This is a genomic window from Bradyrhizobium sp. C9 (assembly GCF_002532045.1).
GTDB lineage: Bacteria > Pseudomonadota > Alphaproteobacteria > Rhizobiales > Xanthobacteraceae > Bradyrhizobium.
The window spans coordinates 1-57,671 of the sequence record NZ_NWTG01000024.1; the positions used below are offsets into that span (position 1 = coordinate 1).

At 60.1% G+C, this 57,671-nt stretch carries 41 protein-coding genes and 1 tRNA gene (1 of these 42 running past the window's edge); 19 read left to right on the forward strand and 23 right to left on the reverse strand.

All coding sequences use genetic code 11. The features are described from left to right. Positions 1-100: 100 nt before the first annotated feature. The 4 genes from CO675_RS32100 to CO675_RS32115 form a co-directional block, all read right to left on the reverse strand. Positions 101-1,564 carry a tetratricopeptide repeat protein gene (locus CO675_RS32100; protein ID WP_097675777.1) on the reverse strand — a complete coding sequence of 488 codons (1,464 nt, stop codon included), beginning with the start codon at positions 1,562-1,564 and terminating at the stop codon, positions 101-103. A gap of 325 nt (positions 1,565-1,889) precedes the next feature. Beyond that, positions 1,890-2,468: a TetR/AcrR family transcriptional regulator gene (locus CO675_RS32105; protein WP_097675778.1), complete on the reverse strand. Its 579-nt coding sequence runs from the start codon at positions 2,466-2,468 to the stop codon at positions 1,890-1,892. A gap of 39 nt (positions 2,469-2,507) precedes the next feature. Next, positions 2,508-3,968 (reverse strand): amidase family protein, encoded by a 1,461-nt coding sequence (locus tag CO675_RS32110; RefSeq protein WP_097675846.1) that lies wholly within the window; start codon positions 3,966-3,968, stop codon positions 2,508-2,510. A 407-nt stretch (positions 3,969-4,375) separates the two neighbouring features. Continuing rightward, complete coding sequence (locus tag CO675_RS32115) at positions 4,376-7,774, reverse strand: TM0106 family RecB-like putative nuclease (protein ID WP_097675779.1); 3,399 nt, start codon at positions 7,772-7,774, stop codon at positions 4,376-4,378. 355 nt (positions 7,775-8,129) lie between these two features. Here CO675_RS32115 and CO675_RS32120 point away from each other — a divergent pair, with 355 nt between their 5' ends. The 4 genes from CO675_RS32120 (at position 8,130) to CO675_RS32135 (ending at position 12,112) form a co-directional block, all read left to right on the forward strand. Continuing rightward, the gene (locus CO675_RS32120) at positions 8,130-8,792 is read left to right on the forward strand and encodes a DUF6946 family protein (RefSeq protein WP_143279180.1); all 663 of its coding nucleotides are present in this window, start codon (positions 8,130-8,132) and stop codon (positions 8,790-8,792) included. An 81-nt stretch (positions 8,793-8,873) separates the two neighbouring features. Next, positions 8,874-9,794 carry a PDDEXK-like family protein gene (locus CO675_RS32125; RefSeq protein WP_097675781.1) on the forward strand — a complete coding sequence of 307 codons (921 nt, stop codon included), beginning with the start codon at positions 8,874-8,876 and terminating at the stop codon, positions 9,792-9,794. Between the two features lie 22 nt (positions 9,795-9,816). Continuing rightward, positions 9,817-10,419 (forward strand): hypothetical protein, encoded by a 603-nt coding sequence (locus CO675_RS32130; RefSeq protein WP_097675782.1) that lies wholly within the window; start codon positions 9,817-9,819, stop codon positions 10,417-10,419. A 424-nt stretch (positions 10,420-10,843) separates the two neighbouring features. Next, complete coding sequence (locus CO675_RS32135) at positions 10,844-12,112, forward strand: HNH endonuclease family protein (protein ID WP_143279181.1); 1,269 nt, start codon at positions 10,844-10,846, stop codon at positions 12,110-12,112. A 225-nt stretch (positions 12,113-12,337) separates the two neighbouring features. Here CO675_RS32135 and CO675_RS32140 read toward each other — a convergent pair whose 3' ends face one another. From CO675_RS32140 to CO675_RS32150, 3 genes are all read right to left on the reverse strand, one after another. Then, entirely contained in the window at positions 12,338-17,791 is a 5,454-nt protein-coding gene (locus CO675_RS32140) for a PDDEXK-like endonuclease domain-containing protein (RefSeq protein WP_097675784.1), read from the reverse strand. 550 nt (positions 17,792-18,341) lie between these two features. After that, a complete protein-coding gene (locus CO675_RS32145; RefSeq protein WP_245453016.1) occupies positions 18,342-18,563 on the reverse strand; it encodes a hypothetical protein in 222 nt (73 codons plus the stop codon). A gap of 680 nt (positions 18,564-19,243) precedes the next feature. Beyond that, on the reverse strand, positions 19,244-20,023 hold the full coding sequence (locus CO675_RS32150; protein WP_143279182.1) for a hypothetical protein: 780 nt from the start codon (positions 20,021-20,023) through the stop codon (positions 19,244-19,246). Between the two features lie 272 nt (positions 20,024-20,295). Here CO675_RS32150 and CO675_RS32155 point away from each other — a divergent pair, with 272 nt between their 5' ends. The 3 genes from CO675_RS32155 to CO675_RS41690 all read left to right on the forward strand — a co-directional run bounded on the left by CO675_RS32155 (position 20,296) and on the right by CO675_RS41690 (position 22,567). Beyond that, positions 20,296-20,742 (forward strand): DUF2924 domain-containing protein, encoded by a 447-nt coding sequence (locus CO675_RS32155; protein WP_097675787.1) that lies wholly within the window; start codon positions 20,296-20,298, stop codon positions 20,740-20,742. After that, entirely contained in the window at positions 20,739-22,118 is a 1,380-nt protein-coding gene (locus CO675_RS32160) for a recombinase family protein (RefSeq protein WP_097675788.1), read from the forward strand. Before CO675_RS32155 ends, CO675_RS32160 begins: the two co-directional genes overlap by 4 nt. Positions 22,119-22,294: 176 nt before the next feature. After that, positions 22,295-22,567, forward strand: a complete 273-nt coding sequence (locus tag CO675_RS41690; protein ID WP_245453018.1) for a hypothetical protein — start codon at positions 22,295-22,297, stop codon at positions 22,565-22,567. A 407-nt stretch (positions 22,568-22,974) separates the two neighbouring features. Here CO675_RS41690 and CO675_RS32170 read toward each other — a convergent pair whose 3' ends face one another. Then, on the reverse strand, positions 22,975-23,430 hold the full coding sequence (locus CO675_RS32170) for a TspO/MBR family protein (protein ID WP_097675790.1): 456 nt from the start codon (positions 23,428-23,430) through the stop codon (positions 22,975-22,977). 184 nt (positions 23,431-23,614) lie between these two features. Between CO675_RS32170 and CO675_RS32175 the strand changes: the two genes are divergently transcribed. The 3 genes from CO675_RS32175 to CO675_RS32190 all read left to right on the forward strand — a co-directional run bounded on the left by CO675_RS32175 (position 23,615) and on the right by CO675_RS32190 (position 26,167). Next, complete coding sequence (locus CO675_RS32175; RefSeq protein WP_097675791.1) at positions 23,615-23,830, forward strand: hypothetical protein; 216 nt, start codon at positions 23,615-23,617, stop codon at positions 23,828-23,830. Positions 23,831-24,395: 565 nt separating this feature from the next. Next, on the forward strand, positions 24,396-24,599 hold the full coding sequence (locus tag CO675_RS32185) for a DUF3606 domain-containing protein (protein WP_097675792.1): 204 nt from the start codon (positions 24,396-24,398) through the stop codon (positions 24,597-24,599). Between the two features lie 389 nt (positions 24,600-24,988). Further along, positions 24,989-26,167 (forward strand): DUF2252 family protein, encoded by a 1,179-nt coding sequence (locus tag CO675_RS32190; RefSeq protein WP_283808133.1) that lies wholly within the window; start codon positions 24,989-24,991, stop codon positions 26,165-26,167. A 296-nt stretch (positions 26,168-26,463) separates the two neighbouring features. Here the strand turns inward: CO675_RS32190 and CO675_RS32195 are convergent, their stop codons facing one another. Next, complete coding sequence (locus tag CO675_RS32195) at positions 26,464-26,649, reverse strand: hypothetical protein (protein WP_097675794.1); 186 nt, start codon at positions 26,647-26,649, stop codon at positions 26,464-26,466. A 58-nt stretch (positions 26,650-26,707) separates the two neighbouring features. On the opposite strand from CO675_RS32195, the gene CO675_RS32200 reads away from it, so the two are divergent. Beyond that, positions 26,708-28,291: an anti-phage dCTP deaminase gene (locus tag CO675_RS32200; protein WP_245453019.1), complete on the forward strand. Its 1,584-nt coding sequence runs from the start codon at positions 26,708-26,710 to the stop codon at positions 28,289-28,291. Between the two features lie 30 nt (positions 28,292-28,321). Here CO675_RS32200 and CO675_RS32205 read toward each other — a convergent pair whose 3' ends face one another. The 8 genes from CO675_RS32205 to CO675_RS32240 all read right to left on the reverse strand — a co-directional run bounded on the left by CO675_RS32205 (position 28,322) and on the right by CO675_RS32240 (position 41,836). Further along, positions 28,322-31,495: a type I restriction endonuclease subunit R gene (locus tag CO675_RS32205; protein ID WP_097675795.1), complete on the reverse strand. Its 3,174-nt coding sequence runs from the start codon at positions 31,493-31,495 to the stop codon at positions 28,322-28,324. Continuing rightward, on the reverse strand, positions 31,492-32,619 hold the full coding sequence (locus CO675_RS32210; protein WP_097675796.1) for a restriction endonuclease subunit S: 1,128 nt from the start codon (positions 32,617-32,619) through the stop codon (positions 31,492-31,494). The genes CO675_RS32205 and CO675_RS32210 overlap by 4 nt, the downstream gene beginning before the upstream one ends. Continuing rightward, the gene (locus CO675_RS32215; RefSeq protein WP_097675797.1) at positions 32,612-34,213 is read right to left on the reverse strand and encodes a class I SAM-dependent DNA methyltransferase; all 1,602 of its coding nucleotides are present in this window, start codon (positions 34,211-34,213) and stop codon (positions 32,612-32,614) included. The genes CO675_RS32210 and CO675_RS32215 overlap by 8 nt, the downstream gene beginning before the upstream one ends. Before the next feature lie 599 nt (positions 34,214-34,812). Further along, a tRNA-Ser gene (locus CO675_RS32220) sits at positions 34,813-34,902 on the reverse strand. Between the two features lie 431 nt (positions 34,903-35,333). Next, positions 35,334-36,785 (reverse strand): trehalose-6-phosphate synthase, encoded by a 1,452-nt coding sequence (locus CO675_RS32225; RefSeq protein ID WP_097675798.1) that lies wholly within the window; start codon positions 36,783-36,785, stop codon positions 35,334-35,336. A gap of 366 nt (positions 36,786-37,151) precedes the next feature. Next, positions 37,152-37,985 (reverse strand): trehalose-phosphatase, encoded by an 834-nt coding sequence (gene otsB, locus CO675_RS32230; RefSeq protein ID WP_097675799.1) that lies wholly within the window; start codon positions 37,983-37,985, stop codon positions 37,152-37,154. Positions 37,986-37,988: 3 nt separating this feature from the next. After that, positions 37,989-39,479, reverse strand: coding sequence for an MFS transporter (locus CO675_RS32235; RefSeq protein WP_097675800.1), 1,491 nt, complete (start codon positions 39,477-39,479; stop codon positions 37,989-37,991). 323 nt (positions 39,480-39,802) lie between these two features. Then, positions 39,803-41,836, reverse strand: a complete 2,034-nt coding sequence (locus CO675_RS32240) for a methyl-accepting chemotaxis protein (protein ID WP_097675801.1) — start codon at positions 41,834-41,836, stop codon at positions 39,803-39,805. A 462-nt stretch (positions 41,837-42,298) separates the two neighbouring features. Between CO675_RS32240 and CO675_RS32245 the strand changes: the two genes are divergently transcribed. Next, a complete protein-coding gene (locus CO675_RS32245; RefSeq protein ID WP_097675802.1) occupies positions 42,299-43,471 on the forward strand; it encodes an FIST N-terminal domain-containing protein in 1,173 nt (390 codons plus the stop codon). Further along, positions 43,468-44,841 (forward strand): ATP-binding response regulator, encoded by a 1,374-nt coding sequence (locus CO675_RS32250; protein ID WP_097675803.1) that lies wholly within the window; start codon positions 43,468-43,470, stop codon positions 44,839-44,841. Before CO675_RS32245 ends, CO675_RS32250 begins: the two co-directional genes overlap by 4 nt. Here the strand turns inward: CO675_RS32250 and CO675_RS32255 are convergent. The 4 genes from CO675_RS32255 to CO675_RS32270 form a co-directional block, all read right to left on the reverse strand. After that, the gene (locus tag CO675_RS32255) at positions 44,836-45,609 is read right to left on the reverse strand and encodes a LuxR C-terminal-related transcriptional regulator (protein WP_245453020.1); all 774 of its coding nucleotides are present in this window, start codon (positions 45,607-45,609) and stop codon (positions 44,836-44,838) included. The genes CO675_RS32250 and CO675_RS32255 overlap by 6 nt on opposite strands. A 90-nt stretch (positions 45,610-45,699) precedes the next feature. Further along, positions 45,700-46,380 (reverse strand): response regulator, encoded by a 681-nt coding sequence (locus CO675_RS32260; RefSeq protein ID WP_097675804.1) that lies wholly within the window; start codon positions 46,378-46,380, stop codon positions 45,700-45,702. Positions 46,381-46,416: 36 nt separating this feature from the next. Further along, positions 46,417-47,619: a c-type cytochrome gene (locus CO675_RS32265; protein WP_349644052.1), complete on the reverse strand. Its 1,203-nt coding sequence runs from the start codon at positions 47,617-47,619 to the stop codon at positions 46,417-46,419. A gap of 27 nt (positions 47,620-47,646) precedes the next feature. Beyond that, on the reverse strand, positions 47,647-49,362 hold the full coding sequence (locus tag CO675_RS32270) for a PQQ-dependent methanol/ethanol family dehydrogenase (protein ID WP_097675806.1): 1,716 nt from the start codon (positions 49,360-49,362) through the stop codon (positions 47,647-47,649). 404 nt (positions 49,363-49,766) lie between these two features. Here CO675_RS32270 and CO675_RS32280 point away from each other — a divergent pair, with 404 nt between their 5' ends. From CO675_RS32280 to CO675_RS32295, 4 genes are all read left to right on the forward strand, one after another. Beyond that, entirely contained in the window at positions 49,767-50,252 is a 486-nt protein-coding gene (locus CO675_RS32280) for a (2Fe-2S)-binding protein (RefSeq protein WP_097675807.1), read from the forward strand. Positions 50,253-50,344: 92 nt separating this feature from the next. Beyond that, positions 50,345-52,684 (forward strand): xanthine dehydrogenase family protein molybdopterin-binding subunit, encoded by a 2,340-nt coding sequence (locus CO675_RS32285; RefSeq protein ID WP_097675808.1) that lies wholly within the window; start codon positions 50,345-50,347, stop codon positions 52,682-52,684. 10 nt (positions 52,685-52,694) lie between these two features. Beyond that, positions 52,695-53,495, forward strand: coding sequence for an FAD binding domain-containing protein (locus CO675_RS32290; protein WP_097675809.1), 801 nt, complete (start codon positions 52,695-52,697; stop codon positions 53,493-53,495). Positions 53,496-53,744: 249 nt separating this feature from the next. Beyond that, a complete protein-coding gene (locus CO675_RS32295; RefSeq protein WP_097675810.1) occupies positions 53,745-54,857 on the forward strand; it encodes a CaiB/BaiF CoA transferase family protein in 1,113 nt (370 codons plus the stop codon). Positions 54,858-55,025: 168 nt separating this feature from the next. Here CO675_RS32295 and hppD read toward each other — a convergent pair whose 3' ends face one another. Further along, positions 55,026-56,144 (reverse strand): 4-hydroxyphenylpyruvate dioxygenase, encoded by a 1,119-nt coding sequence (gene hppD, locus CO675_RS32300; protein ID WP_097675811.1) that lies wholly within the window; start codon positions 56,142-56,144, stop codon positions 55,026-55,028. A gap of 123 nt (positions 56,145-56,267) precedes the next feature. Here hppD and CO675_RS32305 point away from each other — a divergent pair, with 123 nt between their 5' ends. Continuing rightward, positions 56,268-56,744: an Lrp/AsnC family transcriptional regulator gene (locus tag CO675_RS32305; RefSeq protein ID WP_097675812.1), complete on the forward strand. Its 477-nt coding sequence runs from the start codon at positions 56,268-56,270 to the stop codon at positions 56,742-56,744. An 85-nt stretch (positions 56,745-56,829) separates the two neighbouring features. Beyond that, positions 56,830-57,141, forward strand: a complete 312-nt coding sequence (locus CO675_RS32310) for a DUF1272 domain-containing protein (RefSeq protein ID WP_097675850.1) — start codon at positions 56,830-56,832, stop codon at positions 57,139-57,141. A 102-nt stretch (positions 57,142-57,243) separates the two neighbouring features. Here CO675_RS32310 and fahA read toward each other — a convergent pair whose 3' ends face one another. Next, positions 57,244-57,671, reverse strand: the final stretch of a protein-coding gene (gene fahA / locus CO675_RS32315; protein WP_097675813.1) for a fumarylacetoacetase. The gene runs 844 nt beyond the window's last position; the window shows 428 of its 1,272 coding nt (coding positions 845-1,272); the start codon falls outside the window, past its right edge — the gene reads right to left on this strand; its stop codon occupies positions 57,244-57,246.

Genomic DNA, 57,671 nt, shown 5'->3' on the forward strand with positions numbered 1-57,671 from the left:
GACATGACCGAACGATCCATCGCGAGCAACCGACTTTTGCAACAAAATCGGCCAACAGCGGAAGTAGTCGCGCAGACAAAAGATATCCGGATAAGCATGCTCATTCAGGCAACCCAGCCTGCCGCAGGGCACCGTTCATCTTCTCGATGTATTCGGGCGAGAAACAATACATGCGGTAGAAACTGTCCGCCTCGCGGATCGAAAAGTCCGGCCTAAGCTTTAGTAGCTTTGCTACTTCCGCTTTAGCTTCGTCGATCCGACCGAGAAACGGCAGGGCATACGCCTGATCGAGATGACTAAGCCAAAATCCCTCAAGGTAGCCGTGCCGAAAATCCTTGACCGATTGTTCGTATTCGCCTCTCCACCAATGGCGTTTGGCCGGCGCATACCACCACGCAAACGAAGCACTTGGGCCCGCTAGTCGAATGCCCTTTTCAGCCATTGCTGCGCCTTCATCCCAATCCCCCATAAACGCAAGCTGGTTACCAAGGACTCCAAGCGAACGAGCATCGTTCGGATTGAGCGCGATAGCTTTCCGAGCCTCTTGTCTGTAGAGATCGAGCTGGCACTTGGTACTAATTGCAAGGGCGTAGGCCCTTCGGACGTATGCGTCATCTGGCGCAAGCTCCACCGCGCGCGCGGCGGTACGCACAATCTCCTCGTTCAAATAAAGCCGCATGTCAGCGTGGTTCACTTGGTCCGTCGGCAAGCCAACCCCGAGAAACCTCTGCACAAAAAGACCGACCGAACGTGCCGCTAGTGCAAGCGCATTGTTCGGCTGCTGATCCGTCAGTTGTTTCGAGCATTCCAAGCCCTTGAGAACCACCGCCGACGAGCCGGTCGCGCCCGCTGTTAGCGCGTAGACGATACATTCATAGGGGCTGAACTCAGCGACAGCCTTGTGTTGCAGGTTCGCGAAATCTGCGCTCATGATCGGCCCGGGATAGCCCCCAATCTGAGCGGCGGCAACATCTCCGATTTCGTAGGCATCGGTCTCCGTTTGCACCCCCTGGGCGCTCGCCTCGAAAGACCTCGACCATAGCTCCGAGCCGGTTTTCAAATCCGCAATCTGAATGTTGGCACGGGCGCCGTCGCCTGACGGGCGAACCTCTCCGGTCACAAGATAATCGATCCCGGCTTTCAGTGCTGCCTCGACTGAATTTCCGTCTTTCGAGATGTTTGCGGACAGTGCGCGGGGGACGACACGAAGTGTACTGAACTTCCCAAGCGAAGACGCAACCTGTTGCGTCATGATGTCAGCGAACGGATCTAGGGACGCCGCTTTAACGGGGTTCGTGAAGGGCAGTACCGCTACTGCGGGCCCTTTGGTGACAATCAACGACGGTGACTGTGCCGATTTGGTGGTGTCGCCGCGTGTGTGACTGTATAGGACCTCCCACGCGCGCCAATAGCCTGAGAGCCCTCCGGCGATGGCGCCGATCGCAGCAATTGATGCAATGATCGTTCCGAACTTCTTGAAATAGTGGCGCGCGCGATCAACGACTGAGATGGATGTGTCCGTGCTCAATTCCGGGGCATTTGCGGACTGATCTGCACCGTCCATCGTCCTCCCCCAAAGCCAAAAGTGTACCGACGGTGGGTTCAACTGTCCAGATAAGCGAAGATCATCTACACGGTTGCGCTGCAGCACCGGATGATCCGTAGGTTAACGGGAAGGCTTTGAGATTTTATTCCGAGGGATCGGTCCACTAAAACCGCTTTGAAGCGCGTAGGGTGGTGCCTGACCCACGCGCTCAAGCGAATCCGTTGAGGGGTCAAAAGCGGATGTCCAGCACTCCGGCGGACACGTCAGCTAAGAGCCAGCGGCGGACATCGGCAATTTCAGCACGCAGGCATGTCCGATCTTGAGACTTCCCGTCCTTGCTGAACTAGGCTGATAGGGCTCGCGCCAAGTGCATCGCGGCTTCAACGCCGCCATCCAGGATCTGCTGCGCCTCTCTCGCGTCGGGCACGGCCCGCGCGAACTGCAGGGTGCCGACCATGAGCCCGAAGATCGCCGTCGCACGGCGGTGGTTCGCCTTGGAATCTGCACCCGGAAGCAGCGCGGCCAAAGTCGCAACGTACCTTCGCAACGCTTTCTCGTAATCTTGCCTGGTAGACAGGGGCTGGCGGGCGATTTCCGGTAGTAAGGCCGCTGAGGGACACCCGTCTGCCCGGTCTTTGAGGTGGGCGCGGTTGAGGTATTTACGGATCGCGCCTTCAAGGTCGAGGCCCTTGAGCTGATCTTCAAGGCAATGCTGCTGGCCCCCCAGCGCGCTCGCCAGCGCCTCGCGAACAAGCTCGTCCTTGGACTCGAAGTGCGGAGAAAAGGCCCCTTTGGTCAGGCCGGCCTCGCCCATAATCCCCGCAATGCCGGCCGCAGAGATGCCGTCCCGGCGCATGCACTTCGATGCCACATCAACGATGTGCCGTCGTGTCGCCGCCTTGTGACCCTTCTCGAATCGCATCTTCGCTCAACTCCACAAACTGCCCGCAGCCTGGTCGCGTTAGATCGCAGTCGACTTGTAGCCCAGGATACCTTCGACCCTGCGGGCAAGGACCAAGAGCGTCCGGTCGCTCCCGAGCGGGGCGTCAAGCTCAAGGCCAATCGGCAGGTCAGCGCGGGACGAGCCGACAGGAAGACTGATTCCCGGCATCCCCACGCTGCTCGCAGACACGGTGTGGTTCGCCAAAGCGAGGTAGCTGACGTCCTGCCCCGCGATGTGGACGGTCGCCTGCTCTTCGATCAAAGGCGCCGTGCACGGCGTGGTCGGTTGCAGAATGGCCTGCGCCCCACGAGCGACGAACGCCGTGTCGAGGCGGCGCTGGATTTCAGGCCGGCTCACGTTGAGCGCCGACTGATAGGCCTCTACGGAGGTGGCGCCTGCGCCGCCCGGTAGCACGATGTGTCCCCACGCCTGCCGAAGTTGGGGCTTGAGCCCATCGTAAATGGCCTCGAACGTAGTAGGAATGTCGTGGCGGCGAAGGAACTCCGAAATCGCGCCCATCGTTTCATGGGCGAAGATGCCCCATGTCGCGGTTTGGACGAGGACGTTGAAATCATTGCCAAGGTCGACCTCGACGATTTCGGCGCCAGCATCCTGCAGCCGTCGAACCACTTCGAGGAAGCGGGTTTCGACTTCCGAATCCACAAGTTCCAGGAACTGCCGAGGCGCGAAGGCGAGTCGGACTCCCTTTAGATCATGGCCGGAAATTTCCGCAGCCTGTTCGCCAGTCACAACGTGATCCAGCAATACGCAGTCCTCGACGCTTCGAGCGAATGCGCCCGTGGTGTCGAGCGTGTGAGAGATCGGAGCAACGCCGTTGCGCGGCCACCGTCCGGTGGTTGGCTTGAACCCCACGACGCCACAGAACGATGCGGGTACCCGGATCGAGCCAACGGTGTCACCGCCCAGGGAGGCGGGAACGAGGCCGGCGGCTACCGATGCGGCGGAGCCGCTCGAGGAGCCGCCCGACACGCGACCTCGTGCGTGCGGGTTCTTGACCTGGCCGTAACGTGCGTTGTGACCGGTCAAGCCATAGGACATCTCGACTAGGTTATTTTTGCCGAAAACGAACGCGCCCGCATCCTTGATGGCACGGACAGCGTCGGCATCCCTGTGCGGTACGAAGTGAGCGAGGCTATCGAGCCCGAGGCTCGTCGGTAGTCCTTTTGTCAAATAACTATCTTTCACCCCGAGCGGCACGCCCAGTAGCGGAACTGTCGATCCGGCCGCACGTGCTTTGTCTGCGTCTCTCGCAGCCGTCAACACGACGGCCTCATCGATTGTGATGAAGGTGTTTAGTTCGGCAAGCGTTCGGGCGCGAAGCAGAAGTGCCGAAGTGTAGGCCTCCGACGTGATCTCGCCCTTACGAATGGCGGCTGCAGCGGCTGCGAGCCCCAGCGAGGGGAGATCCACGACTTCTTGCGGCGCGCGATGGCTTAGAGTGGCGGTGGTGTCGTTCATGAAGTCCTCGCAAAGAGCTGTTTGCAGCATTCGACGCCGTCAAACATCGACTGGAGTGCAATTACGATCGTAATATCACATTACGGACGTAATTCAATTGAGGTACAGGGCTTTTCTGGACACATCAGCGTGAGGTGTTGACGGGGCGGCGATGGGTGACCACCGCATGTCGGTTTTGGGTCAAAAAACGACATCGATCGAAGCGGCCCGACGTCCGCAACGGGGCCAAAAGCTGACGTGATTAAGTGCGCTCCGTTGGTCACTTCGTTCGCGAGGTTCCCGCGCGCGCCGGGGACGTCAGCCGCGGCATGATAGCGGCCTTACACCGGAACACGAGCTCGCGTTTCGCGTATCCGATGTTATGGAAGAACTCGGCCAGTGACCGATCTGCTCGGCCGCTGGGCAGTTTACAGCGGAAGCGCCAATTCCAGGTATCGACAAAAGGCATTGGCCAAGAGCATCTGGCGGGGCGTTCGGCACTCGACCTCAAACAACCGCGGGCAAGCGACCAAAATGCACAGGCACTTCGCGCGCGAAGTCGCCACGTTCAAGCGGTTTGCGCTGTAAAGAAACTCCATTCCCCGCGGGGCGTCGGAATGCGACGAGGTGGTCATCGAATAAATCGCGATCGGTGCCTCCTGTCCCTGAAACTTGTCGACGGTACCGATGCGCCCACCCGGCAATCGCTCCTGAAGTTCGAAGACCTGGGCGTTGTAGGGAGCGATGATCAGGATGTCCTCCAGCCTGATGGCGGCTTCCTTCCCGGTACTGTCGACCCAGCTTGCCTTGCTGCTGAGGATTTCATCGACGAGCCTCTTGATCTCCTCTGCCTCTTCAGGAGAGGAATTCTGGTTGCCATCGTGCTGTACGGCAAGATAGCGAAGACCGGCCCCGTTCACGCGGCTCGATGACCTGATTTCCTGTCGCTCCAGTCCCACGCGCGAGCGAAGTCGGCTCTCGTAGAAGAGTTCGGACGTAAAGGAGCAGATATCCGGATGAAGGCGCCAGGTTTCCTCAAGGAAGAGCCCGTGGTCGGCTTCGATCGTTGCATGTTCGCCCAGGACGTGATCAAGCGCCGATACCGCAACGCCATCCGGGTGACTTCCCTGGATCGGCTGCTCAAGCTGCCTTGGGTCGCCCAGAAGCACGATACTTTCCGCCGCTTGCGACACAGCCAGCACATTTGCCAATGACATCTGCGCCGCCTCATCGACGAACAGAACATCCACAATGCCTGACGCGTCGGGACGTGCCCAAAACCAGCTGGTAGCGCCGCCAACCTGGCAATCGTTGCTGAGCCCGTCGATGAAATCCGGATTTTCGGTCGTCTGCTGAAGACCCGGCAGTGAGGTCGGATCATCCTTGACCTTTTGAATACACTGGATTGGAAGTCGTTGCTCGGCGGCCGCCTCCCGCGATTTGTCAAGCAAATGTCGAATGACTTTATGGCTGTTGGCTGTGACGCCAACCGTCCGATTGTCGCGCACAAGCGCGCAGATCATGCGTGCACCCGCATGAGTCTTACCAGCCCCTGGCGGCCCCTGCACCGGGAACACGCTCTGATCAAGCGAGAGCGCGGCGCGCATTGCTGCTGCCAACGGCGGCTCGCCAGCTTGCTCTAACACCTGTTCTCGGAGACGTGGAGCGACTTTCAACAGCAAATCGCGAGCAGCACGATAGGTGCCAGGCCCGAGGATTCCTCGATCCGCCACATGCTCGCCGATTCGAAAGATCGATTCTGCGAGAATCTGATTGCCCACGAACTTGTGCGCGAATACGGCTTCGGGGTGAAAACTTGCCGTGTCCTGGCGCTTCTTAATGTCGATAATTCTGTCGTCATCCGAAATTGCAACGACGCTGCCAAACTTGTCTCCGCCAACGCTTCTCAAATCGTCATCGGCACGAACATCGGTCTCCTGAGCCGTGAACCGGTAGCGATGAATTGGCGCCTTCGCGGTTCCACCAACATTGCTGAGAAAGGTTAGCCCTCCCAGCCCCGCGCGTTCATGTAAAAGATCCTCGGCCGACAGATCGCTTAGCCGGAAATACTCCCACCAGACCGCCTTGTTCTCGCGGCCGAAGAAGTCGATCAGGTGGGCCAACAACCAGCGCGCCTGCTGCTCTGCACTGCGTTCGGCCACGTCGTCTGGAACGTCGCTGGTCAACCGCGCCACAAGTCCGGCGACCCGGCGTTTCCAGGCACTGAGATCCTCGCCAATCTCGGCGGCCTTCGGCTGCGGTCGATCGATCGTTTTCCCCTGCGCGATAAAGCCGCCCCGCACCTCCTCAAGCCAGTCCCGCAGAGCCCGCGTCGAGGCACAGTCGTCGCGGTTGTATCCGATAACGGCGGCCTGATCGCCCGGATCGATTCCATCGGCGTAGGCCAATTCGAGGCTGGCCTGAACCCGGGCCATGGCACCGCCGACATCGATCAGCGGGACGGAGCGGTCAAACCGATAGAGCGGCTCCAGCTTCTTGATCGAATAACTTTCGACGCTGGCGCGGATGCTCTGCCGGACAATGGCGTACAAGTCCACGAACACGCCCGACCGGAGCAAGTTGTCGACCTCGTCCTCCCGGGTGGCGTACCGCCCCATCAACCGCTTCAACGCGGCCGGCTCATAGGGCGCGAAGTGATAGATGTGCAAGCCGGGGTGCTTGGCCAGCCGGTCCGTGACGAAATCGATGAAGCGTTCGAACGCCGCCCGTTCGTGCTGCCGTGTCGTTACCCAATCGCCGACATAGGCGTCCGTGCCGTCGTCGTCAGCGTAAAGATAGCCGAACAGGAACTCGAGTCCCCCGCCGTCCACAAAAGGATCGCCCTCGAAGTCGAAAAAGATATCGCCGGGCGAAGGCTCAGGGAGCCGGAACAAGCCAAATTCCGCCACCAGCGGCAGCACCTCGTGAAGCAGCTGGCCCGCTCCCCGACCCTCGACCTGAAGTCTCGCCTGCTCGCGCACCCTCTCGTAGCTTGGCGTAGCGCCACGATCAGGCCGCCATTGAAGTGGGATGGGCAGCGAGGCAAGGGCGGCCATCGTGCCCACACCTCGCCGGACCAACTCCTCGATCTGGGTCTTGGCTATCCCCGCGACAAGCGACAGGTGATCGTCAGCGCGCCGCCTCGAAGCACACGGCTCGCGCCATCGGCAGACCTCGCAGTGCTCGATCGGGTCGGGATAGAGGCCATCATGTGTGGGTGCAGCCGCAAAGGACTCCAGGCTTCGCCTGACGCGCCGGTAGAACGCCGCAAAGTCGGCCACACGGTAGGCCTCCGGAAGGTACTCCGTCCCGGGCGTCACGACATGGGCCGTCTCCGGGACCTTCTGCTGCATATTCGCCAACAGGTCCGAGTAGAGGCTGAGCTGCAGGACTGTATTGCCCCTCGTCTCGCGGGCCAGCTTGGTGTCTGTGACCTCGTATGACCAGGCTCCCAAACCGCTTGGTGTCTCGACCCGACACAGCACGTCGGCGCGCCCGCTCCAATGCCCGTTCCGTAGCGCCGCCTGAACGATCACCGCGTCGCCGCGCGTCATCGCCTCCCGGGTTTGGGCAACCGAGGCGTGATCGATGCCAACGCCGGCAATGACTGTGGCGGTCCCGCCCTGCTTGGCGAGATGGTCCACAAAACCCTGCTCATGGAGCTTTCCGCGCTCCACCAGGGCGTCAAGGGCCGGGTCAGTGCGGAGCCTTGGCTTGGCCAGTTCGCCCTGGGCGACCTTGAGGTCAAGGTGGGTGAGGTAACGACAATTCAGGTGCCCCACCAGGTCGCCAGCGCTGAAGACGATCGCCGTGCCGTTCTTTTGCATCTAGCCCCCGAGACTTGCGCCGGGCGCCCTGGGGGCACGGCGTCCGCACAACAAAGATACCGATCTTCTGACGGGTGCGAAAGGGGTGGGACACGCAAAGCGGGACTCAACCGGGCGCCCCCGCCTAAGGCAGCGGCGGCCGGCAAGGGCTACAGTCGTATCGCATCGAGAAATCGGCAACGCCGAGCTCTCGGCCTGAAATAAGGGCGCGCTATCGCCCAGCCTTCGAAGCTCTCGATCCTCCGATCGAGGCTTGGAAGTAAGTTCTGCACGTGACCAAGCCTGTTCGAAAGAAAGCCGCATCGACTCTAACCAAAGGTTGAACTACCCTACCGATACGAGAGGGCCGATAGCCATGAAACTATTCTACGGGGCTGGCAAGAATCATCCAATCACCGTTTGTACAGATGTTCGCGACCATCTTCCCGATCATCGGAAGTATCACTATCGCGATGGGCGCAGCATAGCCGAGGCAGCCAAGTGCTGGTGCGCCGCGAACGGATTCCTTCCGAGCTCAATAGCCGAAGCGGTGGGAAGCGACCAACTCGAAGCTGCGCATTTTGAGTATCCGACCAGGGTCTGGGGAGGCGGCTTCTCCATGACAGATATCATGGCGTTTATTCCAAACGCCGTCGTCGCTGTCGAAGCCAAGGTCGACGAACCTTTTGATGAACTTGTATCGAACTGGATATTCAAGGAAGAACAGAACAATTCAGATTCCCCACCGCATCGCACAGCCGTAATACAAAGGTACGCCAGCGCACTGCGGCTGGAATCTGTGCAACTCTTGAATATTCGATATCAATTGTTGCAACGAACTCTCGCCGTAGCCATTACAGCGAAAGAGCAATCTCTTTCTAAGGCGTGGATGATAGTGCAATCGTTCTCGCCGACTATCACGCAGAGCAAATCCACAAATCGCGATGACTTCGACCGATTCGTGGAACTTGTCGGAGCCGCTCCTACGATCGAGAACGTACAGGTTCGCCTAGCTTGGGCGTCAGATCTCTTGTCGTAGTTTCCGACTTCAGAATATCATCAATCACTCTCCGGGGCCTAGTTTTCCAATTGCTACACCAATTTAAGGGAGCACTAATTCATGACCGTGGAGGTGGTTCTGCCTCGTCTATACGAGAGAGATATCGATGTGTTGCTGCAAGAGGAGCTCATATTTAACGAAGTCGTCTGCGATGTTTTTTCGAGTGCTCTGGGCTTCGATGCCACGTTAGAAATCAGCGAGTGTTCCTTGTCCGTCGTGGACGGGACTGGCGAGACGGATTTGTTGGCGCGGTTTATCGTTGATGGCAAAAGTGGCGTCCTTCTGATCGAAAACAAAATCGACGCTGCATTTCAGCCGACACAACCCGAACGGTACCGGGCTCGGGCAACCGAATTAGCAGGCACCGGACAAGAGGCATACTGTGTCCTAATTGCCCCCGCCAAATACACCGAAGGTAATTCAGCGGCCGCGCACTTTGACGCGCGCGTGTCCTATGAGGACGTTGCACAGGCGATTAACTCCCAGAGTACCGAGCGAGCTAAGCACCGGGCCGCGCTGCTGCTTCGGGCAGTACAGCAATCTAAGAGCTCCTACATTGTGATTCCCGCGCGAGAAGTCACAACCATGTGGCAGCGGATCTATGAAATCGCTCGAACCGAATTCCCGCTGTTACAGATGAAGCCACCGACCGATAAAGGGCGAAACTCGTGGTGGGTGATTTTCAAAGGTAATCTCCCATCTCGGATCACCATTGATTGGAAGGTGAAGAATGGGTTCTTGGACCTGTCGTTCTGGAATGGCGCCCGTCACAGGCCTACGCTCTCTTCAAGGAAGCCTCCAGGAGCATCCTTGGTGACCAGCGGAACGACCACGATGTTTCGAGTGTCGGTTCAGAAGCCGTCAAAGGATTGGGTTGAGCTAACGGACGAGCAGATTCGTAGCACGTTGGAGATCGCGCAACAGTTGCTCAACTTTTACAACGCTCATAAGTACGAGTGCGATCTGCATGAGCAACGCTAAACCTGATTTGAGGAGGAGACTCATGCTCGAGCTAATCGTTGCGGATGATGAGAAGACACGGGTTCAAGAGTCGCTCCAAAGCATTATCGCCAGTGCGTTGCCTTCTCAGGGCGTCTGCAACGTGGGGTTCCCTGGCGGAAACGACGACCTCGAACTATTCTCGAAAGGTCACGGCGAGCTCTGGTTTGGAACCAGAATTCTTTCGAACGCCAGAATTCCAAGATACTGGAACGCGTTCGGAACGTTTGATCCGACTCGAACAAGTCAAACAATCGTTCTCGAAATCAATGTTGCGATCCACGAAAATGGTCAGCGGGTCTCTGGGTTCTTCGCGCGAGACCCGCTTGCTGGAAAGACCTACCTTATGCACACGGGAAAAGTTGGTGGTGGAACGCGGGGTGTTGGAAAAAGGGAATTCCTGGCTTGGAGCCGGAGTCCATCGTTGCCGGTGTTTGACGGGAAAAGCCGTGCAAAGCGACTTGGGATTGCGGTCGGCGTCTTAGATCGCATGACTCTAGTAGAGAGCATCAGTCAGTTTGTGAAACAGGTCGCCTCTTTCAAGGAATTCGTGAGGCAAGGCCGCCACGAAACACCAGAATTCCGAAAGCGAGTTGCCGACCTTTAAGATGTTAGGGTCTGAGTTTTGAATTCAGGAGACAGTAGCAACTTAGGCAAGGTGAGCTAGTCGGATCTTTGCGCGATGGCTTGTTGGGTGGGAATTGATGCTGCTCCGACATAACTTGCCACCGTGGGCGGAAGCGTCCAAAGGCACGGTGAAACTGATCGACGGGAATCCTGCTCGAAGCGGAGCCAAGTGATCTGGTCGCACGAGCATGCTACCCTCTTGCCGGGTGTTTTGGTTCAAGATCTCAAGATAGGTCGGGCGCGCTAGAGCCGAGTCGTTCAGGCATGATATTGCTTCGGGCACGCCTGCACTCGCGCGCGGCGCGGCGTGTTGAAAATTCGGGGTATTATTGCGCATCTGACATCATTTCTGCTATTGCTAGTTGCGAGCCATAGCTAAGGCTTTGGTCAGGGGGGAAACGCCGATGAAGATGAACAAGCGACCATTTCCGCTTGCAACTCTCTGCAGTTACGAAAAGCGCATCGACCCCACCCCGGACTACCAGCGCCCCCCTGCCTGGTCCCGCAAACAGAAGCAGCTGCTTCTCGATACTATCCTTCGAGAATACGACATTCCGAAAATGTACTGGCGCGCTGTGAAACGCGCAGACGGTGTAGAATACGAAGTAGTCGACGGCCAACAACGACTTCGGACCATTTGGGAATTCAGAAAGGGCGACTTCGCGCTTGCCAAGGACATGGATGATATCTGCGGATACAAAGTCGCCGGTATGAAGTACGAGGATCTCCCGCTTGACGTACGCACTATTTTCGACGCGTATCCAGTCGACGTCGTCGTTGTAGACGATGCGGCACAAGCGGATCAGGAAGATGAAGTGCGCGACATGTTCTTGCGTCTTCAGAATGGCACAATTCTGAAGGCGCAGGAGAAGCGCAACGCGATGACGGGGGCGATGCGCGACTTCGTTAAAGACGTCGCACGGCATCCGTTCTTCGAGAATTGTCGGTTTTCGAACTCGCGTTTTGCATTTGATCATATTGCCGCTCAGACCGTCCTCCTGGAGATCGAAGGAGGACCGACCAGCGTTCGCGATAAGGATCTGAATGATCTCTATGAGGAGCACAGTCAATTCGCCTCAGACGGCAAGGTCGCCAAGAAAGTCCGACGAGTTTACGACTTTCTGCTCCAGACGTTTCCCGAAAAAACCCCGGAGCTCGAGAGGTACAACGTCATCACGCTCTACTGCCTCGCCTCAGTGCTGGTCGACGGTTACGTGTGCGAGGGGCTCGAAACTAAGCTCCGTGATTGGTTCATCAAATTTGAAGCCGAGCGAAAGGAGAATGAAGACAAGAGCGATGAACAAAAAGACATTCAATTGGTCGAGTATCGCCGACTGATCAGCCAGTCAACCGATAGCCAGGAGAGCATCGCAGCCCGGCTGGATTTCTTCGAGAAGAGATTCTTTGATGCCGTCCCGGACGTCGAGCCGAAGGATCCCCAAAGGGGTTTTTCCAATGAGCAGCGGCTCGCCATTTTTCGTCGTGATGGTGGTATTTGTCAGCTCAAATTGCGATGTGATGGGATTAAAGTAGGTTGGGACCATTGGCACGCTGACCACAAGCTGCCGCATTCAAAAGGCGGAAAGAGCGTCGTATCAAATGGGCAGGTTGCCTGTCCGGAATGCAATTTCGCGAAAGGGGCAGCAAAGCCTGTTGTTAATGCAGCGGAGTAAGGGTGCATAACGGCCGCCCGCAGTTTCAAACGTAACTCGCTCGGCCAACTTGCATCACTGCAAGCGCCTAGCGGGCGGCAAAGGTTCTGTCTCCGCACCATGAGGCAATTCACTTACCGTCGGCTGGCTTGGAAAATTTACGCAAATACGATTCGCAAATGAGACGTTATGAAAGAAGTCGCCCAATGGCCGACAGACGCCACTCTGCCGAGAGGATGATCGGCTTCATAGACCGTGCCCCGCTGAGATATTTGATTCAGGATTACCCTTTGAGATCCTCTCTATGATGGCCGGCCGGATGTAACTTCCTACAAGGACCTCGACCTCGTCGCCTTCTTCCGCACCGAGCAAAGCCGTCGCCACCGGCGTGAGATGGTGGACAATTCCGCGCGAGGTATCGGATTGCGCCTTGCTGATGGTCACATTGATCGTTCGCTTGTCATCAGTCAGATAGCGAAACTTCACAGTGTCTCCGACTTCGACTCTACGATCATTCTTCGAGCTCGGCTGTTTTGAATCAGACGGCCGGACAATAATCGGCTTGCCCTCGCCAAAGACATCGAGCGCACGTTGTTCTGGCTTGACCCTGATTTCGGGAGGCGTGGCGCTGGGTTGGGGGGTCCTAAGAAACTCCTTTTCACGGCGCTTCAAGGCGGCGAGCTGATCGATTATCGCCTTCCGAAGCTTCTCTGCTTCTTGACGGGGGTTGTTAAACCAGTCCGTCGACCAGATTCGATGCAGCCTCCAACCCAAACCTTCAAGGATCTCCTGTCTAAGCCGGTCACGGTCGCGGGCTGACTTAGCCGAATGATAGCTCGCGCCGTCACACTCTACCCCGAGAACAAACCCGTGCGGCCAATCCGGATGACGGACGCCAATATCGACAAAATAGCCGGCCACTCCTACCTGCGGCACGGGGGTGCAACCCATGGCTTTTATCTGTTCAATAACGAATAGCTCAAAGTCCGAGTCTGGCTCTCGCTCGGTCGTCTCACCAGAATCGAGAACACCGCTCGCCGAATACTCCAGCCAGCGCTTGAGCATGTGCGCACCGGGGTTGCTATGCTCCTCAGCCTCGATATCTGCAGCAGTCATTGACGAGAACGTCACGATCTTTTGCTTCGCACGAGTGAACAGAACGTTCAATCTCCGCTTGCCCGCCAGGCCATTTATGGGACCAAAACGCTGCATGACGCGAGCGCCTGGTTCTTCCGCACCGTATACCGTCCCTATGAATATGACGTCGCGCTCATCGCCCTGTACGTTTTCTAGATTCTTGATGAAAAACTCCTCGAGACCATCGTTCCGCTCCCTCCACGTGTCCATGTACTTCTGAACCGAGCGGCTGTTCGCGACCGCGTATTCGAACTCCTCGATTATAAGGTCACGCTGCTTCTGGTTCAGGGTAACCACACCAAGCGACCTATCAGGATCCGTTTGCATGAACTCGACGATCGCGTCGATCATCGCCTTCGCTTCAACCGGATTGGTGCCGGCTTTGTAGCGGCCCTTCACGTTCCTAAACTCGACCCCCATATGCGCGATCGCCTCTGTCGGGGATGGGAACACGATGAGAGAGTCGTCGTAGACTAGTCGATTCGAGAATTTGATGAGACCTGAATGGCGCGAGCGGTAGTGCCAACGGAGGCGCCGGGCTGGACGGAAAGAGCCATTGGCCATTTCCAGCACCGACTCGTTCAAGACAGCTTCATCCTCGTCTGCCTCCTCATCATCAATCACCGTCCTGAAGAAGCTGCTCGGTGGAAGCTGATTGGTGTCGCCAACAACCACGGCCTGCGAACAGCGCAAAAGAGCGCCGATCGCAGACTCCGGTGGCATTTGAGAGGCCTCGTCGATAATGCAAAGGTCAAATTGGATGCTGCCCTTTGGCACGTACTGCGCAACCGCCAATGGCGACATCATCCAGCAGGGCTTGAGTTCAATCAGCGCCTCTCCGGCACGTTGCGTCAAATCGCGAACAGGTATGAACCTTTGCTTTTTGCTAATCTCATTTTCGATCAGCGACAGGTTCGTCCAGGTGGACTTTCTGCCAATCCCATTACCCATCGGGGGACGCGCAGTTGCCTTCACCGTGGCGCGAAGCTGCTTGCGCGACAACTGAATTATTTCTCGATCCTTCTCGACGAGAGCGGCTCTGAGTTCGTCCAGCCTCACACCTCGATATCGGCTTAGCTTGCGACCCAGCTGCGCGTACACGGCTTTGGCCAACTGGCGTATGGCAAGCGCCTCAACTTGAGAGCCCAACCCTACTAAGGAGCCATGCCGCAGTCTTTCCTGCACGAGGGGCATGATTCCTTCCGGGCCGGCATCGGTAAGCGCTGTCGCGAAGGTCGCGAACGCAAACAGGCCACTTCTATCCAAGGACGCTAGTTCTAGTGCTTCGGCGGCCTCAGAGAGGCTCCGATCGCGCGTAAATGCATCAGCTTCAATCTTCGCAATCTCGGCCAGCTTGGCCAAAGTGGTCGTAAGCTTGTCCTCTGAGGCCAGCACCGCGCTGATAGCTTGAGAAGCCGCCAGCGGGTCTCCCTTGAGAAGGACATTCCGGAGTAGAGAGGCGTGATTTTCGGTCGACCGCGCCCATTTGCCCAACTCTCCCAGGTGCTCGCTTTGGGTCTTGTGACCGGCGAAACGCTCGCCCAAGAGTTCGCGCGCTTGTTGGTGATCGTCGAGGCTGCGGCGCTGCGAGTGCAGCGCTTCCAACCGCAGCCTCAGGTCCCGAATTTCGGCAAGCCCGACCTCCTGATTTCTCAGCACGCCGGCAACCGGCCTAAGTTCATCTATCGCATCTTCTATCCGTATCGCATTTTGTTCCGCGGCGGCGATCCGCTCGTCCAGGGATGCAAAGCTGATCGAAATACCTGTGGCAGGAATTGCCGGAAACAGGTCGAGTTGGCTCAATGGGCCATCGCGCAAAAGCCCACGCAATGATATGTGCTCCGGTCCATCAAACTCCCCTGAGATTCCCTCGAGAAACCGCACCAAGCGGCTGAACGGCTCGAAGTGGGTGTCCAAACCACGATAGTACAACCCAAACAGGCCACTCGCATCGGCCTGCCTGTTAAACTCGGCCGATCTGCGCTGGAATGAAAGAAACTCATCGAGGCTTTGGATTGCCTCTGCTCTCGAGAACGTCGACGAACGCGAGATCGACCTGAAAAGCCGCTTTGCCTCGCGGTACTTGGATGAAAGAAAGGCAAACGTGCCGGCGCTGCGAAACGCTGAAACGCAAGCGACGAGTGCTCCAGGCGGAACGTCGGCAGATAGGGAGATCTTCTCCGAAAGACTCGTCCGCAGACGTTGTAGTTGCTGCCCCTCCTCGCACAATCGGCGCAGGTGAAAGTGAGCGTCCTCTTGCGAATGCTTTCCAGTCCTCAGAGCAAGTGCTTCGCGCCCGACTTCTCGACATAGAGCGTGCGCCCTGCCAATGTCATCTAGCGACCAATTTTTTGCGGCCCCATGAGCACTGACGAGCGGCTGCAACTTCGTCGCTATTCCACGCGCTGTGTTTGCCGATGCTCGATGACTCTGCGACTCCTCGGCAAGCTCGCCTTCGCTGATGGAGGAAAGTGAGGCGCGTTCGCAGATCTCCTCCAACCGCCGGATCTTCTGTAAGGCTATCAGGCCTGGTTCTTCCGTAAGTTCGGACACAAGCCGAACTTCGGCGGCACTCAGACCTTCACATTCCTTGAGAAACGAAGATAGTAGGCTCGCTTTACCCTCGGCGAGCACCTCGCAAACTAGCTCTGACGAGTGCAGCTGCAAATGCTCGGTACACGCCGGCAGAAATTCCTGAAGCGCCTCTATGTTCGAACGAATCTGATTCTGAAGGCCCCAAGGCTGGAGAGCCTCCAATGCAATCGAAAGTGCCCGGGCTTCATTGGAAGCTTTGGCGGCAAGTGCGCACGCTTCTTCAACGGTAAAGCGGTCGGGATTAACAAGCTGGGTGTCCTTCCATGCAAGACCCGAAACGAGTACCTCGGCATGAGCCTTCTCGATCTGTAGCCCCAGTTGCACGAGCCCTGCTAAACCTGAAGCGGTTTGCATTTCGCTCCGAAGCTTACAAAGCTCGAGTATCTCGTTCGAAATTCCGGATAGCCGATCACTGGTGGCGATGCTCTTCCCAAGGATGGCGTAGACCGTCAGTCTGGATTGACCAAATTCGGTTGTTAGAAGATCGATGTAGTCCGCTAATTCTTGACGAACACGCCGGAATTCATCGATTTTAGCGTCATAGCCCCGGATTGCTTGGCTCTGCTGCATGTCCAGTCGAGCCCGTATGGACTCAATCACCTGTTCACGCGTCGACTTCTCAGCCTGAAGCGGCAACAGGAATTCGCCCAAGCCGACTGCCTCGAGCCGCGATTTGACCACGTTCAAGGCGGCAAGCTTTTCGGCAACGAATAGAACCTTTTTGTTCGCAGCAAGCGCCCCAGCAATCGCATTTACAATCGTTTGAGACTTGCCCGTACCTGGTGGGCCCTCAACTGCTAGATTCCTGTCGTCGGCTATATCGACCAGAACGCTAAATTGGGATGAGTCAGCGTCCATGACGAGGCACGGTACCTTGGCCTCGATGTCGGGCTTATCTACTTCATACTCGTCGGCAAAGGGCGAGGCTCCAGCGGCTTCCGAGCCAGCAAGAAGTGTTTGCACAACGTCGTTTTGCGGAAAGTCCGGCTGCTTCGGATCGAGGTCGTGATACATTGCCATTCGGGCAGAAGGAAAGACACCGATCGCGACCTGACGTCTGACACGCCATTTCCGCTTCTTAGGCAGGACGCTCCCAACCTCTTTGAAGTAAGTCTCAACCGACGTTCCGTCGAATTTGGGCATCTCTATCGAGAATTCGAGGCTCAGCTTCTCGGTTAGAACGGCGTTCAACTCTGGCACGTCCCCCGTTCCAGAGATGAAGTACTTTGGGCCCTGCGGCGTTCGGACGCGCTTGATTTCGACTTGCAGAAGGACGAGAGGCGCGAATGAACTTTCACCCCGATCATCCTCCGACCATTCCAGAAACCCGAATGCAACGTGGAGGACGTTCATGCCGGTTTCCTGTAGCCAGGTCCGGCTCTTGGACATAATTGCGTTTAGCTTTCGCTCGAGATCGGGAGGCAGCAATAGTGTCTGGATCTTATCGTCCGTATGGCGCCCGTCGGCATGCTCGGCTTCGGCCGCAGGCAGATCGTAGGAGGGAAGGATGCCGTTATTCTTGGCATGCTGGGTAAGGTTAATCTCGGACTTTTGCACTCGCGGAGGCATTCCGAGTTGCTGTCTCACTCGGTCCTTAAGGGCGCGTTCCGCAGCACGGGTCTTGTCGAGATAGTCGTCGCCATCTCGATCGACGGCTTCCATAGCGGCGACGTAGTCGTCGTCCGTTAGCCGCGCGTTGATGAGTGCTTCCCGGAACGCGTCCACCTGCTCATCACGAGGATCCTCTTCGATGGGAGGAAGAGGTACCAGTTCCAGTTCTTGCCCATTACAAAGCTCAAAGAACAGCACGTCCGGAAGCTCGTCCACGGTTCTCAGATGAGCGTTCGAGCGTGGACCGAGTTTGGTCGAAATAAGAGGATTGCGCCTGCTCAGATCAAGCAGCTTTGGACGAAGATTCTCGATTCTCGTGCGAACCAGCGCGTCGAGACTTTCAGATCCGGGCTTCATGTTGGAGCTAACCTTCAATTGTCGGGGAGCTCAGGACCAAAAGATCCCGGTTGTGCAGCGATACTGCTGCGGACGAAAAGCCGCCCGGTCGATCGGAGAGGCTGCAGCAAACCCAAAATCAGCGCAAATAATCGTGGATCGAACTTCACTACCGCCCCTGAAATCTCGCTTTCAATGCCGCGAGTTATGCTCAATCGCGACCATTTTATGTTGTACAGCCGCGCGTTGTGTCCAGAAGATTATGCCCACTCCCGACGAAAGTAGATCCGTATAAGCCCGGCGGCGGTACCGGAGCGGTGACCAACTGGATCCCACACTCCTGCAGGGTGTCGCGGACGGATTTGCGCCAGCCCTCGCGGAGGTTTTACTTGGCATAGAATAAGGCTCTCTCGCCCTCCACCGCATCGCCTTTTGCTCCTCTGTAAGTATCGGACAAAGCGAGCATTTCTGCTAACTTCCGAAATCGCAGCGCTGCTGGAAAACATCACTGCGTGAGAGTGACACCGGACCGCGGGCCGGGAGGCACCTGAGGAATTCAGCAGCCCCACTCTCACTGCTGATCGGTGCCCGCTCTGGTGAGTTCGATCAGAAACTTAGTACGCGCTGCCGGACTGGCGGCCAACCAGGCCGCGCGCAGCATCTTAACCTCGGCCGCCTCGTCCGAAGCGGCCTGCATACCTTCCCTGATTCGCTGCCTAACCTCGGGATCAGCCATTCGCTCTTTGGTGCGCTTACTGATCTCAGCACTGCGCAATCGCATTACTTCGGCCATGCGAGCCCTCATTTCGGGCGAATGTTTCGAACCTCGTTTCATCGTTGATGCACCTCTTCGTGATTGTCCAAGTTTCCAAGCTCGTTGGCTCTTAACGCAAAATATCCGAGTGGCTTTCTGTATTTAATTCCGAGATTTTGCGCGTGAACCACCCACTCCGGTCGGCAGCGGGGCACTGTAGAGTTTTGACCACCCCCTCCCCTCGTGCCTATCACTTCGAGCTTCGCACGATCAGAGTGAGCCATAGTGTTATTTTACCCTCCTGCTTGGTGGTGAAGGTTGGAGCGGAGGACATAGGCGAGAAATCCCGACGCTCGCGCATCGAGACTCGTCCCATGCCCTCTGCGATCTTGCTAGGCGGAGCCAGGCCGTCGCTTTCGGACCCTGCGCATGCGATGGCGCAACGCAGGTCGCGTCTACTTGCGGCGATGTCCACCTCGCCGACAGCCACCCTCACGCTTCAGGCCGGGCTCGCTTTGGCTGTATCCCACGGTAAGCAAATCAGTACGCGCCGCCGCCGTTAACCGACCAGCGCGCATGAACACGACGCTCTTCAATGCACGCGGCGAGAAGCCGCGCACGAACGCCGTAAGCCGCGCGAGGAAACTTGTCAGGGTATAGAACCCAGAAATGTCAAAGGGTATTGTCCTGCAAGGACCACCAGATCGACTACTGGGACATCACTTAGGAATCTTCAAAGCGCCATTGCGACCGAGCAGCCGCTTGATCTGAATGTAGAGACTTGACTGCCCTTTGCGCGTACCCGTCGAATAGAGGAATACCTGGTTGACGAACCTGTGGAAGGATCCGTCCTCCGTCTTTCGTGCCTCAGCCGGCCGGAAATCGTCGTAAATGTGGTAAGCGCCGATCACTAGTCGTTCAGAAGGTGTACCGTGCCATTGGGTGACGATGTTTGTATTTCCGCCACGATCCTTAATCGGAAACGGCGTGTTCAACAGACTCCACATTTCGAACTCTTGGGCCATCAAGCGAGCGTATTCAGTCAACGCTTTTAGCTGGGCCACAAACTCTCCATCGCCGTTTGCGACCAAAGAGGGTGGCGGCAACTCGGATGCGCGCGCCTTCCTATGCAGCAATCTTGGATCAGGACCGCCCGCGGCCGGCGGCCTTGGTTTCAAAAGCCACTCCCGAGAATAGTCGTCCAACGAGCTGAGCAAGGACGCCAACTGACGCGATTTGGCGGCGACCTCCTCCAGATTCCGCGTCACATGGCCAGCTCTCGGGGCGCCCCTGGAGGCAAATCGTAGTTTGTTGAAGCGCTTTGCTAATTGAGTAATCCGAGCCTCTGCGCATTTTTCGCAAAGACAGACTTGGTCAAAGACATGGTTGGACGAAAACGAACCGAGCTCTCGTTTTGCTTCGGCTAGGGCATTCGGGGTCCCGGCAGGATCGATCTTCTCCTCGGGTACCTTCATCGACCAACGCTTGGATCTGGACATTTGCGGTAATCAACCTTCGAAAATTTCCGGGTAGGACCTCTTGGACAGGACATTCTGCCCGCCGACGCTCGCGGGATGATACCGACCTTCACAACCGATTCGGATTCGACCAGGGCGAAAGTCGTGGAAATCGGCACAATCCTGGCCGCCGGCCTCCAGCGTCTTCTGGAACGAAAGTCCAGTCATTTATCGCGTTGCAACGAAGAAAATCCGCTCGACAGTGACGAGGTGGTTGAGGGTCATGTCCGGCGAAATAGCAAGGAATTGGCCCTTTGAAGACCCACGTCCTGTCGCAGCTGGCGGCCCTCAAGAGCGCCCCTGTCGACGTTCTTAAGAGCCGCTGGCGCGAGCTCTTTGATACTGAGCCTCCAGCCTACAATCGGCGCTTTCTAGAGAACCGATTGGCCTATCGCATTCAGGAGCTGGCTTATGGCGGGCTCAGCCGCGAGACCCAAGACCGCCTGAAGGCTATGGCCAAACAATATGCCAGTCAGGAGCCGGCTGAGCGCAAAGCTCGGCCCGCCTTGCGGCCGATAGCTGGAACCAGACTGATCCGGGAATGGCAGGGCGCGGAGTATTCCGTGACGGTCCGGTTGAATGACTTCGAATACCTTGGCCGTCCCTACAAGTCCCTCTCCTCGGTCGCTCGCGAGATCACAGGCACCAAATGGAATGGCTGGGTCTTTTTTGGTCTTAAGAACACTCTGGATCGGAAATGAGCCTCCGCCATCGCCCGCAAAGCAGCGCTAAGCGCTCAAGCAGCCCATTTGATTCGAGCGTACGTCCGGGTGCGGTTCGCAAAACGCGTTGCGCCGTTTACACTCGCAAGTCGAGCGAAGAAGGGCTCGACATGGACTTCAACTCACTCGATGCGCAGCGGGAGTCCTGTGAGGCCTACATCACCAGCCAAAGAGCCGAGGGCTGGTCACTGGTTTCGGACCGCTACGATGATGGTGGGTTCTCGGGAGGAACGTTGGAGCGACCCGCTCTGAAGCGGCTGCTGGCCGACGTCAAAACTGGGAAGATCGACGTTATTGTCGTCTACAAGATCGACCGTCTTTCTCGCTCGATGCTCGATTTCCTCCAGCTGGTCGAGCTATTCGAACAGCACGGCGTCATATTTGTCTCCGTGACTCAGTCCTTCAATACTAAGGACGCCATGGGCCGCATGGCGCTGAACATCCTGATCACGTTTGCGCAGTTCGAGCGAGAAGTGATCGGCGAGCGCATCCGCGACAAGGTTGCAGCGTCCCGTAAGCGTGGCAAGTGGATGGGAGGCTGGACACCCCTCGGCTACGAAGTCCGCGATCGCAAGCTGCTCATCCACGAGCAGGACGCTGAACGCGTGCGGTCGATCTTTCGACGATTTGTCCAACTTAAGTCTGCAACGCTGCTGGCTCGCGAACTCGTCACCGCCGGCGCGAAAAACCGATATGGCCACGTGCTCGACAAGGGCGTCCTGTACAAGATCCTCCACAACCGGGTTTATATCGGCGAAGCAGTGCATAAGGGGACGTCGTATCCCGGCGAGCACGAAGCGATTATCGATCGCAAGCTCTGGGACCAGGTCCATGGCATCTTAAAGGAGAGCCCCCGCAAGCGAGCAAATAATGCCCGTGCACGATCACCAGCACTGCTGAGAGGCCTCCTCTTTGCTTCTGATGGAGCAGCCATGACGCCAACCAATACACGGAAAGCCGGGCGGCTCTACCGCTACTACATCAGCCAGACAGCGCTGAAGCAGGGCAGGTCCGACTGTCCGGTCAGAATGGTGCCGGCTGCCGAGATCGAACGAATCGTCGTCGAACAGGTTCGCCTTCTGCTCCAAACCCCTGAGGTCATCGTTCAGACTTGGCGTGCGGCGCGCAAGCAGCGCAGGGACGTCACTGAGAACGATGTCCGCAACGCGTTACTTGGGTTTGACGAGCTATGGAATGAGCTGTTTCCAGCAGAGCAAGCTCGCATCGTTGAGCTGCTCGTCGAGCGCGCCGATCTTGGGTCGGACAAACTGGACATCACGCTCAAGGTTGAGGGCCTAACCTCGCTAACTAGCCAACTCAGCACACAACCAGTCCTCCAACAAGCCGCCGAATGACCCGCCCAGCTCCTATTACGATCGGCGTGCCCAGTCGCCCCAAGATGAGCCGTGATGGCCGCACTATGGTTGTGAGCATACCGATTTCGCTGCGCCGACAGGGAGGCCGGAAACGCGTTGTTACCCCTGCCGATTCTTCGCCCTGGTCGCCGGCTCCGACACGTGTCGACAACACCATGATCAAGGCGCTCGTTCGCGCCCATCGATGGCGCGGCATGCTCGAGTCGAACCTATTTACTTCAGTCCGCGACTTGGCAAAGGCTGAGAAGATCAACGAATCCTACCTCTGCCGGGTGCTCCGGTTGACGCTACTCTCGCCAACGCTCACGGAAGCGATTCTCAACGGCAGACAACCCACTGGGCTTGATTTGGCAACTTTGCTTAAGTCGCTTCCAGTCGAGTGGGACCGGCAAGAAGCGCTCCTGCAGCAGATGACCGCACGCGACTAGCTGAACGCGAGCCATTCTATGCCGCACGGCGATTTGCAGCGATTGCAATGCGCAGGCTGCCCGAAAGTGCTTGTCAATTGCCAGTCTTGGGCCTCATTGCTCCATTGGATGGTTGCGTGACAAACAATGTCATCTGAACCGCAACGATCGCACACCGGCGTGTATCTTTGAGCCGGATCCGCACCCTGGCTAGGTGTTTCGGCGAGCAGATTAAAAGGATTGATCAGTAGTGTCCGCCGCATGTCGTCGGTCCCGGCCTGTAAGCCTGTAGCTAAACTTACATCCATTGGCTTGCTTCGAAAGCCCGAACCTCGTTGTGCGACGCAATCGTGCACCGCTCCCGATGATCGCTCTCTGATCGACGTACCGTCAGAACTGAGCAGGATGAGCGCTATCTTTTCGGCTGATCAGTTTAGGCGGTACAGTGAGAAGTTTAAGAGCGACGCAAACGCCACCCAGGCCGCGTACGGGAAAAATAAGAGCGCCGCAAGCCGATTGGTCCGCCATTGCAGACCTATAAAAAACAGTATCAAACCCAGCAGCAGAACGATGACTGCAAGGCCCATAGCCAAGTTATGCAATCGGAAGACAACGGGAGACCAAAGAAAGTTAAGTGCCATCTGTCCGAGCCAGACCTGCAAGGCCTTGCCATTGACCTCCTGTAGGTAGGTGCGCCATCCAGCGATGGCGATCATCACGTACAGAATGGTCCAGGTTGGCGCGAACACCCAGTTCGGCGGATTGAATGGCGGCTTCTGCAGCGCAGCGTACCATGCGCCAGGCAAGTTGGTTGCACCGATCAGCCAGCCGGTACCTACAACGGCAACAAGAAAGACGAGCAGGCTGCGATTTCGCGTTGTCATGATCGGTATTGCACGTTTGGGACCGAGACTGGAGGAAGACAAGCTTTGGTATCGAGGATGGACTTCGCGGGCCTCGCCCCCGCCCGGCTGCAACCTAAGCTATAACGGTATGGGCGCATAGCCTGCCGCGGGCTCGGCGTATATTGCAAAAGGAACTATCGAGCTCGAGGCCTGTTTTGCTTCTATGAGCGAGCCGTTGCCAGTCCTCGTGGAGAAGTCGATTCAGATCGCCTGGGACTTCCTCGAGCGCTCCGGCGAAATCACAGATGCAGCCGACGCGAGCCGCTTCCTTCTCAGAAGTATTGACGACATGGCCCGAGCCGGTGAGCACCGGCCGCTGATGCTGGCGAACAATGCCATTGACGCTTACCGGCGCTACAAGCGCTTGCTCGCGGCATGATCGACCCCAATTGTCCGATCTGCGGCGGTCTGGGCTGGGTCTGCGAAAACCATCCGCACCTGGCCTGGACAAAAGACCCCCGTGGTTGCCAGTGTGGCGCAGGCATGAGATGCGCATGTAACAGCTCCAGCGACATGGATCAGGGTCTGGAGGAGCCCGATGTGAGCGGGGTTTCTCGTAGACCCCGCCCTCCAGAGCTAGCGCCGCGCGGTCTTCTTACGACGGCTGTAGGGCGAGCGGTTGATCGGCCGGAGCGAGATGCCCTCGCACTGAGCTATACTCGCGATCGAAGCCTTCGGTCTTTCCATCTTAAGGCTGATGACACCTGTCGAGTATTCGCCTTTGGGAGCGATCGAAGCTGGCTGACTTCCTTATCGGTCCAAGGCTGACGCGAACCGCGCTTGTACTATGGGTCGGCCTTTCGCGCGCCCTTTTTGCCGATGGGTGAACCCGGTCGTTTCCATGCTGCCTTTGCCATGTCGGCACCTCCTGCTCGGATGAACACATGAATCGGCTCGCCAGTTCCTACTTAGGAACGGAGCTTCCGAGCCCGAGTTATTTGGTAATGGACAGCCTTACCAAGAAAGATCAGTTCGAGCGTTCAAAGATCAATGTGCATGCGCCTGATCAAGTGAAATGCTGGGCTCATGCGTTGGGTGTCTCGAAGGAAGAGCTTCGCAAGGCGGTCGATAAAGTCGGGAATTCTGCTGCGGCCGTCCGCAAGGAGCTGGAGGCGAGCCATGACGAAAGAGCAAGAAGTCACCTCTGAATGTGCACGCGAAGCGCGAAGACAGGCCGCTCTTCTTCCGCCCGGTCCGATCAGAGACGCGCTGCTGGAGAAGGCTCAGCAGTACGAATTGGCCTCAAAGACTGACTTGCATCACGATGCCGAAGAACCGACCCTGGGATCCCGCTGAAGACGGCACTCTGCAAAAACTCATCGCTGAAGGCCGTTATGCCGCCGAGGTTGCCGTGGAGATGAACCGAAGTGAAGCCGCGGTGCGGCTCCGAGCTAAGGTTCTTGGGCTAACGTTTGCCACCGCCCCGCGGGGCCGTAGGCCGAGATAACGCCTGCGGTATCTTTAGACCGCGGAACTTTAGGGCGTTCATGAAGTTCCACTTGCCGGAACCCAATTGCGGACTGTGCGGAGGGGTCTGGTGAGCAATCTGGATTCAACGCGGCAAGGCATTCTAAAAACACAACAAACGCTGAAGATGGCACGCTCAGCGCACGCTTATGTTCGCGGAAGCACCGTCAAGTTCTATGAGTGGCTAGACGCTCAACGACGAGGCACTTTGCCAGAGGGGCCGCCGGTCTGGATCTGCGGCGATTGCCACGCGGGCAATTTGGGACCTCTGGCGGACGCAGATGGCAAGATACGAGTACAGATACGTGATCTTGACCAGACCGTGATTGGCAATCCGTCTCACGACCTGATCCGCCTAGCTTTGTCGCTCACGACAGCCTCGCGGGGCTCCAACCTACCCGGCGTCACCGCGGCCAAGATGATGGAAGCAATGATCGCAGGCTATGAGGAGGCGCTTCGTTCAGAAGACGATTTGCGCGACATGCCGAAAACAATTCGCCTGGTGGTGCGGCAGTCAGCACGGCGCACTTGGAAGCATCTCGCTGAAGAGCGGATCCGAAACACAAAACCCACGATCCCGCTAGGCAAAAAGTTTCTTTCGATATCGGACTTGGAACGCAAACGAATCAAGAAGCTGTTTGCAGCTAGCCCCCTTCAGCATCTGATCACAGCGCTCAAATCGCGCAAGGATGATTGCCGACTCAAAGTCGCCGATGCGGCTTACTGGGTAAAGGGCTGCAGCTCGCTTGGGCTTTTGCGCTACGCCGTTTTGGTCAAAGTCGGATCAGGCCGGTCGGCCGAATACGCGTTGATGGATATCAAGGAAGCGGTGACGGCATCGGCTCCGCGGTACAAGAAGGTTCGAATGCCCAAGTCGAATGGCGACCGAGTCGTCGAGGGAGCAAAAAATCTTTCGCCAAACCTGGGAGAACGAATGGTGGCCGGCAGTATCGGCAACCGCTCGGTATTCATTCGGGAGCTGATGCCGCAAGATTTGAAATTCGATTTCGATTCTATGGCTCAAGACGAAGCGGAGGATGTTGCTAAGTATCTAGCGACAGTCGTGGGCAAGGCACATGGGCGCCAGATGGACGGTGCAGAGCGAAAGCAATGGCTTCGAACGCTCGCTGAATCCAAGAGCAAGTCGCTGGACGCGCCAAGCTGGCTCTGGAGCAGCGTCGTCTCCTTGGTTGCGTCTCACGAAGCAGCTTATCTTGAGCACTGTCGTCGATTTGCTTTGGCGGCCTAGAGGCGAGTGCTCCCACCGTCGTGGGTCAGATTTGGCGTCTGAGTGAAAGCCGCATTCACAATTTTGAATCGATACGAACGTTCGCCCATCGAATGTTATGGAATTTTATTGCGATTCTAGACGCCCTTGCGCAAACTGCGCCTTTACGACCGAGCGGTACCCCGAAGGTAAAGGTCAGATTTCTAGGGTGCCCGGCTTGCTGGGAAAAGAGCTAGACCTAAACGTGTCACACGCAATGCGTGTCGTTAACTATAGACGCAATTCGGCAAGAATAGCGCTGCCAAAGAACTCAAAAATTAGGCAAATTGCTTGCGCTGCTGTTCAGTGGTCCGAGCCTTCTTGAAGGCAATGTCGATCCTGGATTGCTCTTGGTTTCTCCACTGCTCAAACCAAGCATCCATGATTTCGGTATGCGCGGCCTTCAGTTCAGCGGCGGCGCTGTCTGTTTCAGTTCCCCGTGCTCGATTGCTAACCTTGGCCATTTCGAATCAGCTCCCCCCGAATAATCTTTCTACCAAATCTTAAACGGAACGTGAATCCTTGGCACATGATATAATTCGTATCGCTCAACCCGAGCTATTTATAGGATTTGTAGCGCCAATCGGCACGGACATACGTGCTTCGATCAACAGCTTTTCCAAGTATTTTACCAGCGAGGGATACAACGTTGTTCCGATCAAGGTAACGGAGGTATTTGAAAAAATCGCCTCTTACCTCCCGCCCAAGAAGAAACTCGCGCCAAACCCAGAAGCGCGCCGGCTTGAAACCTACATCAAGTACGGGAACCAACTGCGTGCAACATTCGACGACGATCAAATTCTTGCAGCGATAACAATCACGCGCATCATACAGCGACGGCGATCTCGCGTCAGTTCCAACAAAGCCTTAGCGCCCGAAAAGAACGTCTATCTACTCTACCAATTCAAACGCAGAGAAGAAATCGACCTTTTGCGGTCAGTGTACGGCCGAGCCTTCTTTCAAGTATCGGTCTATTCCCGACGCGGCGCCAGAGTCGATAACCTTTCAAGGCGTTTTGCTGAAGGGCACAACCGAGGAAATCCGAATAGCTACCGAGGCGCGGCCGAAGAAGTCGTGCAAAAGGACGAAAACGAGTCGGATGAGCGACACGGCCAGCGCGTGTCGAGAATTTTCCACGACGCAGATGTCATCGTCAACTCCGACAAGGGTGAGGAAGACGTCGATCGCCAAATTAGACGATTCTGCGACCTGCTATTTGGATCGAATAAGATATCGCCAACCCGAAGCGAGTACGGAATGTTCGCCGCCAAAGCAGCGGCATTGCGAACGCTTGATCTATCCCGTCAAGTCGGCGTGGCGATATTCTCAAGCGACGGCGAAATTATCTCAATGGGATCAAACGAGGTCCCAAAAGCAGGTGGCGGCACATATTGGTGCGACGACCCCGCAGGGAATGATGATCGCGACTATCAACGGGGCCACGATGCGAACGACAAACGCAAGGCGCAATTGCTGCAAGAGCTGTTCGAGCTCGCGGGTCTTCGCAACGCAAAAAAGCTCCTCGACGACAAGAAGATCCAAGACTCTCAGTTTATGGATGCCCTAGAATACGGGCGGATCATTCACGCCGAAATGTCGGCAATATGTGACGCGGCGAGATTGGGTCGATCAGTGCAGGATGCCGTTCTGTTTACAACGACCTTTCCCTGCCATCTATGTGCAAAACACATAGTAGCGGCTGGTATCAAGAAAGTGGTATTTCTCGAACCGTACCCGAAGAGCCTCGCATCCACTCTCCATTCTGATTCTATAATCATAGAAGGGGCGGACCGGGGCAAGTACGCTGCTTTTGACGGGGTTAGCTTCGAACACTTCGATGGCGTTTCACCACGTCGATACAGAGAACTCTTTGAGCGCACAAGCAGAAAGCGGCTAAGTGAATTTCAGGAATGGATCAACAACGTCAAACAACCGATCGTCGATCTGAAATTCCCTTTCTACCTGATTTTAGAAGACAATATCTTGGATTCCACGACCAAGTCTTTGGCGAAAATCAACATGCCCGTGACGGCGCTGGAAGGTGTTGTTGCGAAGCGGCCCCTCAAGAAGATTAGTAAAGCGCGGTCACCGAGAAGGCGAAGATAGCGATCATTCGAAAAGAATTTGGAAAAACCGTTAGGCCGCCCAATCAGCCGATAGCGCCTCAGCCTGCTGCAATACCTTCTGCACCGCCGCGTCCTGCAAGTCCGGCGGATAGCCGTACTTGCGCAACAGTCGCTTCACCAACACACGCATGCGAGCACGAGCCGCCTCTCGGTGCATCCAGTCAACCGTGACGTTCTTCCTGATGCTCGCCACCAGTTCGTGCGCGATCACCCGCAGTGCGGGCTCGCCCATGACTTGCCGCGCGCTCTCGTTCTCGGCCAGCGCATCATAGAACGCGATTTCTTCGTCCGAGAGGCCGCTCTCCTCGCCGCGCGTCCGGGCCGCTCGTATGTCCTTGGCAAGCTGGATCAGTTCTTCGAGCACCTGTGCGGTCGTCAGCGCGTTGTTGTGATAGCGTAAGATCGCCGCTTCTAATCGTTCGGAGAACGCTTTCGACTGCGTCACGTTGCGCTTGGCCTGTGAGCGCACCTCGCCGTTAATGAGCTTCCTAAGTGCCTCCACCGCAAGATTCTTCTTCGCGCTGTCGCGCACTTCGGCAAGAAAGTCGTCCGACAGGATCGATATATCTGGGCTTTCCAGTCCTGCGGCCTTCATGATGTCCACGATTTCGGTAGACACTACCGCTCGGCTGACAATCTGTTGGATTGCTAGTTCGCGCTCCGCAGCACTCCTCTTGCCGTCGCCGGGCACACTCTTGATCAAGGCGGCTCGGATTGCTTGAAAAAACCCGACCTCATCACGGATCGCCTGCCCTTCATCTGAGGCCGCAGCCAGGGCGAACGCTTTCGACAGCGCCACCACGGCATCAGCATAGCGCCGATGGGCGCGCTTTTTGCCGTCCTCAGTCGTCTCCCTGGCGGCGTCGGCCTGCTGGAGCGTCAATACCCAATCGATGGCGCCGGCCATGATGGCAAGCCGAGCCTGCGGTTTGGCGGTTGCGCTCAGCGCCGGGCGGTAATCGAACCCGCCCTTGATGTCAGGGCGGAACATGGCGCGGACGATTTCGTACTTCTCCATGAGTACGCGCACCGCATCTGCTTCGTCGATGCCGACCTGTTCGGCGCCGTGTCCGGCATATTGCCCCAGCGCGCTTTTCAGGTTCTGCGCGATACCGATGTAATCAACCACGAGCCCCGCAGGCTTGTCACGGAACACTCGGTTCACGCGCGCGATGGCCTGCATTAGTCCGTGGCCCTTCATTGGCTTGTCCACGTACATTGTGTGCATGCTGGGCGCGTCGAAGCCCGTGAGCCACATGTCACGCACGATCACCAGCTTGAGCGGGTCGTTCGACTTCTTGGCGCGCTTGGCAATCAATTCCCGCCGTGCCTTTGGCCGCTTGCCGATATGGGGCTGCCAAGCCGCCGGGTCAGAAGCCGCCCCCGTCATCACGATTTTGATCGCACCCGCGTCGTCATCGTCGCTATGCCACTCCGGGCGCAGCTTCACGATGGCATCATAGAGTGCCACACAGATGCGCCGGCTCATGCAGACGATCATGGCTTTGCCGTCAAGTGCTGCGATCCGCTCCTCGAAATGCGCCACAAGATCTTGCGCCACCATCCCGAGCCGCTTATCCGACCCGACCAACGCTTCGACACTTGCCCATCTTCGCTTGAGCCGATCCTGTTCACTCTCCGCTTCGTCCTCGGTGAGTTCTTCGATTTCAGTGTCGATCTTCGGCCGCTCATTCGCGTCGAGTTCGATCCGCGCCAACCGGCTCTCGTAGTAGATCGGCACGGTTGCGCCGTCCTCGACCGCGCGGCTGATGTCGTAAATGTCGATATATTCGCCGAACACGGCCGGTGTGTTGACGTCGTCCTTCTCGATGGGCGTGCCGGTGAACCCAATGAATGATGCGTTCGGCAGCGCATCGCGCAGATACTTCGCAAAGCCGTAGGAAATCGCGCCGGTCTTGGTCTTGACCTTGGCGCGAAAGCCGTACTGGCTCCGGTGGGCTTCGTCCGCGATAACGATCACGTTGCGCCGGTCGGTAAGAGCCGGATAGTCGGTCTGGCCTTCGTCCGGCGCAAACTTTTGTAATGTGGTGAAGATCACGCCGCCGGAGGGCCGATCCAACAGCTTGCGCAACTGATCGCGGTCCTCTGCCTGTTGCGGCGTCTGGCGCAGCAGGTCTTTGCACATGCTGAAGGTGGCGAACAATTGGTCGTCTAGATCGTTGCGATCGGTCAGCACCACCACAGTCGGGTTCTGCATCCCCGGATGCTTGATGATCTGCCCGGCATAGAACGCCATCAGGAGGCTCTTGCCGGAGCCCTGCGTATGCCAAATCACGCCAGCCTTGCGGTCACCACCCTGCGCGCTTGCCGATAGCGTGCTCTCCACCGCCTTCCGCACCGCATGGAACTGGTGATAGCCCGCAAGAATTTTGGCAACGTCACTCCCCGTGTCGCCGAAGACGATGAAATCCTTAATCAGCGCTAGGAAACGGCGGCGCTCAAACACGCCCTTGAGCACCGTCTCAAGTTCGGGCGTCCCTTTGGTCGCCAGGTCATCACCCATCACCGTCCGCCACGGCATGAAGCGCTCGCGGTCTGCGGTAAGCGAGCCGATGCGGGCAGCTATCCCATCCGATACGACCAGCGCCGCATTGGTGCGAAAGAGCGAGGTGATCTGGGCCTTGTAGGTCTGTAGCTGGTTGAACGCGCCGTCGAGGGTGGCGTTCTCATCGCCCGGATTTTTGAGTTCGATCACGCCGAACGGCAGCCCATTGACGAAGATCACGACGTCGGGCCGCCGGTTCGCCTTATTCTCGATCACCGTGTACTGGTTTACCGCCAGCCAGTCGTTGGCGTCCGGGTCATCGAAGTCGATAAGGCGCGCCTGCTCGCCGCCAATGGAGCTATCCGCACGGCGCACCTCGATTGGAACGCCTTCCACGATGTAGCGATGCAGCCGCCGGTTCTCCTCGACCAGCAAGGGCGTTTCCGTCTGGCTGACCTTGGCGAGAACTTCGGCGCGCGCCTCGACGGTCAGCGTCGGGTTGAGCTTCGCAATCGCTGCGCGCAGGCGATCAACTAGCAGCACATCGCCATAGCTTGCGCGCTCAGGTTTGTCGCCGTCTGGGCCGATGTGGAGGCCATTCGCCGTGCTGTAGCCAAGCTCAGACAGCCACGCGAGAGTGGCTTCCTCTACATGGCTTTCGGCGAAGTTCGAACTCACAGTGCTGCCTCCAAAATTCGCTCAGTATCCGTCACAGGAACTTCACCCGACATGAGCTTTGGAAGGAGAAAGTCACGAAGCTCAGATAATGTCTTGCTCTCTCTGTCATTAGCGTCGATTTTGGCGTCGAGCGGCTCAAGCATCCTCGTCAGCATTGCACCATCGGCCCCAGTTGGCAGCCCTATTGGAAAGTCACCTAGATCAATCAAAGGTATCCTATCCACAGTGCTTCCGTGGATAGTTCGCTGGCGAATGGTATTCTGGAACGACGGGGCCATATAGGCGCGCAACAAAAGCGTCGGGCTAATCTCATTACTAATTATACGCAGCAAGCCCATGCGGCGGCCGAGACAACAATCAAGTCCCTGGGGAATAAGGGCCGCCTGACCCAGTCGCGTCTCATATGAGAACACGACATCACCTGCGGTGGGCGCTACTCGTCTGGTCCACTTCGCAAAATCTTCAGGCGCAACATGTTTCGTGGTTGACAGGTCCAAGCGTCCATTTGAAAGATTAGATATTCCTAAGAATATTTGGCCTTCGTCCACTAACTTTGGTGTGGCGTGCGGACCGTCAAAAATTTCACAAACATCACTTAGCCGCAACTCCGGCCATTCACCTCTATCTTGCTTGTCGGTGAAGATCGCCCGGGCCATCGTTTCGAGCGTCTCGTTCATGCGGCGGTTGAGGTCGATCTTATCGTCGAGTGCTCCGAGGACGGAAGCGATAGCCTTTTGCTCGGCTAGGGACGGAATGCTTAAATTGCGGACGTAAACCGCTGACCGTGTGGTCGAAGGGATCGGTGAACCGTCGTCAATCTCACCGAGCTTGTGATGGATTATTGCATAGTAAAGCCAGCGCATATCCAAGCCGGACTTTGGAACCACGTAATACGCAGTGTCGATTACAAAGAAGGGCTCTTTCGAGAACCGAACGCCGCGATACGCGCCCTTTCGACCCAGAATTATGCCAGGGCCGGGAGCGAGCGCCTCCGAAGTCCAGCCGACTGGGCCGTTTGATCCGAAGACCCGATAAGGTCCAATTGCATCAGCATAGCCCCGAATTCCCTTTCCGTATTCGAGGCTTATTTCTTTGCCCCAGGTTGTAGCGCGCCACTCACCCATTCGCGCCAATCTCCGCCAATTTCGCGCGAATGATCGCCGTCAGTTTCTCGCTTTCTTGAACCTGCTCATCTAGCTTTGCACGCAATGCGGCGAACCGCTCTGAGAACGGCACGTCATCATCCTCAACGTCCGTCGCACCAACATACCGCCCCGGTGTCAAAACGTGGTTGTGACCTCTGATCTCGTCCAGGTTTGCCGACTTGCAAAGCCCGGGCACGTCTTCGTAGCCGTTACCTTCGCGCCACGCGTGATAGAGGCCGGAAATCTTGGCGATATCCTGTTCCGAAAACTCCTTGCGCGTCCGGTCCACCATCGTGCCGAGCTTGCGCGCATCGATGAACAGTACTTCACCGCTCCGATCACGCAGCTTGCTGCGGCGGTTCTTGTTGCGCGCAAGAAACCAGAGGCAGGCGGGAATTTGCGTCGAGTAGAAAAGCTGACCCGGTAGGGAGATCATGCAGTCCACCACATCGGCTTCGACCATTGCCTTGCGGATCGTGTCTTCGCCCGATTGCGCTGAAGACATGGAGCCATTAGCCAACACCACTCCCGCCGTGCCATTGGGGGCGAGGTGCCATAGAATATGTTGGAGCCAGCCGTAGTTGGCGTTGCCGACTGGTGGCGCACCATAGGTCCAGCGCGCATCCTCGCGCAGCCGCTCGCCACCCCAGTCAGAAATATTGAAGGGCGGATTGGCGAGTATGTAGTCGAAGCGCAGGTCTTTCAGCTCGTCCTTGTGGAAGCTGCCCTCATTGTTCCAGCGGATGTCGGCATCGATGCCTCGCACCGCGAGGTTCATCTTGGCCAGCCGCCACGTCGTGTAGTTGCTTTCCTGCCCGTAGATCGCGATGTCGCCGATCCGGCCGCCATGGGTCTCAACGAACTTTTCCGACTGCACGAACATGCCGCCGGAGCCGCAGCAGGGGTCGTACACGCGACCTTTATACGGCTCCAGCATCTCGGCCAGCACCCGCACCACCGACCGCGGCGTATAAAACTCTCCACCGCGCTTACCCTCGGAGCCGGCGAAGCCCCCAAGAAAATATTCATAGACGCGACCAAGAATGTCCTTCGCCTTGTCGTTCGGCTCGCCCATTCCGATCCCCGAGACGAGGTCAATCAGTTCGCCCAGCATGATCTTGTCGAGCGCCGGGCGATTGTAGTCCTTCGGTAGGACGCCCTTGAGGCTGGGGTTCGCTTGCTCGATTTCCGCCATTGCGTCATCGATCAGCTTGCCGATCGTCGGCTGCTTGGCGCTATCCTGGAGGTGTGACCAGCGCGCCTCCTTCGGCACCCAGAACACGTTCTCAGCGAGGTATTCATCAGGATCTTCGGCCGCGGCTGGGTCTTCCGCCAGCAGCGCCGCCCGCTTGGCTTCGAAGGCATTGGAAATGTACTTGAGGAAGATCAGGCCCAGCGCGACGTGCTTGTAATCGGACGGCTCAAGGTTCTTGCGCAACTTGTCTGCAGCAAGAAAGAGCTGCGCCTCGAAGCCGAGATTTGCCCCGTTGCCGTTCGCCTTGTTCTTTGATGATCTGGCCGGAGCGGCCGACGCTGAATCTTGCTCGTCCTTTTTCGGACGTCCCCTTGCCATTGCGGTAAGTTCCCCAGTCGAATTTGGCAGACACAATGCCTTCGGCTCGCTCCAAGCGCAACTGACGATTGCAGGAACAAGCCTCTGTTATGGCGAGGAAATTCAGATCGTCCTACAGTGCTCGAGAAATCCATCTGTCGCAGAAGGGCGCACGCTCCTCATCACGTGCGGCCCGACAACAGCTCGCGTCCAACTCGCGCTTGCGTCAGTCGGCTCGGCGCCCACGCCCAAAAATGAACTTAGCAAAGCTCGCGTTCAGCGTTCTGAGTAAGGCTTGATTGAGCCGAACACGGGCGCACCAATCGATCGAGCCGAGCGTGCGTAACCTTGCTGCCTTGCTGAGGACCGATACTCCCATTTTCCTGTTTCGGTTGAGCGAGAGAGATTCAAAACCGACCCGCTATTAGGGCTTTGTTTTCCGCGAAATGCCGTACCGTACCAATTTCCGGCGTTCTAGGATTCGGAGAAAAACGCATTCTCCAGCCCCATTCACGGCTCACTTTTAGTACGGCCGGATTTCTCCAGGGCGAGAAAATGCACGAAAACGGCCGAGTTTTCGGGCCTGTCTCCGTTTCGAGGTACGAAATTTTGGGGCCAAGTGGCGGAGAGAGTGGGATTCGAACCCACGGTACGGTTTCCCGCACACACGCTTTCCAAGCGTGCGCCTTAAGCCACTCGGCCATCTCTCCGGGCGGCCTCTCTTGAAGGGCTGAGGCAGATTTTGCAAGGGGTGCGCGGCCGGCGCGCGAAATTTCCCCAATGGATTGAAAATATTGGGTAAATTGGCGGTGGCATCAGCCGCGCCCGATGGCTCCGCTTGCCGCGGCGCGCGATTTTGGCCGCTGGCCGGTCAAAGACCGGTGCAAATCAGGCCATGCCATCGATCGGGCCGGTCCTCGCCACTCCGCGCTGGGAATTCCGCGCTTCCGGCCATGCGGCCTGCGGACCGCCTCAAGCGAGAGCGCGAAACGAGGCTGCGCAGCTCGGGCAGTGATGCCGCGAGAACGGGAGCGGATGGGTTCGCGACATCGCCACAACTTCGCTGTCGTCCCTGCGAAAGCAGGCACGACATAACACCTGGGAGACACGAACCAACACGCCCCACCATGGTCATGCTCGCTCAGTGAAATCGCGCAGCAAGATCCGCCGTGCGGCGCGACCACAGGCTGGGTGGCTCCGGCAGCGCCGCGGCACCCGCATTGTGCGTATCCTGCAACGCCTCGATGAAATCGGCGAACCATTGCTGGATGGTGCCGCTGTTGAGCTTCTCCATCATGGCTTCCCAGCGCATCCGCCGTTCGGTCAGCGGCATCGCGAGCGCCGTCGCCAGGGTGCGCGCCATGCCATCGATGTCGTGCGGATTGACCAGCAGCGCGGCGTCGAGCTCGTTCGCGGCACCGGCGAATTTCGACAGCACCAGCACGCCGGGGTCGGCCGGGTTTTGCGCGGCGACATATTCCTTGGCGACCAGATTCATGCCGTCCTGCAGCGGCGTCACCACGCCGACCTGCGCGGTGCGGTAGAGGCCTGCGAGCACGCCCTGGCCAAAGCCCTTGTTGAGATAGCGGATCGGCGTCCAGTCGACTTCGCCATGCACGCCGTTGACGTCGGTGACGAGCTTGGCGACCTCGCTCGCAAGATTGCCGTAGGCCTCGATCGCGCCGCGCGAAGGCGTTGCGATCTGCAGCAGCGACACCGAACGCTTCAGGTTCGGATGCAGCGACCACATCTTGTCGAACGCCTTGATGCGGTTGACGAGGCCCTTGGAATAGTCGAGCCGGTCGACGCCGATCGCGAGCTTCTCGCCGTTGAGGCTGCGCCGCAGCCGCGTCACGTCGGGATGCATCATCGCCTTGGTCGCCTGCTGCGCGAATTTTCCGGGATCGATGCCGATCGGAAACACCGCCGCGCGGGTACGGCCGAACGACGAATTGATCACGCCGTCGCGCACCGCGAAATCGAGATCGTTCTGCACGTAGCTCAGGAAGTTCTCGCAGTCCTCATCGGTCTGGAAGCCGATCAGGTCATAGGACAGCATCGCCTCGATCAGCTCGCGATGATTGGGCACGCCCGCGATCACCGCGCGCGCCGGCCACGGCGTGTGCAGGAAGAAGCCGATCGGCTGCGTGACGCCGAGATCGCGCAGCTCCGCGCCGAGCGCGAGGAAATGATAGTCCTGGATCCAAAAGACGGAATCAGGCTTGCGGAAGCGCAGCAGCGCGCGCGCCATGAACGCATTCACTTCGCGATAGCTATTATAGTCCTCGTGCGAGGCGCGGATCAGGTCGGCGCGCGAATGCATCGCGGGCCACAGCGCCGAATTGGCAAAACCTTCATAGTAGCCGCCATAGTGCGCGGCCGGCAGATCGAGCATCGCCAGCGCGCCGGCGCCGAGAGCTTCGACTTCTGCAAAAGGTTCCTTCAAGTTCCCATCGCGGACGCGTCCACTGGAACCAACCCAGATTGCCCCTGTCTTTTCCACCACCGGCAACAATGCCGCAGCCAGCCCCCCCGTCATGGGTTCATTGGGTTTTCCGCGCGAGACGCGGTTCGATACGACGACGAGGTTCACCCGGTCCCCTCCTGTTGGTCAACTCGCGTATTAACAACCATTCATCAAGATGGTTCCGAGCGCCCCATTTCCGAAGTTGGCGTCGCGTTCGCCGCGGTTTCTTACGCCAACTTCGGAAGAAAAGGGGCGCTCGCAAACAGCTAATCGCGTGCCGCTGATCGATTTGAAGTTCCTACACGTGCCAGCCGCAAGATTTTAGGAACTTCAAATCGGCGGCACGCGTCAAGGAATCTCCCAATTGAAACCAAATTCTGGCGAAGCGCGAAGGAACTCGCGGGAACTCGCGAAAAGAAAATTTCATGCGAGGTCGCTCACACGACGCAAAAGCACCGCATTCGATTCGCGCGTGGGATGCAGACGATTTGGTTAGGACAGGCTGACGTCCCTATCAACGTCGAGCAGCCGTACGAGAAATTCGCGCACATCGCTCGGCCCGTCGAAATGTCCGGCGACGCCGGTGGCGCGACGTCCGACGGAGAATGCGAGGCCGTTGAAATCGGGCATGATCGCGAACACGGTTTCGTCGGTGACGTCATCGCCGATGAAGAACGGGCGGCGTCCCTTGAAGGGTTCATGCGTCATCAACTCAAGCACGCCGGTCGCCTTGGTGAAGCCGGAATGCTTGATCTCGCAGACGCTCTTGCCCGGCAGCACCTCGATCGGCGCATTCGGCAGCTCGGCGCGGATCAGCGACACGGCTTCATAGATCGCCTTCTCCGCCTGCGGCGCCAGCCGATAATGCAGCGCCAGCGAATAGCCCTTGTCCTCGAGCAGAATGCCGGGACTGAGCTTGGCGATCGCAGCGAGCCGGCGCTTCAATTCCTTGTCGAGCGGCGGCGCATGCGCGGCGACCGCCTCGCTGTCCGGCTGCAGCCGCATCTCGGCGCCATGGCCGCCGACCGCGGGAAACTGCTCCGGCGCGAAGATCAGGTCGATGTCGTTGAGCGAGCGGCCAGAGACCAGCGCCAGCGCGCCGCCCGTGCGATCATGCAATTGCTTCAGCGTGGTCGCGAGCTCCGGCGGCACCCAGACCTCGCGCGGCGTCGGCGCGAAATCGAGCAAGGTGCCGTCGATGTCGAGCAGCACCGCGGTGCGATCCAGCGGCGGAATCAGCGATGCCGGCGCCGGCCTGCTGCCGGTCGTCATGTCAGGGGTGATGTCGTCATCCAGGGGCATTTCGGCCAGTTCATGCTTCGTCATAGTCTACTCCACAAATGCCAACGGCCGCGCGACAGATTCGAGCGGTTTTCGCTCGGCCGCGACGGCATAGCGCCATGCGACGGCTGCGGCGACCAACATGAGTGCCGACCCCAAGAGGTAGCCGGCGAACACGCTGTTGCGTGATCCGGTGTCGATCAGCACACCGAACAGCGCCGGTCCGATCACGCCGCCGATGCCGGTGCCGACAGCATAGAAGACGGCGATCGCAAGCGCGCGGACCTCGAGTGGAAACGTCTCGCTGACGGTGAGATAGGCGGCGCTCGCGGCCGGCGAAGCGAAGAAGAAGATCACCATCCAGGCGATGGTCTGGGTCTGCGCGCTGAACACCCCGATCGAGAACAGATAGCCTGATAGCGCCAGCAGCACGCCCGAGATGCTGTAGGTCAGCGTGATCATGGTTCGGCGGCCAAGCGTGTCGAACAGGCGGCCGAGCAGCAGCGGACCGAGGAAGTTGCCGGCGGCGAACGGCAGGATGTACCAGCCGACATTGCTGGCGGCGATGCCGAAGAAATCGGTCAGGATCAGCGCGAAGGTGAAGAAGATCGCATTATAGAAGAATGCCTGCGCGGCCATCAGCGTGAGTCCGACCAGCGAGCGCTGCCGGTAGGTGGAGAACAGCGTCACCGCGACCTCGCGCAGCGGCGTGTGATCGCGCATCCGGAGCTTGATCTTCTCGAAGCCTTCGCTCGGCTGCTCGTGACCGAGCACGGAGGTCTCGATGCCGGCGACGATCCTGTGGGCCTCTTCGGGGCGTCCATGGATCATCAGCCAGCGCGGGCTTTCCGGAATCCACATCCGCATCAACAGCACGACGAGACCGAGCGCCGCGCCGGTGAAATAGGCGATCCGCCAGCCATGGTCCGGCGCAAGCAACGCAGGATCGAGCAGGACGATGGCGCTCAGCGCACCGATCGCGGCGCCGATCCAGAAGCTGCCGTTGATGACGAGATCGGTCCAGCCGCGATAGCGCGCCGGCACCAACTCCTGGATGGTCGAATTGATCGCGGTGTATTCGCCGCCGATGCCGGCGCCGGTGAGAAAGCGAAACAGCGCGTAGCTCGCGACGTTCCACGACAGTGCGGTCGCAGCCGTCGCCGAGAGATAGAGCGCGAGCGTGATGAAGAACAGCTTCTTGCGTCCGATCCGGTCGGTGAGCCAGCCGAAGCCGAGCGCGCCCAGCACGGCGCCGGCCAGATAGGCGCTGCTGGCAAGCCCGACATCGGCGTTGGAGAAGCTCATCGTGGGGCTCTCCTTCAGCGCGCCCGACAAAGCACCGGCGAGCGTCACTTCGAGCCCGTCGAGAATCCAGGTGATGCCGAGCGCCAGCACGACGCGCGTGTGGAAGCCGCTCCAGCTGAGACCGTCGAGCCGAAGCGGAATCGAGGTCTCGATGATGCGGCTGTCATCGGGCGTGACTGCAGCAGCCGCCGCATGCGTCGTCGCAGAGCTCAATTGTGTCCGCTGCAGTGTCATCAGAATGGACCAATGAGAAAAGCCCCGGAACGTTGTGTTCCAAGGTTCTCTTTCCCAGGATTGCGGCAAACGGAGTGCCCGCCACGCGACGTCAACGCCGCAGACTGACAAGGGTTCCCGCAATGCGGGACAGCGAGGAAAATCTCCGCATCAGTGATAGTAATTCGAGCCGGACTGATCTTGTCGTCCCGGCGCAGGCCGGGACCCATACGCCGCGGCCATCGCAAGGGGCAAGCGGCGAGTTATCCGTACGCCAACGGAGCGCGGTGGTTATAGGTCCCGGCCTGCGCCGGGACGACGATGGTTGATAGACCAGCGCGCCCTTACGCCGCGCGGATGTTCGCCATGAAGCGGTCGAGCTCCTCGCGCAGCCGCGAGCTCTCGACCGACAGCGAACGCGCCGAGTTCAGCACCTCTTCGGAGGCAGCTCCCGTCTCGGTGGCGCCGCGGTTGACCTGGGTGACGCTGGAGGCGGCTTCCTGGGTGCCCTGCGCGACGTTCTGCACGCTGCGCGCGATCTCCTGCGTTGCCGCGCTCTGCTGCTCGACCGAACTCGCGATGTTGGTCGCGATCCCGGAGATCTGTCCGATCGTGCCGCCGATCTCCTTGATCGCGGCAACCGATTCCTGCGTCGCGGCCTGCATGCCCGAGATGTGGGTGGAGATCTCGTCGGTGGCTCGCGCGGTCTGGCTCGCCAGCGACTTCACCTCGGCGGCGACAACTGCAAAGCCGCGGCCCGCATCGCCGGCGCGCGCGGCCTCGATGGTGGCGTTCAGCGCCAGCAGGTTGGTCTGCTCGGCGATCGCCGTGATCAGCTTGACCACGTCGCCGATCTCCTGCGCAGCGCGCGAGAGCTTGCCGATCCGGGCATCGGTCTGCTCGGCCTGACGCACGGCGGAATCGGCGATCTGGCTGGATTCCTTGGCGCGGCGGCCGATCTCGTCGACCGACGCCGACAGCTCCTCGGTCGCGGAGGCCACCGATTGCATGTTGCTGGAGGCCTCCTCGGAGGCGCCGGCGACCTGGCTCGACAGGTTCTGCGTGGTCTCGGCCGTGCGGGTCAGCGTCCCGGCCGCGGATTCGAGCTGCACGGCGGAAGCCGACACGTTGGAGACGATCGAGCCGACGGCGGATTCGAATTCGTCGGCGAAGCGAATGAGCTCGGCACGCCGTGCGGTGGCGCTCGCCTTGTTCTGCGCTTCCTGGGTCGCAGCGTCGCGCTCGGCCTTGGCGACCGCCTGGACCTTGAACTCTTCGACGGCGCCGGCCATCTCGCCGAGCTCGTCGCGGCGACCGAGGCCCGGCAGCACCACGTCGAAATTGCCGGCCGCGAGCTCGCGCATCGCCGCGCACATCGCCGCGATCGGGCGTGAAATGCCCTTGCCGAGCAGGAATGCCCACACCAGCCCGAGCACGAAGCTACCAGCGGCAAGCATCAGGATCAGCTGCTCGGTCTCGCCGATCATGGAATGCGATTCGGTCTCGAGCCGCTTCTGGTCGGCGAGCAGGTCGGATTTCATCCCCGCCGCGCCCTGGCTGATGGCGGCCGCGGATTCCGTCATCTCGACGGTCAATTCGTCGATCGACTTGGCATTCGCGATCAGCTTGGCCAACGCCTCGCGGTACTCTTCAAGCAGTCCGGTGATGTCCTTCACGCCCTGCGCGATCCGCTCGTTCTTCGAGGTGATGCCCTTCACGAGATTGTCGGCGAATTTCAGCCGGGCGAGCGCGCTGGAGGCAACCGTCTTGTCGCCGTTGACGACGAACGTGTTGACGGCGCCGGTGATCGACTGCAGCTGGTCGGCAACCTTCTTTGCGCCGAACTGAATCGACTGCAGCTCGGAATCGTCGGCATTGCTCGGCAGGTCGTCGAGCTTGTAGCGCATCGAGGTCGCGCTGCGGACCAGTCTGTTCTGCGCGGTCTGCGCGCTCTCGTCCTTGATGCGGACGATCTCGGCAAAGATCTTGGTGAAGGCGCGGAATTCGCGCTCCAGCTTGGTGATCTGATCGAGCCGGGCCGGATTGGTGGTGCCCTTCATCGACGCCACGATGGCGTCCTTCAGGCTGGCCTCGGCGGCGAGCGCGGCCTTGGCGTCGTCCTCCTTGCCGGTGGCGACGTAGTAGCGCGCCAGCGAACGGTAGGAGATCAACTCACGATCGATGTTGCGGGCAAGATCGGCTTCGGCGACGCTCTGGCGGTAGGAGCCGACGCCGGCGGAGACCCGCTCGAAGCCCATATAGGCAAAGCCCATGGTGGCTGCCGACAGCGCCAGCGTGACGGCAAAGCCGAGCATGATCTTGGCTTGAAATCTGAGGGTTGGGAACCTGATCGACAGCGATCGCTTGAGTCCCGGCATTCCAACCCCCGTCTTCATTCTGAAAACCACGCGGGGTCCGGCAGCAACCCGCCCCAGCCCCCGGAGGGCAAAACTAAGGCAGAATCAATAAGGCCCGGTAAATGGGCAGCGTCGCCCCCGTATCGGCCCGGTACTACCTTGGTCTGCCCAGGGGGGTGGGCAAGGCGATTGACGCGCGGGTCCGGCCCGATAGTTTAGAACCGATCAAACCTGTCCCTGCCCGGGCCAGGAGAACACATCGGGAGGTGTCCCATGTCATCGCGTCGGTCGGCGCCGTTGGCGCTTGCGGCGAGCGAAGCTGCCGGCGAAGCCGCGCGCCCATGACATCCCCCTCACGACCTGGAATATAAAGGCAGGGCGAACCGCGAACCATCGCGGCATGGCCCGGATGCCCTTACGGCCCGCACGGCTTCAACCGGCCGCGCCAAGAAAAGCAAAAAATTCTGGTCAGGGAGAACGCCTTTGGCGAAGCAGAACGGCAGCGCCACCGACAGTATTGTCGTGGTGCAGGCAAAGACCGGCGGGCCTCAGGAAGCCGCCGACGAGATCGCGCGCCAGTTGGCAGCGGCTGATCTCGCCATGCTCGTGGTGTTCGTGTCGCCGTTCTATGACCCGAAGGAATTCATTGCCGAGCTGTCGCGCCAGATGACTGACGTTCCGATCTTCGGCTGCACCACGGCCGGCGAATTGTCGCCCGGCGGCTGGGACGAGGACAGCGTCGTCGCGATGGGCTTCAATGCCGCCGATTTCGTCATCGCAGCCCGACCGCTGTTCGATCTCGCGACGTTCCGGGTCGATCACGGCCGCTCGATGTGCACCGAATTGCAGAACGAATTCGCGCAGCGCACCGAGCATTGCGATCACACCGACGATTCCTTCGGGCTGCTCTTCATCGATGGCATGTGCCAGCGTGAGGAAACCATCATGTCGGCGATCTACGCATCGCTCGGCGACATTCCGGTGGTCGGCGGCTCCGCCGGCGACGGCCTGCGCTTCGAGAAGTCGTGGATCTTCTACGGCGGCGAAGCCTTTACCGACGCTGCCGTCCTGATCCTGATCCGGACCCGGCTGCCGTTCCGCACCTTCAAGTGCGACCATTTCGAACCGACCTCGACCAAGATGGTGGTAACCGAAGCGGACATCGAGCATCGTATCGTCAAGGAATTGAATGCCGAGCCCGCCGCACTGGAATATTCCCGCGCCGTCGGCCTCAGCGACAGCAAGCTCGAACTGTTCTCCTTCGCCGCGCATCCGGTCCTGGTGCGTGTCGGCGGCGCCTATTACGCGCGGTCGATCCAGCGCACCAATCCGGACGGGTCGCTGCAATTCTTCTGCGCGATCGACGAGGGCATGGTGCTGACCGTGGCGCGCGAGCGCGACCCGATCGACGTGACGAGCCGCCTGCTCAAGGAGCTGACCGAGGATCTCGGCGAGGTCTCGATGTTCATCGGCTTCGAATGCGTGCTGCGCCGGCTCGACGTCGAGCAGCGCCAGCTGTCGCGGGAGATGTCGGAGCTCTATCGCCGCAACAAAGTGATTGGCTTTCAGACCTATGGCGAGCAGTATCGCTCGATGCATGTCAACCAGACGCTGACCGGCATCGCCATCGGCAAGCGAGCTATCGCGCCGCAATGACCGACAGCAAGACCACGCGCATTGCGGCCCTCGAACGCGAAGCCGAGAAGCTGCGCAAGATCAACGCCGCGCTGATGTCGCGCGTCGAACGGTCGACCGACCAGCAACTCAACGCCTTTTCCTTGTTCGAGACCGCGATCGCGCTGGATCAGCAGGTGCGCGACCGCACCCAGCAGCTCAAGCAGGCGCTGCAATCGCTGGAGAAAACCAACGGACGCCTGCTGCAGGCCAAGCAGCAGGCCGAGGCGGCAAGCTCGCTGAAATCATCGGTGCTGGTTTCGGTGACGCACGACCTGTTGCAGCCGCTCAATGCGGCGCGGCTGACTCTGTCCGCGCTCACGGAAATGGCCCGCGAGCCCAAGAGCGTCGCACTGACCGACCAGATCGACCGTTCGCTGGCGACGCTCGAAGACATGTTGCGGACGCTGCTCGACATCTCGAAGCTCGACGCCGGCGTGCTCAGGCCCGAATTCGGTCCGGTCGCGATCGCCTCGCTGTTCGAGCCGCTTGAGCACGAATTTGTGGCGACCGCGGCCAAGCGCAACCTCGGCTTCAAGATCATGCCGTCGTCGGCCGTGGTCCGCTCCGACCCGCTGATGCTGCGCCGGATCCTGCAAAACCTCGTGGCCAACGCGCTGCGTTACACCCAGCGCGGCACGGTGCTGATGGGATGCCGCCTCAAGGGCGACGACATCTGCATCGAGGTGCATGACACCGGGCCGGGCATCCCGGAAGCCCAGCGCGAAGCCATCTTCGTCGAGTTTCAGCGCGGCGAAACCAGCGCCGGCGACAAGGCGGGCATCGGGCTCGGCCTTTCGATCGTGCGCCGGTTTGCCGACCTGCTCGGCCATAACATCAGGCTGAGTTCGCACGCCGGCAAGGGCTCGGTGTTCTCGGTCACCGTGCCCCGCACCTTCGATCCGGTTGCGATCCCCGTGCGCGAACAGGCCAGCGTCGACCATCGCTATGGCGGCATGGAAGGCGCGAAGATCCTGCTGATCGAGAACGACCTCTCGAGCGCCGAGGGCCTCGCCCATCTGCTGGAGAAATGGGGCTGCGACGTCGCCGTGACGATCTCCAAGACCGAGGCGCTGGAGCGCATCCACGCACTGGACGGCATTCCCGACGCCATCATCGCCGACCTGCACCTCGACAATGGCGAGACCGGCATCCAGGCCGTCGACGTGATCCGCGGCGAGATCAACGCCAAGGTTCCGGCGATCATCGTCACCGCCGACTACTCGGCCAAGGCCGCCTCCGACGTCTCGGCCTTCGGCCACGAACTCTTGAAGAAGCCGATCAAGCCCGCCGAGATGCGCTCGCTGCTGTCGTTCCTGCTGGCGGCGGAGCAGTCGGGCGCGCGATTATGATTCCGCGCTATGCGGGGGCGGGGCCGTCACCGGCGCATGGTCGTGCTTGCCGAAATCCAGTTTCGACAGCGCAATGATGGCCTCGGTCCGGCTGCGCACACCTAGCTTCCGCAGGATCTCGGAGACATGCACCTTGACGGTGGTGACCGAGATATCGAGCTGATAGGCGATGTGCTTGTTCTGCAGGCCGTGGCAGATCATGTCGAGCACACGAAGCTGCTGCGCGGTGAACTGGCCGAGCTGCTGCACCAATTGCTTGGTGTCGGCCTGCCCCTTCCGCGCAGCGGCCGAATCGCGGAAGCGCGTCGGCAAGCACACCTCGCCTTCGAGAATACCGCGCAACAGGCGGGCCAGCTCGAGCTTCGGCGTCGACTTCGGAATGAATCCGGAAATGCCGAGCGAGATCGCGCCGCCGATGATCCGGGAATCGTCATGCGCCGACACGATCACGAGCGCGCTGCGCGGCGCCGCGGCCCGCACCCGGTAGGCGCCGAGCAGGCCCGTGGTGCCCGGCATCGAGAGATCGAGCAGGATCAGATCGAGGCCGTCGCGTGCGGCGATCACGTCGAGCGCGCCATCGATCGAGGTCGCCTGCAGCACCTCGGCGTCGGGAAACTCGGCCCCGATCACACCGATCAGGGCAGCACGGAACAGCGGGTGGTCCTCGACGATCAGCAGTCGAGGCGCACCCGCCTTATCGAGCGGCGGCTCGTCCGCCAGGGGCGCGGTCGTGGTCAATGCTGCGCCGTCCTCCCTCGGATCGCTCATGACAGCCATTGTGCGCAGGACATTATCTCAAAGCCGACCGGCAGCCTATAGGTAGCACCCCGGATGCCCTCGCCTTGCAGCGCAGCAAACTTAGGGCGCCTTCTCTGCCTTCGCACCCGAGCTGGCCTCAAGGACGGGAAGCGGAATCTTGCCGAGCTCGATGATCGCCTTGTTGCGGCTGAACAGCTTCAGCTTGCGCAGGATCTCGGTGACATGCGCCTTCACGGTGGATTCTGCGAGCTTGAGCTCGGCGGCGATCTCGCGATTCTGCAGACCGCGGATGATCAGGTGAAGCACCCGAATCTGCTGCGGCGTCAGCTTCTGGATCCGCTCGCGCAGCGTCCGCGCCGTCTCAGACTGTTCCAGTGCGCCGACCGCAACGAAATCCCGCGGCGCGGAGACCGAACCGCTCAGCACCCGCGCGATCGCCTGCGACAGCTCGCCGAGCGAGGTCGATTTCGGCAGATAGCCGACCGCCCCCATCTCCAGCGCCTCGCGGATCGTATGCTTGTCCTCCTCGCTCGAGACGATGGCGATCGGCAGCCGCGGATAGCGGTCTCTGATCTTCTGGAATCCGGAGAAGCCGACCACGTCGGGCAGCAGCAGATCGAGCAGCGCGAGATCGATGTTGGGCTCGGTGGCGAGGATGCCCAGCGCGCCCTTGATCGAGGTGGCCTCATAGATCCGGGCATCGGGATGCGAGATGCGGATGGCGTTGCCAAGCGCCTCGCCAAACAGGGGGTGATCGTCGATGATCAGGAACCCCATCATGAGGACCCTCGCACTGCTATTCGCCAATGGCGGCGGCTAGTTCGACCCGCCGGTATCCTGCACACTCTGCAGATAGGCATACACGTTTCTGAGCTCGTCGTCGCTGAAGACGTCCTTCCAGGACGGCATGCCCTTGGCTGGTCGCCCGTCATGGACCGTCTTCCAGAATGTCGCTTCCATGTCGTCAGCATAGCGCTTCTTGAGCAGCCTGAGATCGATCTTTCGCTCGGCCTGCACCGCATCCGGACCGTGACAATGCGCGCAGGTGCCGTTGAAGACTTCCCGTCCCGCCGTGGCGTCGCCCTTGGCATCCCCGGTGGTCGCAGCCGTTTGAACCGGTTTCTCGGTCGCGGCCGCCTGCCCGACCGTCACCGGCTCGGCCGCGCCAGTGGACGACGTCGTTGCCCGATCTGCCTGGCCGAACTTCACCGGAGCGCCGTCCGGCACACCGTATTTGGCAAATAGCGCGGAAATCTCCGGCTGCAGCGTCGGCAGCACGCCGTCGACCTCATCGCGCAACGCGCCGGACGCCTTGGCGAAGCCGATCGCGGTCGCCCAGAGCAGGCCGTCACCCTCGGTCGAAACGATCTGGTACTTGTCGCCGTAGCTGGTCTTGTTGAGCCACCCCGCCACCGGCGCCCAGATGAAGGCGATGTCCGCCTTGCCCTGTTCGAGGGCCGCCATGCCCTCCTCCGGGCTCAGCACCGTGACCTTCTGGATGTCGTCACGCAGCGCCAGCAGATTTTGCGGCGTCGACTGATACTGCACCGCAACCCGCAATCCCTTGAGGTCGTCGATGCCGGCAAGCTTGCGATCCTTGCCGCCGACCAGCGCGTAGCCTTCGTGGGCAATCGGCTTGGAGAAAATCACCGCCGGGCCCATGAAATCGTCGATCAGCGGCAGGCCCACCATGGCGTCGCACTGCTTGCTGAGCAGCGTTTCCCGCACGGTGCGCTTGCCGAAATAGGACTTGTACCAGTTGGTGCTCACCGTGCGGCCGAGCTTTTGCGCCACCGCCTGGCCGATCTCGAGATAGAGGCCGGGCTTGCCCGGTTGGTCGCTCGAGAACGGCAGGTTGGTCGGGTCGGCGCAGAGCCGCAGCGGTGGTTTTGTCTCGTCGGCGCCGGCCGCCAGGGCCGGCACCATCAGCAGGGCGGAGAGCAGCACGGTCCGGATCGCATGTTCCAACCGCGTGTTGCGCGAGGGGGTGCGCAGTTCGTTTCGGGCGATGCAGGACACGGACAATGCTGCCTCCTAGACGATTGTTTACTGCAGGGCGAACACGAACAGCGAGCCGCCTTCGGGCGCCGCGGCGACCATCTTCTTGCCGATGTCACCGAGGAAGGCCGGCAGCGCCGCGGTGCGCCCGACCACGATCGCGACATACTGCTTGCCGTCGACCGAATAGGTCACTGGACCTGCGCCGATGCCGCTGCCGAGGTTCTTGCTCCACAGCACCTTGCCGTTCTTGGCATCGATGGCGCGGAAGTCGCCGTGCAGATTGCCTGAAAACACCAGGTTGCCGCCCGTCGTCAGCGTACCGCCGTTGAAGGGCAGGTCTTCCTTGATGCTCCACACCTTCTTGTTGGCGATCGGATCCCAGGCCACGAGCTCGCCGAGGAAGCCGCCGGGGCCCGCCTTGGTCGGGAATTCGGCGCCGAGATAGAACACGCCGCGCTTGTAGTTCACGTCAGAGACCGACCAGTCCATGCAGACGTTGTTGCTCGGGATGTAGACGAGGCCGGTCTGCGGGTTGAACGACATCGGCTGCCAGTTCTTGCCGCCGATCAGGTTCGGGCAGATGTCCTTGGCGGGGTGGCCGGGGCCCGGACGCTTGTCCGGATCCTCTTCCGCCCGCATCGTGTTGATGTCCCACTTCTTGGCCCAGTTGGCGAAGACGTACTTCTCGGCCGAGATCATCTTGCCGGTCTCGCGGTTGGCCACGAAGAAGAAGCCGTTGCGGTCCGCCTTCATCAGGACCGGCGTCTCGCTGCCCTTGATCTTGAGGTCGGCGAGCAGCAGCTCGTTGACGCCGTCATAATCCCAGGCGTCGGCCGGCGTGCCCTGGATGTGCCACTTGATCTTGCCGGTGTTGGGATCGATCGCCAGCGTCGAGGCGGTGTAGAGGTTGGTCAGCTTGCCAAAATTGCCGTCGCCGGTGGAGCGAACGCCGGTATTCCACGGTCCCGGATTGCTGGTACCCCAGTAGACGGTGTCGGACTTGGCGTCGTAGGAGCCGACCAGCCAGGCGGCGCCGCCGCCATGCAGCCCGGTGTCGCCCTTCCAGGTGTCGCTGCCGGGTTCGCCCGGCGCCGGCACCGTGAAGGTCTGCCAGAGCAGCTTGCCGTCCTTGAGATTGAAGGCCTGCAACGAGCCGCGGACGCCATATTCGCCGCCGCCGAAGCCGGTGATCACCTTGTCGCGGACGATCAGCGGCGGCGAGGTGATGACCGAGCCCTGCTTGTAGTCGACCACGGTCGAGGTCCAGAGCTCCTTGCCGGTCTCGGCGTCGAGCGCGGTCAGCTTGCCGTCGAGGCGGCCGACGAAGATCTTGCCGTCGGCGTAGGACACGCCGCGATTATTGACGTCGCAGCAGGCGTATTGAAGCACGTCATCCGGAATATCGGGCTGCCAGGTCCATTTGCGCGCGCCGGTCGCGGCGTCGATGGCATAGACGTATTTCGGACCCCACGACGTCGACACATACATCGTCTTGCCGATCACGACCGGCGAGGACTCGTTGGAGCGCAGTGATGCGAGCGACATCGAGTAGACCAGCTGCAGCTTGCCGGCGTTCTCGGAATTGATCTGCTTCAGGGGGCTGAAGCGTGTATTGCCGTAGTCGTGGCCGGCGATTGCCCATCCGTTCGGATCGGACGCCGCCTTCACGACGGAATCATTGGCTTTCGATGCGCCAATGCTTGCCAGCGCCATGGCGACCAGCGACACACCGGCAAAGAAAATCCCGCTCCTCAGCTTCATTGGCTTCCTCCAATATGGTTTCGTTGCCGCGATGGATGCATCGCGCGCGCGGATCGATACCCAATTTCATGAACCAGCGATCTTCTGTCGCTGCGTCGGCATTGAAAATGACAGCAACGCTATTGCGTCGTTATAGGCGGAAGGTAGTAGCGATCGCGGCGGCGTTTTTCGGCGCGCCGTCGCACCATCCGCCTGCCGAAAACCGCTTGCAGTGCGGTGTGATTTCGTCGCTCCGGAGCATGCTCCCGGCAGCTTGCAAATTGCCCCTCGAACGGCTGCCTGCTAGGATCGGAAGTACAGCCCGGCGCCTTCACGACAGGGCCGCACCTACGACTTTGATCGCGGTTACGTCCCATATGAAGCGTGGTCTACTGGGCCCATAACGAAGCTATTGGGAGAAACGCGTGTCTACAGTCAAACTGACGGTAAACGGCAGGGCGGTTTCGGTCGACGTCGAGGACCGGACCCTCCTCGTGCATCTCTTGCGCGAAAACCTCAACCTCACCGGCACCCATGTCGGCTGCGATACCAGCCAGTGCGGCGCCTGCGTCGTCCATGTCGATGGGCGGGCGGTGAAATCCTGCACCATGCTGGCCGGCCAGGCCGCCGGCTCCAACGTCACCACGATCGAAGGCCTCGCCAAGGGCGACGAGCTGCACCCGATGCAGGCGGCCTTCCGCGACAATCACGGCCTGCAGTGCGGCTATTGCACCCCCGGCATGATCATGTCCGCGGTCGATATCGTGCACCGCCATGGCGGCAAGCTCGATGAGGAAACGGTTCGCCACGAGCTCGAAGGCAACATCTGCCGCTGCACCGGCTACCACAACATCGTCAAGGCGGTGCTCGATGCAGCCGGCCGCATGAAGGTCGCGCAGGCCGCCGAATAGCCGGCCCACGCACTACACACGATCAAGCTCATCACCGCCGGTCTCGATGGAAACGGCGGCAAAATCGAATCTCCGGTCGGGAGGACTAGACCATGGGTGTTGAAGGAATTGGCGCACGCGTCGTGCGCAAGGAAGATCGCCGGTTCATTACCGGACAAGGAAAATACGTCGACGACGTTAAAATAGTCGGCATGAGCTACGCTCACTTCATCCGCAGCCCGCATGCGCATGCCAAGGTCAAGGGCATCAACTCCACCGAGGCCATGAAGATGCCCGGCGTGATCGCGGTGCTGACCGGACAGCAGATCGTCGACGACAAGGTCGGCAACCTGATCTGCGGCTGGGCCATCACCTCGAAGGACGGCTCGCCGATGAAGATGGGCGCGTGGCCGGCGATGGCGCCGGAGACCGTGCGCTTCGTCGGACAGGCGGTCGCGGTCGTGATCGCCGAGACCAAGAACCAGGCCAGGGACGCGGCGGAAGCCGTCGTCGTCGACTACGAAGAGCTTCCCGCGGTGGCCGACGTCAGGGCCGCGATCAAGTCGGGCGCGCCGCAGCTGCATCCCGAAGCTCCCGGCAACATCGTCTATGACTGGCACATCGGCGACGAAGCCGCGGTCGGCGACGCCTTCGGCAAGGCCGCCAACGTGGTGACGCTCGAGCTCACCAACAACCGCCTGGTGCCGAACGCGATGGAGCCGCGCGCGGCGGTCGCGCATTACGACCAGGCCGAAGAGCACTACACGCTCTACACGACCTCGCAGAATCCGCACGTCGCCCGCCTCGTGCTGTCGGCGTTCTACAACATCGCGCCCGAGCACAAGCTGCGCGTCATCGCACCCGATGTCGGCGGCGGCTTCGGCTCCAAGATCTACATCTACCCGGAGGAGATGGTGGCGCTGTGGGCCTCGAAGAAGGTCAACCGCCCCGTGAAGTGGACCGGTGATCGCTCGGAGGCCTTCCTCACCGACGCGCATGGCCGCGACCATGTCTCGAAGGCGGAGATGGCGTTCGACAAGGACAACAAGATCCTTGGCCTGCGGGTGAAGACCCACGCCAATTTCGGCGCCTATATGTCGCTGTTCTCCTCGGCGGTGCCGACCTATCTCTACGCGACGCTGCTGTCGGGCCAGTATGTGATCCCGGCCATCTACGCCGAGGTGATCGGCGTCTACACCAACACCACGCCGGTCGACGCCTATCGCGGCGCCGGCCGTCCCGAGGCGAGCTATCTGCTCGAGCGGATGATGGAGACGGCGGCGCGGCAGCTGAAGGTCGATCCGACCGAGCTGCGCAAGAAGAACTTCATCAACGCGTTCCCGTATCAGACGCCTGTGATCATGGCGTATGACATCGGCGACTTCCACGCCTCGATCGATGCGGCGATGAAGGCGATCGACTATGCCGGCTTCCCTGCCCGCAAGGCCAAGGCGAAGGCCGATGGCAAGCTGCGCGGCATCGGCGTCTCCTGCTACATCGAGGCCTGCGGCATCGCGCCGTCGAAGGCGGTCGGCAGCCTGGGGGCCGGCGTCGGTCTATGGGAATCGGCGGAGATCCGCGTCAATCCGGTCGGCACCATCGAGGTGCTCACCGGCTCGCACAGCCACGGCCAGGGCCATGAGACGACGTTCTGCCAGATCATCGCCGAGCGGCTCGGCGTGCCGATCAGCCAGGTCTCGATCGTCCATGGCGACACCGACAAGGTGCAGTTCGGCATGGGCACCTACGGCTCGCGCTCGATCGCGGTCGGCGGTGCGGCGATCGTGAAGGCGATGGAGAAGGTGGAAGCCAAGGCCAAGAAGATCGCGGCGCACGCGCTCGAGGCGTCCGAGAGCGACATCGTGATCGAGAACGGCGAGTTCAAGGTCACCGGCACCGACAAGGCGATCGCGCTGCCGATGGTCGCACTCGCCGCCTACACCGCGCACAACCTGCCCGACGGCATGGAGCCAGGCCTGAAGGAGACGGCGTTCTACGACCCGACCAACTTCACCTTCCCGGCCGGCGCCTATATCTGCGAGCTCGAGGTCGATCCGGGTACCGGCAAGACCTCCTTCGTCAACTTCGTGGCAGCGGACGATTTCGGCCGGCTGATCAACCCGATGATCGTCGAAGGCCAGGTCCATGGCGGCCTTGCGCAGGGCATCGGCCAGGCGCTGCTCGAAGGCGCGGTCTATGACGACACCGGTCAGCTCGTGACCGCGTCGTTCATGGACTACACCATGCCGCGCGCCGACGACCTGCCGTCGTTCCAGCTCTCCCACACCACGACGCTGTGTCCGGGCAACCCGCTCGGCGTCAAGGGCTGCGGCGAAGCCGGCGCGATCGGCGCCTCTGCTGCCGTGATCAACGCGATCACGGACGCCATCGGCAACAACAAGCTGGAAATGCCGGCGACGCCCGATCGCGTCTGGCACGCCATTCACGGTTGAGGAGGATACGATGTACGAGACCACTTATCACCGCGCATCCTCGATCGACGATGCCGTGGCGCAGTTCGCCAAGGGCACGGAGTCCAGATTCCTGTCCGGCGGACAGACCCTGCTCCCCGTGATGAAGCAGCGCCTTGCTTCGCCATCCGATGTGATCGACGTCGCCAAGATCAAGGACATGATCGGCATCGAGGTGTCCGGCGACACCGTCACCATCAAGGCCGCAACCACGCATTACGACGTGGCGCAAAGCGACGCCGTGCAGAAGGCGATCCCGGCGCTTGCCAATCTGGCGTCGATGATCGGCGATCCCGCCGTGCGTCATCGCGGCACGATCGGCGGCTCGCTCGCCAACAACGACCCGGCGGCGGATTATCCGGCGGCAGTGCTGGCGCTCGGCGCGACGGTCAAGACCAACAAGCGCTCGATCGCGGCGGAGGACTTCTTCAAGGGCCTGTTCACGACGGCGCTGGAAGATGGCGAGATGATCACCGCGGTGTCGTTCCCGGTCCCGGCCAAGGCCGGCTATGCCAAGATGCGGCATCCGGCCTCGCGCTTCGCGCTGACCGGCGTGTTCGTCGCCAAGACCAAGTCGGGTGACGTCCGCGTCGCCGCGACCGGTGCGTCGCAAAGCGGCGTGATGCGGGTGGCGCCGATCGAGCAGGCGCTGAAGGCGAACTGGGCGGCCTCGGCGCTCGACAGCGTCACGATCGCGGCGAGCGGCCTGCTCGCCGACATCCACGGCTCGGCGGATTACCGCGCCAACCTGGTGAAGGTGATGGGACAGCGGGCCGTGACCGCGGCCGGCTGATAGCGCCTAAACACAAATCGAGCGGCGGCGCGCAGCAATGCGCGCCGTTCGCGTTTCACAGGTGCCTCGTTTTACCGGCGCTTCGAGGCAAAAGACGCTTGCCTCATCGCGCGTTCGGCGAGACAATTTAGCTAATCAGCTAATTAAAAATACCGTCCCACGGGCGGCTGGGAGAACGCATGACATTCGGCATCAAGCCTGCCGCAAACACCTCAGCCGTGTAACGCTCCACAACCAACGGATAACAACGTGCTCGATAAACCCGCCTCCCAAACTGCCGCTCGCACCTCGGGCCCGCTCGCCGGCTTCCGCATCGTCGAATTCGCCGGCATCGGCCCCGGCCCGTTCGCCTGCATGCTGCTCGCTGACATGGGCGCCGAGGTCATCACGCTGGACCGTGTCGGCGCGGGCAAGAATTTGAAGGCGGTGGCAACCCGCGGCCGCAAGGTCATCGAGCTCGACCTCAAGAACAAGGCGGCGATCGCGGAAGTGCTCGACCTACTCAGCCACGCCGACGCACTGATCGAAGGTTTTCGTCCGGGCGTGATGGAACGCCTGGGCCTCGGCCCGGACGTCGTGCTGGCGCGCAATCCGAAGCTGGTCTTTGGCCGCATGACCGGCTGGGGCCAGGAAGGCCCGCTGGCGAACGCCGCCGGCCACGACATCAACTACATCTCGATCACCGGCGCGCTGGCGGCGATCGGCACCAAGGAGAAGCCGGTGCCGCCGCTCAACCTGGTCGGCGATTTCGGCGGCGGCGCGCTCTATCTCGTGGTCGGCGTGCTCGCAGCGCTCTTGGAAGCGCAGAAGTCCGGCAAGGGCCAGGTGGTCGATACCGCGATGTGCGACGGCGCGGCCTCGCTGATGTCGATGTTCTACGACATGGCGGCGCAGGGCCGCTGGAGCGGCGGCCGCGACCAGAACTTCCTCGACGGCGGCGCGCATTTCTACGGCGTCTACGAATGCTCCTGCGGCAACTTCATCTCGATCGGCTCGATCGAACCGCAGTTCTATGCGCTGCTGCGCAAGCATGCCGACCTGACCGATGCCGACTTCGATGCCCAGATGGACCGCAAGGCCTGGCCGGCGCTGAAGGCGAAGCTGGAGAAGGTGTTCAAGAGCAAGTCGCGCGCCGACTGGTGCAAGATCATGGAAGGCACCGACATCTGCTTTGCGCCGATCCTGACCATGGAGGAAGCGCCGAAGCATCCGCACATGGCGGCCCGCCAGGTGTTCGTCGAGCGCCACGGCGTCACCCAGCCCGCCCCCGCGCCGCGCTTCTCGCGCACGCCGTCGGCGATCCGCGAGCCGGAGCTGGCGAGCATTGGCGACGTGACCAGCGCGTGGAAGGCGGGGAAGTAAATCTCGCCGTCGTCCCGGCGAAGGCCGGGACCCACTACCCCAAATGCCGGCTATTGTACGACGTTGGGGCCGCGATCCCTTCTACAACCAGACTCGGTGGTTATGGGTCCCGGCCTTCGCCGGGACGACGACTGTGAGTTTTGAGCGAGCGCGCTCCCCTCCAAGGGCCTACGCCGCGTGATCGACCTTCAGCACGCCACGGCGGATCTGGTCTTCTTCGATCGATTCGAACAGCGCCTTGAAGTTGCCTTCGCCAAAGCCGTCGTCGCCCTTGCGCTGGATGAATTCGAAGAAGATCGGCCCGATCGCATTCGCCGAGAAGATCTGCAGCAGCACCTTGGTCTGGCCGCCCTCGACCACGCCTTCGCCGTCGATCAGGATGCCGTTGCTCTGAAGCCGCGCGATATCCTCGCCATGCTTGGGCAGGCGGGCGTCGATCCGCTCGAAATAGGTGTCGGGCGGCGACGGCATGAAGGGCAAGCCGTCCGCGCGCAAGGTCTCGACGGTGCGGTAGATATCGCGCGCGCCGCAGGCGATGTGCTGGATGCCCTCGCCGTGATAGATGTTGAGATATTCCTCGATCTGCCCGGAATCGCCGGCATCCTCGTTGATCGGAATCCGGATCTTGCCGTCCGGGCTGGTCAGCGCGCGGGAGAACAGGCCGGACGCGCGGCCTTCGATGTCGAAGAAGCGGATCTGGCGGAAGTTGAACAGTTTTGAATAGAAGCCGGTCCAGACATCCATGCGGCCGCGATGGACGTTGTGGGTGAGGTGATCGATGTAATAGAGGCCCGAGCCTGCGGGACGCGGATTTTCCTCTCCCAACCACTCGAACTCGGCGTCATAGGCGGAGCCCTTGGCGCCGTAGCGATCGACGAAATACAGCAGGCTGCCGCCGATGCCCTTGATCGAGGGCACATCGAGCGTCTTCCCGGCGGCCGAGGCATCCGCCGGCTCGGCGCCGAGCGCGATCGCGCGCTCATAGGCGCGCTTCGCATCGACCACGCGGAACGCCATCGACGGCGCGCAGGGACCGTGCGCGGCGACGAAATTGAAGCCGTGGCTGCCCGGCTCCTCATTGACGAGATAGTTGATGTCGCCCTGGCGATAGACCGTGATGTTCTTGGTCCGGTGGCGGGCAACCGCGACAAAACCCATCAGCTTGAACAGGGCATGCAGCTCGCCGGGGTTGGGGTGGGCATATTCGACGAACTCGAAACCGTCGGTGCCCATCGGGTTCTCGGTGCTGATTTCGGCCGGCGGCGCATCGTGCGGAAACGGACCCATGGCGGTAACTCCCTGATTTGTCTGGGGATCAGTTTCCGTCACCTGCTGCGCAACGTGCGTGCAAAATAGTCCCTGATTTGCTAGATTCGCGCACGATCCGTGCATGATATGGACATTTGACGCATGCCTGACGTCGATGCCTTCGACCTCAAAATGCTCGCCGCGCTGCAGGACGACGGCCGGCTGACCAACCAGCAGCTGGCCGACCTGGTCGGGCTCTCAGCCTCGCAATGCTCGCGGCGGCGGATGCGGCTGGAGGAGGAGAAGGTGATCGCGGGCTACCACGCCGACCTCGCCGGCGAGGCGCTCGGCTTCGGCCTGATCGCCTTCATCCACATCACGCTCGCGACCCACTCGCCCGACAACGCCAAGCGGTTTCGCGAGCTGGTCAACCGCGTCGACGACATCCAGGAGGCCTATGCACTGACCGGCGACGCCGACTACGTGCTCAAGGTGATGCTGCGCGACCTGAAGAGCCTGTCCGACATCGTCAACAACGTGCTGATGCCGCACCAGAGCGTGGCGCATGTGCGCTCATCGATCGTGCTCGACCGCCTGAAGGAGAGCACCAAGCTGCCATTGAAGGCTCTGCAGACCTAACTGGCGCGAATCGAGGGAATTCCGTCATTCGCTTTCCCGGTCCGATTTGCGATCATTCCGCCAACATCCGGCAAGAGAGATGACCATGGCGCTGCAGCTGCGACCGAACTGCGAATATTGCGACAAGGACCTGCCACCGAGCGCGCTGGACGCGCGGATCTGCTCGTACGAATGCACGTTCTGTGCGGACTGCGCCGAGACCAAGCTCGGTAATGTCTGCCCGAATTGCGGCGGCGGCTTCGCGCCGCGGCCGATCCGCCCGGCCAAGCCGTGGCGGCCGGGCGTCTGCACCATGAACCAGCCGCCGTCCGACAAGCGGGTGCACCTGAAGTATAGCCTTGAGGACTGCGCGGCGCATACGGCGCGGCTGAGGGATGTCAGGCCCGAGGAGCGGTGATTTGTCCTCGTCATTGCGAGCGAAGCGAAGCAATCCACCCCCTCCGCGCGGGGATAGATGGATTGCTTCGTCGCTTCGCTCCTCGCAATGACAGCGAGAGAATTACTCCGCTGCGACGATCGTGCCCTCGACCTCGCCGAAGCCGACGCGATAGCCATCGCCCTGGCACCAGCCGCGCATGACGAGCGAGTCGCCGTTCTCCAGGAACGAGCGCGTCACGCCACTGGCCAGCTCGACCGGTTCGGTACCGTTCCAGCTGATTTCGAGAAGGCTGCCGCGCTGATGCTTTTCGGGGCCGGAGATCGTGCCGCTCCCTAAGAGATCGCCGACATTCATCGCGCAGCCGCTGGAGGCGTGGTGCACGAGCTGCTGCACCGACGACCAGTACATGTACTTGAAGTTGGTGCTGCAGATCGTCTTGGCTTCGTTCATCGCGCCAGCGCGCAAGCTCACGTCGAGCTGCAAGTCGTAATTGTTCGGCCGGGTCTGCTTCAGATACGCCAGCGGCTCCGGCTGCTGCGCCGGGCCCT

Coding starts and splice junctions, on each gene's coding strand:
- CO675_RS32100 (WP_097675777.1), bottom strand. CDS start 1,564: ATGGACGGTGCAGATCAGTCCGCAAATGCCCCGGAATTGAGCACGGAC.
- CO675_RS32105 (WP_097675778.1), bottom strand. CDS start 2,468: ATGCGATTCGAGAAGGGTCACAAGGCGGCGACACGACGGCACATCGTT.
- CO675_RS32110 (WP_097675846.1), bottom strand. CDS start 3,968: ATGAACGACACCACCGCCACTCTAAGCCATCGCGCGCCGCAAGAAGTC.
- CO675_RS32115 (WP_097675779.1), bottom strand. CDS start 7,774: ATGCAAAAGAACGGCACGGCGATCGTCTTCAGCGCTGGCGACCTGGTG.
- CO675_RS32120 (WP_143279180.1), top strand. CDS start 8,130: ATGAAACTATTCTACGGGGCTGGCAAGAATCATCCAATCACCGTTTGT.
- CO675_RS32125 (WP_097675781.1), top strand. CDS start 8,874: ATGACCGTGGAGGTGGTTCTGCCTCGTCTATACGAGAGAGATATCGAT.
- CO675_RS32130 (WP_097675782.1), top strand. CDS start 9,817: ATGCTCGAGCTAATCGTTGCGGATGATGAGAAGACACGGGTTCAAGAG.
- CO675_RS32135 (WP_143279181.1), top strand. CDS start 10,844: ATGAAGATGAACAAGCGACCATTTCCGCTTGCAACTCTCTGCAGTTAC.
- CO675_RS32140 (WP_097675784.1), bottom strand. CDS start 17,791: ATGAAGCCCGGATCTGAAAGTCTCGACGCGCTGGTTCGCACGAGAATC.
- CO675_RS32145 (WP_245453016.1), bottom strand. CDS start 18,563: ATGGCCGAAGTAATGCGATTGCGCAGTGCTGAGATCAGTAAGCGCACC.
- CO675_RS32150 (WP_143279182.1), bottom strand. CDS start 20,023: ATGTCCAGATCCAAGCGTTGGTCGATGAAGGTACCCGAGGAGAAGATC.
- CO675_RS32160 (WP_097675788.1), top strand. CDS start 20,739: ATGAGCCTCCGCCATCGCCCGCAAAGCAGCGCTAAGCGCTCAAGCAGC.
- CO675_RS41690 (WP_245453018.1), top strand. CDS start 22,295: ATGATCAAGGCGCTCGTTCGCGCCCATCGATGGCGCGGCATGCTCGAG.
- CO675_RS32170 (WP_097675790.1), bottom strand. CDS start 23,430: ATGACAACGCGAAATCGCAGCCTGCTCGTCTTTCTTGTTGCCGTTGTA.
- CO675_RS32175 (WP_097675791.1), top strand. CDS start 23,615: ATGAGCGAGCCGTTGCCAGTCCTCGTGGAGAAGTCGATTCAGATCGCC.
- CO675_RS32185 (WP_097675792.1), top strand. CDS start 24,396: ATGGACAGCCTTACCAAGAAAGATCAGTTCGAGCGTTCAAAGATCAAT.
- CO675_RS32195 (WP_097675794.1), bottom strand. CDS start 26,649: ATGGCCAAGGTTAGCAATCGAGCACGGGGAACTGAAACAGACAGCGCC.
- CO675_RS32210 (WP_097675796.1), bottom strand. CDS start 32,619: ATGGGTGAGTGGCGCGCTACAACCTGGGGCAAAGAAATAAGCCTCGAA.
- CO675_RS32215 (WP_097675797.1), bottom strand. CDS start 34,213: ATGGCAAGGGGACGTCCGAAAAAGGACGAGCAAGATTCAGCGTCGGCC.
- otsB (WP_097675799.1), bottom strand. CDS start 37,985: ATGACGAAGCATGAACTGGCCGAAATGCCCCTGGATGACGACATCACC.
- CO675_RS32235 (WP_097675800.1), bottom strand. CDS start 39,479: ATGACACTGCAGCGGACACAATTGAGCTCTGCGACGACGCATGCGGCG.
- CO675_RS32240 (WP_097675801.1), bottom strand. CDS start 41,836: ATGCCGGGACTCAAGCGATCGCTGTCGATCAGGTTCCCAACCCTCAGA.
- CO675_RS32250 (WP_097675803.1), top strand. CDS start 43,468: ATGACCGACAGCAAGACCACGCGCATTGCGGCCCTCGAACGCGAAGCC.
- CO675_RS32255 (WP_245453020.1), bottom strand. CDS start 45,609: ATGAGCGATCCGAGGGAGGACGGCGCAGCATTGACCACGACCGCGCCC.
- CO675_RS32260 (WP_097675804.1), bottom strand. CDS start 46,380: ATGATGGGGTTCCTGATCATCGACGATCACCCCCTGTTTGGCGAGGCG.
- CO675_RS32270 (WP_097675806.1), bottom strand. CDS start 49,362: ATGAAGCTGAGGAGCGGGATTTTCTTTGCCGGTGTGTCGCTGGTCGCC.
- CO675_RS32285 (WP_097675808.1), top strand. CDS start 50,345: ATGGGTGTTGAAGGAATTGGCGCACGCGTCGTGCGCAAGGAAGATCGC.
- CO675_RS32290 (WP_097675809.1), top strand. CDS start 52,695: ATGTACGAGACCACTTATCACCGCGCATCCTCGATCGACGATGCCGTG.
- hppD (WP_097675811.1), bottom strand. CDS start 56,144: ATGGGTCCGTTTCCGCACGATGCGCCGCCGGCCGAAATCAGCACCGAG.
- CO675_RS32305 (WP_097675812.1), top strand. CDS start 56,268: ATGCCTGACGTCGATGCCTTCGACCTCAAAATGCTCGCCGCGCTGCAG.
- CO675_RS32310 (WP_097675850.1), top strand. CDS start 56,830: ATGGCGCTGCAGCTGCGACCGAACTGCGAATATTGCGACAAGGACCTG.